Annotated in this window: 53 protein-coding genes, 1 tRNA gene and 1 pseudogene (2 of these 55 running past the window's edge); 28 read left to right on the top strand and 27 right to left on the bottom strand. The window is 54.6% G+C overall.

Going from position 1 to position 57671, the window contains the following annotated elements:
* Positions 1-647, top strand: the 3' portion of a protein-coding gene (locus HVE01_RS03815; protein ID WP_146942487.1) for a ketopantoate reductase family protein. Its footprint begins 460 nt before the window's first position; only the last 647 of its 1107 coding nucleotides appear in the window; its start codon lies off the left edge, out of view; it ends in the stop codon at positions 645-647.
* Between the two features lie 189 nt (positions 648-836).
* Here the strand turns inward: HVE01_RS03815 and HVE01_RS19795 are convergent, their stop codons facing one another.
* Positions 837-977, bottom strand: coding sequence for a hypothetical protein (locus HVE01_RS19795; RefSeq protein WP_186808800.1), 141 nt, complete (start codon positions 975-977; stop codon positions 837-839).
* Positions 978-1187: 210 nt separating this feature from the next.
* A complete protein-coding gene (locus HVE01_RS03810; protein ID WP_146942485.1) occupies positions 1188-1865 on the bottom strand; it encodes a GntR family transcriptional regulator in 678 nt (225 codons plus the stop codon).
* Positions 1866-2007: 142 nt separating this feature from the next.
* On the opposite strand from HVE01_RS03810, the gene HVE01_RS03805 reads away from it, so the two are divergent.
* The 3 genes from HVE01_RS03805 (at position 2008) to HVE01_RS03795 (ending at position 5133) form a co-directional block, all read left to right on the top strand.
* A complete protein-coding gene (locus HVE01_RS03805; protein ID WP_146942483.1) occupies positions 2008-3075 on the top strand; it encodes an aromatic ring-hydroxylating dioxygenase subunit alpha in 1068 nt (355 codons plus the stop codon).
* The gene (locus tag HVE01_RS03800) at positions 3072-4040 is read left to right on the top strand and encodes a PDR/VanB family oxidoreductase (RefSeq protein WP_146942481.1); all 969 of its coding nucleotides are present in this window, start codon (positions 3072-3074) and stop codon (positions 4038-4040) included. Before HVE01_RS03805 ends, HVE01_RS03800 begins: the two co-directional genes overlap by 4 nt.
* 115 nt (positions 4041-4155) lie before the next feature.
* On the top strand, positions 4156-5133 hold the full coding sequence (locus HVE01_RS03795) for a TRAP transporter substrate-binding protein (protein WP_244973766.1): 978 nt from the start codon (positions 4156-4158) through the stop codon (positions 5131-5133).
* A gap of 268 nt (positions 5134-5401) precedes the next feature.
* On the opposite strand, the gene HVE01_RS03790 is transcribed toward HVE01_RS03795, so the two are convergent.
* The 9 genes from HVE01_RS03790 to HVE01_RS03750 form a co-directional block, all read right to left on the bottom strand.
* Positions 5402-6217, bottom strand: a complete 816-nt coding sequence (locus HVE01_RS03790) for a hypothetical protein (protein WP_146942480.1) — start codon at positions 6215-6217, stop codon at positions 5402-5404.
* A 385-nt stretch (positions 6218-6602) separates the two neighbouring features.
* On the bottom strand, positions 6603-7235 hold the full coding sequence (gene pcaG / locus HVE01_RS03785) for a protocatechuate 3,4-dioxygenase subunit alpha (RefSeq protein WP_186808799.1): 633 nt from the start codon (positions 7233-7235) through the stop codon (positions 6603-6605).
* A gap of 16 nt (positions 7236-7251) precedes the next feature.
* On the bottom strand, positions 7252-7983 hold the full coding sequence (gene pcaH, locus HVE01_RS03780; RefSeq protein ID WP_146942478.1) for a protocatechuate 3,4-dioxygenase subunit beta: 732 nt from the start codon (positions 7981-7983) through the stop codon (positions 7252-7254).
* Positions 7984-8015: 32 nt separating this feature from the next.
* Positions 8016-9197, bottom strand: a complete 1182-nt coding sequence (locus HVE01_RS03775) for an alpha/beta fold hydrolase (RefSeq protein WP_146942476.1) — start codon at positions 9195-9197, stop codon at positions 8016-8018.
* Positions 9198-9207: 10 nt separating this feature from the next.
* Positions 9208-10410, bottom strand: coding sequence for a 3-oxoadipyl-CoA thiolase (pcaF, locus tag HVE01_RS03770; protein ID WP_146942474.1), 1203 nt, complete (start codon positions 10408-10410; stop codon positions 9208-9210).
* A gap of 10 nt (positions 10411-10420) precedes the next feature.
* Entirely contained in the window at positions 10421-11194 is a 774-nt protein-coding gene (locus tag HVE01_RS03765; protein WP_146942472.1) for a CoA-transferase subunit beta, read from the bottom strand.
* On the bottom strand, positions 11194-12012 hold the full coding sequence (locus HVE01_RS03760) for a CoA transferase subunit A (RefSeq protein ID WP_146942470.1): 819 nt from the start codon (positions 12010-12012) through the stop codon (positions 11194-11196). Before HVE01_RS03760 ends, HVE01_RS03765 begins: the two co-directional genes overlap by 1 nt.
* A gap of 174 nt (positions 12013-12186) precedes the next feature.
* Positions 12187-13485: a class-II fumarase/aspartase family protein gene (locus HVE01_RS03755; protein ID WP_244973767.1), complete on the bottom strand. Its 1299-nt coding sequence runs from the start codon at positions 13483-13485 to the stop codon at positions 12187-12189.
* Between the two features lie 209 nt (positions 13486-13694).
* Positions 13695-14378 (bottom strand): TetR/AcrR family transcriptional regulator, encoded by a 684-nt coding sequence (locus HVE01_RS03750; RefSeq protein ID WP_146942466.1) that lies wholly within the window; start codon positions 14376-14378, stop codon positions 13695-13697.
* Positions 14379-14547: 169 nt separating this feature from the next.
* Here HVE01_RS03750 and HVE01_RS03745 point away from each other — a divergent pair, with 169 nt between their 5' ends.
* The 6 genes from HVE01_RS03745 (at position 14548) to HVE01_RS03720 (ending at position 21263) form a co-directional block, all read left to right on the top strand.
* Complete coding sequence (locus HVE01_RS03745; RefSeq protein WP_146942464.1) at positions 14548-15588, top strand: DctP family TRAP transporter solute-binding subunit; 1041 nt, start codon at positions 14548-14550, stop codon at positions 15586-15588.
* 88 nt (positions 15589-15676) lie between these two features.
* Positions 15677-16174 (top strand): TRAP transporter small permease, encoded by a 498-nt coding sequence (locus HVE01_RS03740; protein ID WP_146942462.1) that lies wholly within the window; start codon positions 15677-15679, stop codon positions 16172-16174.
* Entirely contained in the window at positions 16171-17436 is a 1266-nt protein-coding gene (locus HVE01_RS03735) for a TRAP transporter large permease (protein WP_146942460.1), read from the top strand. Before HVE01_RS03740 ends, HVE01_RS03735 begins: the two co-directional genes overlap by 4 nt.
* A 28-nt stretch (positions 17437-17464) precedes the next feature.
* Entirely contained in the window at positions 17465-19363 is a 1899-nt protein-coding gene (locus tag HVE01_RS03730; protein WP_146942458.1) for a bifunctional sugar phosphate isomerase/epimerase/4-hydroxyphenylpyruvate dioxygenase family protein, read from the top strand.
* Positions 19360-20238: a shikimate dehydrogenase family protein gene (locus HVE01_RS03725; protein ID WP_146942456.1), complete on the top strand. Its 879-nt coding sequence runs from the start codon at positions 19360-19362 to the stop codon at positions 20236-20238. Before HVE01_RS03730 ends, HVE01_RS03725 begins: the two co-directional genes overlap by 4 nt.
* Positions 20239-20312: 74 nt before the next feature.
* Positions 20313-21263 (top strand): AEC family transporter, encoded by a 951-nt coding sequence (locus tag HVE01_RS03720; RefSeq protein WP_146942454.1) that lies wholly within the window; start codon positions 20313-20315, stop codon positions 21261-21263.
* Between the two features lie 8 nt (positions 21264-21271).
* Here the strand turns inward: HVE01_RS03720 and aroQ are convergent, their stop codons facing one another.
* The gene (gene aroQ, locus HVE01_RS03715) at positions 21272-21715 is read right to left on the bottom strand and encodes a type II 3-dehydroquinate dehydratase (protein ID WP_146942452.1); all 444 of its coding nucleotides are present in this window, start codon (positions 21713-21715) and stop codon (positions 21272-21274) included.
* 145 nt (positions 21716-21860) lie between these two features.
* On the opposite strand from aroQ, the pseudogene HVE01_RS20005 reads away from it, so the two are divergent.
* Positions 21861-22028 (top strand): annotated as a pseudogene (locus tag HVE01_RS20005) (helix-turn-helix domain-containing protein); the annotation flags it as partial.
* A gap of 24 nt (positions 22029-22052) precedes the next feature.
* Here HVE01_RS20005 and HVE01_RS03705 read toward each other — a convergent pair.
* Positions 22053-22973, bottom strand: a complete 921-nt coding sequence (locus HVE01_RS03705) for a LysR substrate-binding domain-containing protein (protein WP_125752578.1) — start codon at positions 22971-22973, stop codon at positions 22053-22055.
* A gap of 99 nt (positions 22974-23072) precedes the next feature.
* On the opposite strand from HVE01_RS03705, the gene HVE01_RS03700 reads away from it, so the two are divergent.
* On the top strand, positions 23073-24065 hold the full coding sequence (locus HVE01_RS03700; RefSeq protein ID WP_125752581.1) for a YeiH family protein: 993 nt from the start codon (positions 23073-23075) through the stop codon (positions 24063-24065).
* Positions 24066-24260: 195 nt separating this feature from the next.
* A complete protein-coding gene (locus HVE01_RS03695; protein WP_146942448.1) occupies positions 24261-25052 on the top strand; it encodes a sulfurtransferase in 792 nt (263 codons plus the stop codon).
* A 92-nt stretch (positions 25053-25144) separates the two neighbouring features.
* Here HVE01_RS03695 and HVE01_RS03690 read toward each other — a convergent pair whose 3' ends face one another.
* Positions 25145-26788 carry a methyl-accepting chemotaxis protein gene (locus tag HVE01_RS03690; protein ID WP_146942446.1) on the bottom strand — a complete coding sequence of 548 codons (1644 nt, stop codon included), beginning with the start codon at positions 26786-26788 and terminating at the stop codon, positions 25145-25147.
* Positions 26789-27196: 408 nt separating this feature from the next.
* A tRNA-Arg gene (locus tag HVE01_RS03685) sits at positions 27197-27273 on the bottom strand.
* A 143-nt stretch (positions 27274-27416) separates the two neighbouring features.
* Here HVE01_RS03685 and HVE01_RS03680 point away from each other — a divergent pair.
* Both HVE01_RS03680 and HVE01_RS03675 read left to right on the top strand, forming a co-directional pair.
* Entirely contained in the window at positions 27417-28412 is a 996-nt protein-coding gene (locus HVE01_RS03680; protein WP_125752636.1) for a TRAP transporter substrate-binding protein, read from the top strand.
* 123 nt (positions 28413-28535) lie between these two features.
* Positions 28536-29483, top strand: coding sequence for a LysR family transcriptional regulator (locus HVE01_RS03675; RefSeq protein WP_125752639.1), 948 nt, complete (start codon positions 28536-28538; stop codon positions 29481-29483).
* Positions 29484-29518: 35 nt separating this feature from the next.
* Here the strand turns inward: HVE01_RS03675 and HVE01_RS03670 are convergent, their stop codons facing one another.
* Positions 29519-30910, bottom strand: a complete 1392-nt coding sequence (locus tag HVE01_RS03670) for an FAD-binding oxidoreductase (RefSeq protein ID WP_146942444.1) — start codon at positions 30908-30910, stop codon at positions 29519-29521.
* Positions 30911-31201: 291 nt separating this feature from the next.
* Between HVE01_RS03670 and HVE01_RS03665 the strand changes: the two genes are divergently transcribed.
* Genes HVE01_RS03665 through HVE01_RS03655 form a run of 3 tightly spaced genes read left to right on the top strand, consistent with a single transcriptional unit; the run spans position 31202 to position 34025 of the window.
* Positions 31202-32242: a TRAP transporter substrate-binding protein gene (locus HVE01_RS03665; RefSeq protein ID WP_125752646.1), complete on the top strand. Its 1041-nt coding sequence runs from the start codon at positions 31202-31204 to the stop codon at positions 32240-32242.
* Positions 32242-32766 (top strand): TRAP transporter small permease, encoded by a 525-nt coding sequence (locus tag HVE01_RS03660; RefSeq protein WP_125752649.1) that lies wholly within the window; start codon positions 32242-32244, stop codon positions 32764-32766. The genes HVE01_RS03665 and HVE01_RS03660 overlap by 1 nt, the downstream gene beginning before the upstream one ends.
* A complete protein-coding gene (locus HVE01_RS03655) occupies positions 32763-34025 on the top strand; it encodes a TRAP transporter large permease (RefSeq protein ID WP_146942443.1) in 1263 nt (420 codons plus the stop codon). The genes HVE01_RS03660 and HVE01_RS03655 overlap by 4 nt, the downstream gene beginning before the upstream one ends.
* Before the next feature lie 114 nt (positions 34026-34139).
* On the opposite strand, the gene HVE01_RS03650 is transcribed toward HVE01_RS03655, so the two are convergent.
* The 3 genes from HVE01_RS03650 to HVE01_RS03635 form a co-directional block, all read right to left on the bottom strand.
* Positions 34140-35192 carry a GlxA family transcriptional regulator gene (locus tag HVE01_RS03650; protein WP_146942441.1) on the bottom strand — a complete coding sequence of 351 codons (1053 nt, stop codon included), beginning with the start codon at positions 35190-35192 and terminating at the stop codon, positions 34140-34142.
* A gap of 572 nt (positions 35193-35764) precedes the next feature.
* Positions 35765-37558, bottom strand: coding sequence for a methyl-accepting chemotaxis protein (locus HVE01_RS03640; RefSeq protein WP_146942440.1), 1794 nt, complete (start codon positions 37556-37558; stop codon positions 35765-35767).
* Positions 37559-37917: 359 nt separating this feature from the next.
* A complete protein-coding gene (locus HVE01_RS03635) occupies positions 37918-38973 on the bottom strand; it encodes a substrate-binding domain-containing protein (protein WP_146942438.1) in 1056 nt (351 codons plus the stop codon).
* A 129-nt stretch (positions 38974-39102) separates the two neighbouring features.
* On the opposite strand from HVE01_RS03635, the gene HVE01_RS03630 reads away from it, so the two are divergent.
* From HVE01_RS03630 to HVE01_RS03610, 5 genes are read left to right on the top strand one after another with little or no spacing between them, the layout of a single operon-like run.
* Positions 39103-39597 (top strand): formate dehydrogenase subunit gamma, encoded by a 495-nt coding sequence (locus HVE01_RS03630; RefSeq protein ID WP_146942436.1) that lies wholly within the window; start codon positions 39103-39105, stop codon positions 39595-39597.
* On the top strand, positions 39594-41150 hold the full coding sequence (locus tag HVE01_RS03625; protein WP_146942434.1) for a formate dehydrogenase beta subunit: 1557 nt from the start codon (positions 39594-39596) through the stop codon (positions 41148-41150). The genes HVE01_RS03630 and HVE01_RS03625 overlap by 4 nt, the downstream gene beginning before the upstream one ends.
* The gene (gene fdhF / locus HVE01_RS03620; protein ID WP_146942432.1) at positions 41147-44038 is read left to right on the top strand and encodes a formate dehydrogenase subunit alpha; all 2892 of its coding nucleotides are present in this window, start codon (positions 41147-41149) and stop codon (positions 44036-44038) included. The genes HVE01_RS03625 and fdhF overlap by 4 nt, the downstream gene beginning before the upstream one ends.
* Positions 44035-44862 (top strand): formate dehydrogenase accessory sulfurtransferase FdhD, encoded by an 828-nt coding sequence (gene fdhD, locus HVE01_RS03615; protein ID WP_146942430.1) that lies wholly within the window; start codon positions 44035-44037, stop codon positions 44860-44862. The genes fdhF and fdhD overlap by 4 nt, the downstream gene beginning before the upstream one ends.
* Positions 44863-44873: 11 nt before the next feature.
* On the top strand, positions 44874-45128 hold the full coding sequence (locus HVE01_RS03610; RefSeq protein ID WP_146942428.1) for a formate dehydrogenase subunit delta: 255 nt from the start codon (positions 44874-44876) through the stop codon (positions 45126-45128).
* 61 nt (positions 45129-45189) lie between these two features.
* Here the strand turns inward: HVE01_RS03610 and ureG are convergent, their stop codons facing one another.
* The 6 genes from ureG to HVE01_RS03580 form a co-directional block, all read right to left on the bottom strand.
* On the bottom strand, positions 45190-45819 hold the full coding sequence (gene ureG, locus HVE01_RS03605; protein WP_146942426.1) for an urease accessory protein UreG: 630 nt from the start codon (positions 45817-45819) through the stop codon (positions 45190-45192).
* 41 nt (positions 45820-45860) lie between these two features.
* The gene (locus HVE01_RS03600) at positions 45861-46568 is read right to left on the bottom strand and encodes an urease accessory protein UreF (RefSeq protein ID WP_146942424.1); all 708 of its coding nucleotides are present in this window, start codon (positions 46566-46568) and stop codon (positions 45861-45863) included.
* Positions 46558-47091, bottom strand: a complete 534-nt coding sequence (gene ureE / locus HVE01_RS03595) for an urease accessory protein UreE (RefSeq protein ID WP_146942422.1) — start codon at positions 47089-47091, stop codon at positions 46558-46560. Before ureE ends, HVE01_RS03600 begins: the two co-directional genes overlap by 11 nt.
* 148 nt (positions 47092-47239) lie before the next feature.
* A complete protein-coding gene (gene ureC / locus HVE01_RS03590; protein WP_146942420.1) occupies positions 47240-48955 on the bottom strand; it encodes an urease subunit alpha in 1716 nt (571 codons plus the stop codon).
* Positions 48952-49272 (bottom strand): urease subunit beta, encoded by a 321-nt coding sequence (locus HVE01_RS03585; RefSeq protein WP_146942418.1) that lies wholly within the window; start codon positions 49270-49272, stop codon positions 48952-48954. The genes ureC and HVE01_RS03585 overlap by 4 nt, the downstream gene beginning before the upstream one ends.
* A gap of 102 nt (positions 49273-49374) precedes the next feature.
* Positions 49375-49677, bottom strand: a complete 303-nt coding sequence (locus HVE01_RS03580; RefSeq protein ID WP_009098441.1) for an urease subunit gamma — start codon at positions 49675-49677, stop codon at positions 49375-49377.
* Positions 49678-50051: 374 nt separating this feature from the next.
* Here HVE01_RS03580 and HVE01_RS03575 point away from each other — a divergent pair, with 374 nt between their 5' ends.
* The 5 genes from HVE01_RS03575 to HVE01_RS03555 all read left to right on the top strand — a co-directional run bounded on the left by HVE01_RS03575 (position 50052) and on the right by HVE01_RS03555 (position 56313).
* Complete coding sequence (locus HVE01_RS03575) at positions 50052-50987, top strand: helix-turn-helix domain-containing protein (protein WP_186808798.1); 936 nt, start codon at positions 50052-50054, stop codon at positions 50985-50987.
* Positions 50988-51114: 127 nt separating this feature from the next.
* A complete protein-coding gene (fauA, locus tag HVE01_RS03570; protein ID WP_146942414.1) occupies positions 51115-53259 on the top strand; it encodes a TonB-dependent alcaligin siderophore receptor FauA in 2145 nt (714 codons plus the stop codon).
* A 7-nt stretch (positions 53260-53266) separates the two neighbouring features.
* Positions 53267-54244 carry an iron-siderophore ABC transporter substrate-binding protein gene (locus tag HVE01_RS03565; RefSeq protein WP_146942412.1) on the top strand — a complete coding sequence of 326 codons (978 nt, stop codon included), beginning with the start codon at positions 53267-53269 and terminating at the stop codon, positions 54242-54244.
* A complete protein-coding gene (locus HVE01_RS03560) occupies positions 54241-55260 on the top strand; it encodes a FecCD family ABC transporter permease (protein ID WP_146942521.1) in 1020 nt (339 codons plus the stop codon). Before HVE01_RS03565 ends, HVE01_RS03560 begins: the two co-directional genes overlap by 4 nt.
* Before the next feature lie 3 nt (positions 55261-55263).
* Positions 55264-56313 (top strand): FecCD family ABC transporter permease, encoded by a 1050-nt coding sequence (locus HVE01_RS03555; RefSeq protein ID WP_146942408.1) that lies wholly within the window; start codon positions 55264-55266, stop codon positions 56311-56313.
* Here the strand turns inward: HVE01_RS03555 and HVE01_RS03550 are convergent, their stop codons facing one another.
* Entirely contained in the window at positions 56314-56589 is a 276-nt protein-coding gene (locus tag HVE01_RS03550; RefSeq protein ID WP_125752704.1) for a DUF3325 family protein, read from the bottom strand.
* Positions 56586-57671, bottom strand: partial view of a PepSY-associated TM helix domain-containing protein gene (locus tag HVE01_RS03545; protein WP_186808797.1) — the 3' portion only. Its footprint extends 429 nt past the window's final position; 1086 of the gene's 1515 nt are visible here — the last part of the coding sequence; its start codon lies beyond the right edge, outside the window; it ends in the stop codon at positions 56586-56588. Before HVE01_RS03545 ends, HVE01_RS03550 begins: the two co-directional genes overlap by 4 nt.

Below are 57671 nucleotides of genomic sequence, written 5' to 3'. Positions count from 1 at the left end.
GGCTTGATAACAAGCTTTCTCTTATGGAGTTTGTCGATCAAAAAAATATTATTATTGGTATTACTACTTATCCTGCAGACATGAAGAAACCAGGGTGCGTAGAGTCTCATGGTGAAGGCATTGTCAGGCTAGCCGCCGCCTCATCTTCGGTTGCGCCACCGATACTTAATTATATACCTGAGTTCTTCACAAACAGCGGGATAAAAACCATTGTTGATCCTGAGGTAGAGGTGGCAATTTGGGAAAAAGTGATATTTAACGCCGCTTTAAACGGCCTTTGTGCAGTCACTAGATCAACTGTTGGCCAAGTAGGCGATCATGCAGATACTAGAGCAATTGCATTTCAAATTATTGGTGAGCTTTGTACTACTGCCCATGCATGCGGCTTTGCTATTCGGCGTGAACGTATAGAAAAAACAGTGAACGAAGCGTTAGAGCACCACAGCTCTCATAAGCCGTCTATGCTCCAGGACGTGCTTGCAAGAAGACCTACCGAAATTGAAGCTATTTGTGGCGCTGCCGTACGCCGTGCGGAAGAACACAGCATCGCGGTGCCTGTTACCCGCACTATTCTGGGGCTTGTTAGGCATATTGACTGGCGCTTAGAAGTGGCTACATCAGTTGATATGCATAAAACTATTAAGTAGCTAGCTCTACATGTTGTTTTTTTGCCAACAAAACACACCAAAAGCCGCCTTCCAATAGTCCAAGGCGGCCGCAGAGTAAAAAAATACGATTATTTAGTCTGCTCAGTATACTTCTCTACCAAGCGTGTCGCCTCATCACAGAGCCATTGACCATCAAAACCTCAGTTAATCCACTGAGCCGTGGCTGTCTCAGCCGCCGCCTGCCAGCGCGTCTTGACCGATGAGCTGTGCTTCACGAAGCCCGGCATTATCGTTAATCACCTGTTTCAGCTCCGGCGAAAGTGCGGCATAGCTCGCCTGGTTTAAGCCCAGCACCAGCAACAAGCGCACAGGGGGCGAGAAGGGCGCATGTTAGCTGCAATGGTTCTCAATGCGAACCCTGCTCTGCACTACGCACCCAAGCCCTACAATAAAACCTCCATATATCAATTAAAATGGAGGTGATTCATTTCAATATCAATATAAGCCATTGAATTTAAACAACTTAAAACCATCAACACTTTGGTTTAATTATAAATTGTAACTAAATAATCCACCTTTCTATTCAAAATCAGCCAGTAGTTCAGGGTAACGCAACCCAATCAACGCATGCTCACGCATCAGCATTTCTGCCCTCGCCCCCTCTCCCTGTTTAAGTGACTGAAATATAAGCTCATGATGAAACTGCGCTAATTGCAACTTTTTAAACTCTCGCTCTAAGTCATCGCTATCAATGATGATTGAGTCGGCGGCAGCGAAAGGAAGGTGATTATTCCTTGCAATGGCATCCGCCACGACACCGCTACCGATGGAGTGAATGATAATGCCGTGAAAATGCGCATTAAGCTCGCTCCATTGATTGATATCGGACTCTACAAGGTAGCCTTTGGCGATTAGCTTTTTCCCTTTTTGGATCCAAATACCCAGCTCCTTAGCGACACCTGGCGGCAGCCCTTGCTCCGCCAGGTGCCGAGCGGCCAGCCCTTCCAGCACCCCACGCACCTCAACCGCGCAGTGCACATCCGCCTGGGTAAACTCACGCACCATAAACCCGCGCTTGCCCGCCTGTTGCAGCAACCCCTCCTGCTCCAGAGTGCGAAAAGCCAGTCTTACCGGCGTTCTCGAAACCCCCAACTGCTCCGCAACCGCGACTTCACCAAGGCGCTCCCCAGGAGCGCATGCCCCCTCACTGATCAGCTTTCGCAGCTGGCTGACGACACTTTTATCGTTATTACTCATTTGTTTTTCTCTCGTATCAACACTGTTTTGCAATTAGCTGGCGGAGCTATACGAAGGTATAGGTTGACGGCAAAAACCTTCCTAGCCTTTACTTTGGATCCAATAAGCATAATTACAACACTAAACCAAAAAGGAGTTTACCGTGACTCAACAAGCCCCCTTTCCTTTAAATACCTGGTACGTCGCCTGCACCCCAGAAGAGCTTACAGAGAAACCGCTTGGGCGTACTATTTGCAATAAGCAACTAGTTTTCTTCCGCGGTGACGAAAGTCGCGTGGCCGCCGTGGAGGACTTTTGCCCCCACCGTGGTGCGCCGCTCTCTTTGGGCTTCGTGCGCGATGGCAAGCTGGTGTGCGGCTACCACGGCCTTGAAATGAACTGCAGCGGTAAGTGCGACAGCATGCCCGGCCAGCGGGTTCGCGGCTTTCCTAGCAATCGCGCCTACCCCGTTGAAGAGCGACACGGCTTTATCTGGATCTGGCCCGGCGACCCCGAGAAAGCGGACGCCGATCTGATTCCCGAGCTGCACTGGGCCAACAACCCGGACTGGGCATATGGCGGCGGTCTCTACCATATTCAGTGTGAATATCGCCTGATGATCGACAACCTCATGGATCTTACCCATGAGACCTATGTGCACGCCTCCAGCATCGGCCAGCCAGAGATAGAGGAAGCCGCACCGGAAACAACGGTTAACGGTAGCGAAGTGATCACCAGCCGCGAGATGGAAAATATCCCCGCACCGCCTTTCTGGCAGGCCGCTCTAAGGGGTAATGGGCTTGCTGATGATGTCCCCGTTGACCGCTGGCAAATTTGCCGCTTTACCCCTCCTAGCCATGTGCACATCGATGTCGGTGTGGCCCACGCGGGCAATGGCGGCGCTAAAGCACCGGCAGATGTAAAAGCGTCCAGCATCGTGGTCGACTTTATCACTCCTGAGAGCGATACCTCTATCTGGTACTTCTGGGGCATGGCCCGCAACTTCAAGCCGGAAGATCAGGCGCTCACCGACAAGATCCGCGAGGGCCAGGGCAAGATCTTCGAAGAAGATCTTGAGATGCTCGAGGCGCAGCAACGCAACCTGCTCAAATACCCCGACCGCCCACTGCTGAAACTCAATATTGACGGCGGGGGCGTACAAGCGCGCCGCATTATTGATCGCATCTTAACAGAGGAGCAGGCCGAGCAATCCCAGGAGGCAATGGCATGAGTCACCCCTCTCTATCGCTTATTGTCGAGGTAAAAGCTCGTCACGAGGAGGCGCTGGGCATTGCCACCTTTGAGCTTGCCGACCCGCATGGTCGACCGCTGCCCCCCTTTAGCGCCGGCGCCCACATTGATGTGCAGGTGAAAGAGGGAGTAATTCGGCAATACTCGCTGTGCAACCACTCTGAAGAGCGGGATCGCTATTTGATCGGCGTGTTGCGTGATGAGGCCTCCAGAGGAGGCTCCATCGCCATGCACGATGAGATTAAAGTGGGCAGCCTGCTGCTCATCAGCGCCCCCAAAAACCACTTCCCGCTTAAACCCGCAAAGCGCACTTACCTACTGGCGGGCGGGATTGGCATCACCCCGCTGCTGTGTATGGCGGAGCGTTTAGCGCGCACCGATGCGGATTTCGAGCTGCACTACTGCGCGCGTTCCGCCGAGCGCATGGCTTTCCGTGAGCGTATCAACACATCAGGTTTCGCCGATAGATCATACTTCTACCTGGACAATGACACCGCGTCCCCAACCCTCGATTTGGAAAAGCTGCTTAGTGAGCCCGAGGCCGATGCCCAGGTTTACGTCTGCGGCCCTAGCGGATTTATTAACGCCGTCCTATCAACAGGTAAACAGTGCGGCTGGCCAGCCGACCAACTAAACACCGAGTACTTTTCCGGTGCTGAGACAACATCTGCTGACGACGGTAGCTTTGAAGTGCGCATTGCCAGCAGCGGCGCGTCCTTTACCGTGCCCGCCGATAAAACCGTCTACCAAGTACTGGCTGAAAATGGCATCGACATCATGGTCTCCTGCGAGCAAGGCGTTTGTGGCACCTGCCTAACCCGTGTGCTCGAAGGCGAACCCGACCATCGAGATTTATACCTGGATGACGATGAACACGCGGCCAACGATCAATTCACGCCCTGCTGCTCCAGAGCCAAGAGCAAGACCCTTGTGTTGGATCTTTAAACAGTCTCAAGACAGCTTCAAAAACAATCATAAAAACGAGCCCCGTTGACTAGATATCAGGATATCGACAATAAAAAAAATACCCACCCACCTAGCCAAGGCGACCCTGTTTGGCGTGTTCGCCATTTCATTCGCGGCCCCCGTCGTGGAAGCCAGCACCACACTGCGGGTAGCGCACGTCTGGCCGGGCGGCTCCATGATAGACCGCGAACTTTTTCAAGCCTGGGCTGAAAGCGTCGAAGAGGCGTCGAATGGGCAGCTGACAGTAGAAGTGTTCCCCAGCCAGACGCTGGCGAAATCGGCTCAAACCTACGAAAGCGCGGTGATGGGCATCGCCGACATTGGCGCTTCCGCCCAGGGCTATACCGCAGGCCGCTTTCCCCTCACACAAGTCGTCGAGCTGCCGGGGGTATCAGCAAGCGCCCGCCAAGGGGCCTGTATACTCCAGTCGCTTTACGATCAGGGGCATTTTGAACAGGAGTACGCCGATACACGCCCCTTGTTCTTGTTCACTACCGGCCCAGGTTACCTGCACACCAAAAACCAGCAGATTGAAACACCCGCTGATCTTGAGGGGCTTCGCCTACGCCGCCCCACGCCCGTGGTGGGTGATATGTTCGAGCGCCTTGGCGCCCAAGCCGTGGGCATGCCAGCGCCGGATGTGTTTACCTCTATGCAGCGTGGCGTCGTCGACGGCCTCAGTTTCAACTGGGAAGGCATGAAGACTTTCCGGCTGAACGAACTGGCGCAGTACCACACCGAAGTCCCCCTGTATGACCTTTCGCTGTTCGCCACCATGAACCAGCGCAGTTACGACAGCCTGCCGGCCGATTTGCAGCAAGTGATTGATGACCACAGCGGCTTGGAGTGGTCGCTGCGCGCAGCGGAAGTTTACGACGAGATGATACGCCAAGGGCGTGAAGAAGCCGTCGAGGCCAGACATGAGTTCGTCATCATCAAAGATGCACTTAAAGATTCTGAATGGGACCCGGTGCTACAGCAAACCATTGATGGTTACCTTGAGGAGATTGGCGGCTCCGCCAATGACATCTACGAAGCTGCGATGGGTTTACAGGAGAGCTGCTCGGCTTAGGTTTGAAGATATGACAAAGGGGCAGCCAGCGCAGGCTGCTCGGCGCTTTTACACCTAGAATGCTTACCCACTGAGCTTAACTCAATTGATAAGCAGCATATTCCCCGTATAGCATGCCTATCACTAACCGCCCAACGGTTCCTTTTAAGACATCTCTCCTTGTATATAATAAGCGCCGCGGACGCGCCTTGGTTCTACTCAAGGCGCTAAGAATCACACTGCTGTGAACCGTTTTATCAAACAATCCTGCGGTCTTTACCTAGGACATTCACTCACTCAATAACTGCTTAATTTCCTGAATTTTGCTTTCAAGATCTTCTTTCTGAGCTTCCAAGTACTCTGCGTCAGCCAAACCAAAATATGGAATTGATGGCCCAAATATTCCACTACTAGGCTCTAGAGCCGCAAGACGTTCACTTACATTTTCAATCTGTGAACTTAATTGTTGTGTAAAGTTATTGTTACAAACACGGGGAGTAGACCACCTCAAATGGCTAGGCACCGTGATATCCTGGTCGAATGCCGACTGACGCGACTCCATAAACTCAGCACATAACTGCGCGAACTCCTCAAGGTGATCATCCAGTGAGGATTGAAGAGTCGCTATTTTTTCTTGTGCTTCATCAATTTTAGCCTGTTGCTCTACCTCTCTCGCTTCGGCATCAGCTTTCTGCTTAGCCTCCCTTGCCTCACTTCTCGCCTGCCGAGCTGCTTCGCGGGATGGTTGTGCAAGTTCGCTGACTCGCTCTCCCAGCTCCCTGTTTTCAAAGTGTGAAAGCTCTATTTCCATTGGGTTTAGTTCACTGACTTGAAGCCTGTCACGCAGATCCGTGCGACAGTCAGCTTTGATCCTTCCAAGATACTCATCTGGGATATCTTGGACGATTTCATCTTCCAGCCCTGCAAGCAGGCGCACACAATCTTCTGTATTGCTCAAAATGCGGGGAGGCAATGACTGCCCATAGGCTTCTTCATGCTCACCTAGCAATGCAACAAGCTGTTCATCAGTTGCTTCAGGAACGCTATCACCACATGCAGCCAGCAACAGGACAGACGAAAAAGCAAAACAGCGTGATATATTCAAAATTCACTCCTTTGAATCAAGTATAAAAAACGCAGCAATTGTGCGATTTCTTCCACAGTAACAATTTTTACAGCACGAGCCCGACCTAAAAGCTAACTATACCTTTGAAAAATCACCATGACTATACTGGCCAAGCATCTCTTGATAGCCGCCTCACTGGCAATATTATTACCAAACACTTAGACATTTTTAATTAGCCTTTAATAAGGACATGCAAACTAACATCAGTCCCATAAAAGCGAATACTACGCCACGCTGAGTGATGAAGGGCCTAAAGTAAGTATTTAATAGAGCATGCTTAGCTGGGAGGTCATCGCATCAGGCACATAAAAAACGCCGTGACATCGTCACAGCGCTTTTTTGCAGGGGCGAGAATAACTACTACTCAAAAATCAAAAAACACCGTCTCGCCTTCACCCTGCAGGCGGATATCAAAGCGATAACGCACCTTGCCATCCACCTCTTCGCGCTTAGCGATCAGCGTTTGGCGGCGCGCCGGTGACTCGATGCGTGATAGCACTGGGCACAGGGCGTTCGCTTCAGCTTCATCGTCAAAGTAGAGCCGCGTTTGCAGATGGATGTTCACTCCACGGGCAAACAGCGCCAGATTAATGTGTGGCGCCATTAACTGGCCGCTGGGGTGCTTCACCGCGCCGGGCTTGATGGTGGTTAACGACCATTCGCTACCGTGATCGAAGGTGGTAGCGGTGCGGCCAAAGCTATTAAACGGCTTTTTTAGATCGTAATCGGCTTGGTAGTGGCCGTTAGCATCGGCCTGCCACGCTTCCACAAAGGCATCGCGCACCAGGTCGCCGTTACCGTCGATAACGATACCCACCACTTCGATATGCTCGCCCTCGGCGTCGGGCTTGGCCATCTCGTTCCAGATCTCTTCGTCCCGCACGGGATTACCGGCAGCGGCCAGGGCAAGACCAATATGCACGTAGGGGCCCGCGGTTTGCGAGGCGGTTTCCCGCAGCATCAGGTCGCTGGTCGGCTGGCTGTTAGGCTGATTCATGATCTATCCCCTGCCCTTATTGGTTTTCGAAGAAGGTTTGCAGCTCGCCGCGCACCACCACATCAAAGCGATAGGCGAGGAAGTCCATCGGCTTACTATGCGCCATATCGAGCCGCCCAATCATCGTCTCAACCGCAAGAGGATCTTTCAGTGTGTGCACGATCGGGCAAAGCGGGATCAGCGGGTCGCCTTCAAAGTACATCTGAGTGATTAACCGGGTAGAAATTGAAGGTCCGGTGACTGAGACATGAATATGCGCAGGGCGCCAGCTGTTCATGTCATTGGGCCACGGGTAGGGACCGGGCTTGATGGTACGGAAGCGGTACATCCCCTGCTCATCCGTCAAACAACGCCCTACACCGCCAAAGTTAGGGTCTAGCGGTGCTAGGTACTTATCATTCTTATGCCGGTAGCGCCCACCTGCGTTGGCCTGCCACATCTCAACCAGGGTGTGCGGTATCGGCTTACCAAACTGATCGACCACTCGGCCAAACATCATAATCCGCTCGCCCTGGGGTAACCCACCCTGACTCGCATCCTGGCGGAAGTTCAGCAGCAGATCGTTATCATGAGGCCCCATGCGCAGGTGGCTAAAATCCGGACCGGTCAGTTCAGACACAGTCGGTTGCTGCATACTCACCAGCGCCTGCTGGGGCGAACGCGCTACCGAGGTTTTATAGCCCGGCGCGTAGGCAGGCGGATGCCAGCTGCGGTCGCGTTCCACAAAGCGCTTATTGTCGTGGGTCATCACCCTTACCTCTCATCAAGTATTGTGATTCGCTACTCGCCCCAGCCCAGCTCTTTAGCGAGGGCAAAGGCGTGATTGGCCGCCGGGACACCGCCGTAAATCGCTACGTGCATCAGCACCTGCCGCAGTTCGGCCTCAGACAGCCCAATACGCTTAGCAGTTTTTAAATGCAGCGTTAGCTCTTCCCGGCCGAGGGCGGCGAGGATACCGGTGGTAATCATGCTGCGCTCGCGGCGAGTAAGGTCGCCGTTGCTCCACAGCTCACCCCAGGCAAAGCGGGTAATCATCTGCTGGAAGGGGGCATCCAGGCTGTTGGCGTTAGCGGTAGAGCGCGCAACATGCTCTTCTCCCAATACCTGCTTGCGGGTTTCCAGGCCTGTGGCGTAGGCCACTCCATGGTTGGCTACGTCACCTAAGTCAGTCGCCATAAGTGCGAGCAGTCTCTCAGCAAACAGCACCGGAGCCTCTACCGACGGCACATGACCCACACCGTCAAATATCTCCAACGGTGCGCTGTCGAGTTCCGCAGCCAGAGCTTCCAGCGTCGCGGGCGGAGTGGCCATATCTTCACTGCCGCCCAATAGCTGTACCCTGACCTTATGAGGAACCTGCTTACCTGAGAGCTTGCCAGTAAAGGTATCGCGGCCGAGCATTTCGCACAGTTGGGCGTAAGATTCATCGTCGCCACGGCCCATCTGTGTGCACCAGCCCGCTTTCAGCGCAGGGCTTGCTTCAAACGCCTGTGGTGCAAACCAGCGCGGCACGATCTCTTCAGACATAGCAGCCAAACCTTCTTGGCGCACCCGCCCTGCGCGGGTGTTCCAGAGATCAGGATTGCCGATCACTGCGCCGGTATTGGTCAACGTGGCAGAGAGCAGCCGATCGCTATGCTCAGCAATCAACTGCTGGCCAACCACACCCCCAATGGACGTACCGGCAAAGTGAAAGCGCTGCGCGCCCGCAAGTTCTACCAGCGCCAATGCCTCCGCCGCTAGGTCAGCAGGGGTGATTTGTGCACCGCTGACCGCTTGGCTGGCACCGTGGCCGGGGAGATCCCAGGTCAGCACCCGATAGCGAGCCAGCAGTGCGGGAATCACGTCATCCCATACTGCCTGGCTCATGCCCAAAGGATGCGCCAGTACGACCAGCGGGTTCACTTCTGCGCCGAGCAGGCGATAAGCCACACTGCGGCCATTGATAGTATGAAAGGCCATGCTACCTCCGTTAAACGCGTTCAATCAGCGTGGCGATACCCTGGCCCACGCCTACACACATGGTGCACAATGCATAGCGCTTGCCGCTGTTTTGCAGCTCGTGAGCAGCGGTCATTAACAAGCGCGCACCGGACATACCCAGCGGGTGACCCAGGGCAATCGCGCCGCCGTTGGGGTTGACGCGAGGGTCGTCGTCTTTAAGGCCCAAGTCGCGCATACAGGCCAGCGCCTGGGCGGCAAACGCTTCGTTGAACTCAAACACATCGATATCGTCCATGGTGATACCGGTACGTTTGAGCAGTTTTTGCACAGCGGGTACCGGGCCATAGCCCATGATGCGCGGCTCAACGCCAGCGGTGGCCATGCCGATGATTTTCGCCATCGGCTTAAGACCGTGTTGCTTAACCGCGGCTTCGCTGGCTACCAGCATGGCGGCAGCACCATCGTTAACTCCCGAGGCGTTGCCAGCGGTGACGCTACCGCCTTCACGGAACGGCGTGGGTAAACCGGCCAGTTTTTCCAGGGAGGTTTCGCGCAGATGCTCGTCCTGATCAAAGACCAGCGGTTCCTGCTTACGGCGCGGGATCTCGATGGCGGTGATTTCCTGGGCAAAGCGCCCCGCTTTTTGGGCGGCGGAGGCTTTCTGCTGGGAGCGCAAAGCAAAAGCATCCTGATCTTCACGAGAGATAGCGAACTGCTCGGCGACGTTTTCGGCGGTTTCCGGCATCGAATCCACCCCAAACGCTTTCTTCATCAGCGGGTTGATAAAGCGCCAGCCAATGGTGGTGTCTTCGATCTTTTGAGTGCGAGCAAAGGCGCTATCGGCCTTGCCCATCACGTAGGGCGCTCGCGACATCGACTCTACGCCACCGGCTAGTGCCAGTTCCATTTCGCCTGCTTTAATCGCACGAAATGCCGTGCCCACTGCGTCCATTCCCGAGCCACACAGGCGGTTCATGGTCGTGCCGGGTACCGAGGTCGGGATGCCCGCCAGCAGCAACGACATACGCGCCACGTTGCGGTTGTCCTCTCCCGCCTGATTGGCACAGCCCATAAACACTTCATCAATGGCGGCCGGATCAAGATCCGGTGCTTGTGCCAACACAGCTTTAAAAATCGTTGCGGCAAAATCATCGGGGCGCACGCTGGCCAAGGTGCCAGCGAATCGACCAATGGCAGTGCGGCGCGGGTGGCATAAATAGACATCACTCATACAAAGCTCCTTATTCACCCGCGTGGGCCCGTTCGGTGCGTGCTTTCAGTTCGCGCAATATTTTAAGCTCGTTGGGATTCGGTTCCGGCGTGCTCTCTAACTGTTCGGCAAAGCGTATATCCCAGCCGGTCGCATCAGTCACTTTTTCACGGGTGACGCCAGGATGCAGCGATACCACTACCAGCTCTTTGGTATCCGGATCGGGCTTCATCACGCACAGGTCAGTAATGACACGGGTAGGGCCTTTGCCAATATTAGGCACGTTATCGCGCCCCTTGCCGTCACGTCCAAAGCCTAGCGTGGTGATGAAATCGACATCTTTCACAAAGGCGCGCTTGGAGTGCTTCAGGGTAATAAACACTTCACCAGCGTTGGTGGCGATTTCTGGCGCACCGCCGCCCCCTGGCAAACGAACCTTGGGGGCTTTGTAATCACCGATCAGCGTGGTATTGAGGTTAGCAAAGCGGTCGATTTGTGCGGTGCCTAAAAAGCCCACGCTCACTTTGCCGCCCTGCAGCCAATAGCGGAACATCTCTGGCACGGCCACCGTGGTCAGCGCTGACTCGCACAGCTCACCGTCACCAATAGAAAGCGGCAGAATCTCAGGCTTGGTTTGCAGGGTGCCGGACTCATAAATTAGCACTACCTCAGGCGCGTGGGTTAGGCGTGCCAAGTTGGCGGCTTCAGAAGGCAGACCAATACCGACAAAACAGGTCATGCCGTTTTCTAACGCACGGGCAGCGGTTACAGTCATCATTTCAGAAGAGGTGTATTCCTGGCTCATTAGGCTTGCTCCTCTGCACCGTAGATATTCTTGTCGATCCATTGCGTAAAGGTATCGCGGTCACGTGCAATGGCATCCCACTCTTTATAGAAGCGGTTGCTGCGACCGTAGTAGCCATGGGTATACGAAGGCAACGCGCCCTTTTCTGCCACGGCAACGGCACTAATCGCCCAGCCAGGAATCACGCAGGCATTGGGATGAGCGTTCAGGTCATCGACTATCTCTTCCACGGTGACAATGCTGTGCTTAGCAGCCAGCACCGCCTCTTTCTGTACGCCAACAATACCTTCTACCAATACATTGCCTTGGCGATCCGCCCGCTGGGCGTGAATGATCGAGACATCTGGGCGCACTGAGGGCACAGCGGCTAAGCGCTCCCCCGTAAACGGGCACTCAATAAATTTGATTTGATCATTCACGCTCGGCAGCTCACTTCCGACATAGCCACGCAGCACAGCCATTGGCAGGCCAGCAGCCCCAGCCTCAAAGGCACAGGCCATCGCAGCATGGCTGTGCTCAAGAATCTCAATTTTGCACGGCCAGCCTTTCTCAACTGCATCACGCAGCCGGTGAAGCGAACCCACGCCGGGGTTACCACCCCAGGAAAAAATCACTTTCTTGGCACAGCCAGCGCCGATCAACTGGTCATAGATGATATCGGGGGTCATGCGGATAAGCGTCAGATCACGCTTTTTCTGACGGATCACTTCGTGACCCGCGGCAAACGGAATCAAGTGGGTAAAGCCTTCCATGGCAACGGTGGCGCCATCTTCGACGTAGCGCGCTACCGCGTCATGCAAGCTGAGAAACTCGACCATGATGGGTGCCTCTTAACGGTTAGCAGAATGTTCGTTTTGCGAACATAGATACTCTATACGAACAATTTACTGCCGAACGCTAATGGGGTCAAACTCATTGGCGACCATCAAACTCCCGTGCCGAACCCAGCACCTACATCAAAAATGAACATAACATTTTGTTTTTAAATAAACTTAATGCATTTCCAGCCATTTTTTGGCACGCATCACCTGGACTGCGCCGCTACCAAGGTATAAAGCAGGGTCACAGGCATTACACAGTGCATCAGTGTCTACGTTTCCTTTCACATCATGATGCTCGGCAAGCACCTCTGAATAGGGGCGTGCTTCCCGGCGCGAGGTTTCTGCCGCTTCCGCGCTAACTGCTTTGGCTCTCTCAACCCCTAGCGTAGGCGCCAGCAAACGTGCCACGGGCTCGGCCATGATGCCGCCACCGGTGGCTGCCAGATTGCGCTGCATGTGATCAGGGTAGATCTCGAGTCCCTCCAGCAGCGTGGCTACTTGCTCAAGCGCGCCCTCTACCAGCAGAGCGCTCTCCATCAGCGGCGCCCATTCCGCATGCCACTCGCCTAGCCCACGCTCCAGCGGCTGGGCGACGGCGTTGATCAATACGCTGGTGTGGCCATGCACCTGCCGTGCGGCGCCGCGAATCAGCGCGCTGCGTACCGGGTTGCGTTTATGAGGCATGGATGACGACTCCCCCATCCCTGGTGCCGAGGGTTCCGCCACTTCACCGACTTCGGTTTGTGTCAGCAGCGCTACATCCAGGGCGATTTTTTCAGCAGCTCCAGCGACAGCGTCTAATGCCGTGCCAAGGGCATGAATGGGGTAGCGGTCGGTATGCCAGGGCAGCACCGGCACCACCAAGCCCAACCGTTCGGCCAGCGCATCCATCCATTCCAGCCCTAGGGTTTCCCAGCCCGAGTGCACCCCCACCGCGCCACCAAACTGAACGGGCAGTTCCACCTCATCCAAACGGCGACGACTCTGCTCCAAGCCGATTGCCCAGTGGGCCACCTTTACTCCAAAGGTGATCGGCAGCGCCTGCTGCATCAGGGTGCGCCCCACCATGGGCGTGCCGATATGAGTGTCCATTAGTTTTAACGCCGCTGATCGGCAGCGCAGCAGTAACTTATCTAGCGCCGCCAAGCGTGGCTTAAGCAGCAGCATCAGCGCGGAGTCAACTACGTCTTGGCTCGTTGCACCTTGGTGCCAGTAGCGTTTGTGCTCATCGGCGAGCAGCGCACGGCTCTGTTTAACGAAGGGAATCGCCACATTGCCACCGCTAGCGATACCCTCGGCGATCTCAGCAACAGACAAGTGGGCGTGCTCAAGCTGCTCTCGCATTTGCTGGCTTACGCCATCAGGTACAGCTCCGCTGGCTTCCTGGACCTCGGCCAACGCCAACTCAAAGGCCAGCATGGCACGCACCATGGCGGCGTCATCACATTCAGCGACGGCGCGCTGGCTCATAAAAGGGTGCTTAAAAAATGCGCAGGGCATGGTGGGAGGCTTCCTATTAACGCTATCCAGCGCCCCACAATAGCTTTCATGCGGGGCTCAGGACAAAATTGTACAGATGTTCGCCATTCGAACCACACATTAACTAGGTAGGCGTGAACTCACAAGCGTCACCCTTCTTCGGCAGGTAGGTTTGCGAATCAACATGAACTGATTTTTGCTTACAATGACGGCTTTACTTCATCAGCACACACGTAGCGCATCACCATGTCGGTAACGTGTTGTTCTAATTTATGCTGGTTCTCTGGAGCTGCTTGTTGCCAGTCAAAAATACGCGAAAAGGTGTGCTGGTTAGAAACATTAAAAAATGATAGAGCGCTAATCAGCCAGTGCAATTCCCGAGGGTCCAAGCCTTCACGAAAACATCCCTCCTCTACACCGCGGATATAGACGTTGGTGAGCACATCAATTACCCCAGCATTGAGTGATTGGATCAATTTTGACTGCGCTAAAAAGCGGCCATGATGGATATTCTCGATCATGACCAGGCGAATGAAGTCGGGGTTTTTAGCATGATGGCAAAAAGTAAACCGCACTAGTCGGCTAAGCGCCTCAAGCGGAGCCAAGTGATCAAGATTCAGCTCGGTTTCCTGTAGACGCACCTTCTTATAAGCAGCTTCCAAAGTATGCAGGTAGAGCGTCTCTTTATCGCTAAAGTAGTAGTAAATCATACGCTTGGAGGCGCGGGTTTTTTCAGCGATTTCATCGATTCGCGCCCCTGAGAGGCCCTTTTCTGAGAATTCGCGGGTAGCCACCGCAAGGATATCGGCCTGCACGGATTCAGGGTCGTTTTTACGCCGTCGCCGAGTGGCGGGAGGGCTGGTCTTGGTCGAAGGTGCTGTCATAGGGCGTGCCTTTTATTGTCGTGGTCGTCTTTTGTCTAGTATGCCACAGCTTGACTGAACGTACCATTTCGTACATTGTTTATTATGACAGGATGAAAAGGCCAAGCACGCCATCGTTTATGGCTTTTTTCCAACCCCATGACAACGGCCCGATAAGAGGACAACAACAATGTCTCCAGTGTTTTCCGTAAAACCAATATCCATGAAGCGCACGCTGACAGCAGCCGTCACTGCCGCTACCCTCATTGCCGCTGCAAATGCCTCTGCCCAAACGCTCCGCTTCGCCCACGTTGACCCTGATGACTGGACTACCTCGAAAAAAGGCGCAGCTGGTCAGGTGTTTAAAAACTTGGTGGAAGCCGAAACGGATCTCACCGTGGAGCTCTATCCCGCTGGCTCGCTAGGGGGTGAAACCGAGCTGATTGAAGGCGCCCAGGATGGCACTATCAGTATCGCGATGGTCTCCGGCGCCTACGCCAATTTCTGCCCGGCGGTCGCCGTCACGGATATCCCTTACTCTTTTCCATCGGCGCCAGTGGCATGGGAAGTCATGGACGGTGAGTTTGGTACATCCCTAGCCGAGCACTGCTTGCAACAGACGGGCCTACGCACGCTGGCTTACGGCGAAACCGGCTTCCGACACTTCACCAACTCCGTGCGCCCAATTCAGTCGCCGGAAGATATGCAAGGTCTGAAATTCCGTGTGCAAACTATTCCTCTTTACCTGGAAATGGTTAGCGCTTTGGGCGGTGAACCTCAGGGCATCGCCTGGGGTGAAGTACCGACAGCCCTGGCTACCGGCGTAGTCGATGGCCAAGAGAACCCCATCTCGGTGATCTACGGCAATAACTTCTACGAGTTCCAGGATTACCTCACGCTTGACCGTCACGTTTACGGCGTCGATCACCTGCTGATTAACGACGACATTTTCCAGTCGCTAAGTAAGGAAGAACAGGCTGCTGTAAAGCGTGCCGCTGTGGTTGCTGGTACCACCGGCCGTGTCATTCAGCAGTTTAATTCGGCGGAGGGTATCACCAAGCTCGAAGCAGAGGGCATGGAGATCACCCAGCCTTCCGCCGAGCAGTTGGAAGCCTTCCGCGAAGCAGCCCAACCGCCGGTACAGGCGTACCTGACCGAAGAACTTGGTAATGACGCTGAATGGATCGAGCGCCTGTCTTCCGCTGTGGAAGAGGCGTCCGCACGCTTCTAAACCCCACCTGAAAAAAGCGCTTTGCGAGTGGGCCATGTCTGGCCCATTCGCGACCCTGCGTGCCTGACTATCGACTGAAGGTGCTCTTATGTCTCATCTTCTCGCCCGGATACACCGCGGCCTGATCTTATTCAATGGCAGCTTGGCTGGGCTTTCCATGTTGCTGATTTTTCTGCTGGTCGCCGGCAATGCCTTTGCGCGCTACACCTTTGGCGGATCCATTACCTGGGGAGAAGATACCGCTATCTATTTAATGATTTATGGCCTGATGTTTGGCATGTCCTGGGCGTACCTGCAGGACAAACACATCGGCTTTGACCTTATTCGACGCCTGCTGCCGCCGCGCTGGGTGCATTGGCAGGCCGTGGCTGTTGACTTGGTAGTACTGGTGGTCGGCATCGGCCTAATGGTATCGGCGGTTGAATTTATCGCCGCGCGTGGTGGGCGCACATCATCAAGCACGGGTATGCCAATGTGGCTTTTCCAAACCTCCATGCTGATTGGCGGTGGGCTGCTCAGTCTCTCGGCGCTGGTGATGGGCATGCTGCGTTTGAGCGAGCACGCTAATAAGGAGGTCTCCTCATGATATTGATACTGCTTTTAGCTCTCGTACTACTTGGCGTGCCGTTTGCCTTTGCCATTTTGGGTACGCTGACGGTGTTAATGAGTAGCGGTGATTTGCCCTACCACATTCGTATCGTTTCGCAGCAGTTTTTCGGCGGCATGGAGTCCTTCCCGCTACTGGCGATACCACTTTTCATTCTGGCCGGTGAGCTGATGAACGAAGCGGGTATCACCCACCGAATCATTAATCTAGCCACTGCCATTGTCGGCCGCCTGAAAGCCGGGCTGGCACACGTCAATATCTGGGCCTCGGTGATTTTTGCAGGCCTTTCCGGTTCAGCGATTGCCGACACCTCCGCGCTAGGACGGGTGTTCGTCCCTGCGATGGAGAAAGAGGGCTACCCACGCGACTTTGCCGCTGCGCTCACCGCTGCCTCCTCGGTGATTGGCCCGATTATTCCACCAAGCATTCCGGTGATTATCTATGCACTAACAGTGTCGGGTGTATCAGTACCGGGGCTGTTTTTGGCCGGCATCGTACCGGGGTTATTGCTGGCGCTAGGGCTATCCATTTACGTCTACTTTTTCGCGGGCGATCTTGGCGCCACCCAATCAAAACAGCAGCCACGCCGCCACGCACTTCTCCACGGCCTGTTACCTGCGCTCATGCCAGTGTTTGTGGTCGGGGCCATTCTTGCCGGTATCGTCACGCCCACTGAGGCAGCGGCCTTTGCCGTGGTCTATGCACTGATTCTTGGCGTGGTGCTTTACCGTAATATCAAGTTGGTAAACCTGCCCGGCATTTTCGCCCGCGCCATACGCGATAGTGCGGTAATCATGGTCATTATGGGCGCCGTAGCGGCAGCCAACTGGGTATTAACGTTTGAGCGCGTGCCCAACATGCTCACCGAGTGGGCGCTGATGAGCATCGATACCCAGTGGACCTTCCTGATCGCCGTGATTCTGCTCCTACTAGTGGTGGGGCTGTTTTTAGAGGGTATAGCGGCCATCTTGGTGCTCGTGCCGGTCCTCCACCCCATCGCTATGGCGTTGGGTATCGACCCGCTGCACTTCGGCATCGTGGTGATCTTCAATCTGATGATGGGGCTGATCACGCCGCCCATGGGGCTATGCCTATTTGTCGCCGACTCTGTCTCCGGCGTGGGTATGGGGCCAATTATCCGCCGCATTCTGCCAATGCTTGCCGTGCAGTTTTTGATTCTGCTGTTGATTACCTTCGTACCAGCACTGGTCACCTTCCTGCCACGCCTGGCGGGTTACTGATATTTTTCAATGCAAGGAGCGTGATGCCATGTACTCATCCATTGCCACGGTTTGCCTAAGCGGCTCGCTGGAAGAGAAGGTAGACGCCATCGCTGAAGCCGGCTTTGAGGGGCTTGAGCTGTTTGAAAACGACTTAACCGCGTTCTCCGGCACCCCGCGGGAGGCGGGTGAGCTGATTCGCTCCCGCGGCCTTAAGCTGGTTACGCTGCAGCCGTTTCGTGATTTTGAAGGACTGCAGGGGCGCGCCCGGGAGCGGGCCTTTGACCGAGCTGAGCACAAGTTCGACCTGATGGAGGAACTCGGCACGGATCTGCTCATGGCCTGCAGTACCGTTCATCCCGACTCATTACCAGGCTTAAGCCGCGCCGCCGATGATTACTATGAGCTAGGCGAACGTGCCGCACGCCGCAATTTGCGCGTGGCCTATGAAGCGCTGGCTTGGGGGCGCCATATTCACGACTACCGCGACAGCTGGGAAGTCGTCCGCCGGGCCGCCCACCCCAATGTTGGCCTGGTGCTGGATACCTTCCATATTTTCTCACGTCAGACGGAGCTAGGCACCATTGGCCGCATTCCGGGAGATCGCATATTTCTGGTTCAAACCGCCGATGCGCCGCGCCTCTCCATGGATCACCTGTCGTGGAGCCGCCACTACCGCTGCTTCCCTGGCCAGGGTGAGCTTCAGATGGATAAGTTCATGGCCATGCTGGAAGAAACTCGCTACGACGGCCCACTCTCCCACGAGATCTTTAACGATGTGTTCCGCATGGGCCACAGCGACCAGACAGCTCGGGATGGTTTGCGCTCCTACCAGTTATTACGCAGTATGCAGGGCGATAGCGGTATCCCCGCGCCACAGCCGATCGAGTCGGTGGCATTTCTCGAAATCGCGGTGGAGTCCGATGACCTAGCGCCTCTACGCGAGATGCTTAGCGCACTGGGGATGGCCTGCGTGGGACGTCATCATACGCTGAACGCCGAGCGCTGGGCTGCTGGCGACGTCAATTTAGTGCTCAATACCGAGGCGAGCTTTACTGGCCGCACTCCGGGCCGTGATGCCACCGCTGTCACTGCCATCGGCCTGCGGGTAGGTAACGCGTATGAAGCGTTCAAGCGGGCAGACAAACTTGGCTACGCTATCGTCGAGCCTGAAGAAGTTGGTGCCAGCCACCGCATGAGCGCGCTGCGTAATGTGGATGGTAGCCTCTCCTATATTATCGACGACTCGCAACTTAGCCGCACTTGGGATCGAGAATTCCCTATCGACGTGCAGTCGGTTCCCCAAGGTGCATTGGTGGATATCGACCACATCAGCTTGGCGCTCTCCTACCACGACTACCTCTCGCTGATGCTCCAGTACCGCGCCATTTTCCAGCTGGCGCCAACGCCCTCTTTCGATGTCACCGACCCTCGCGGGCTGATCCAGAGCCAGGTACTGCAGAACGACAACGGCCGCTTTCGCTTAGCACTTAACGCTAGTGCCTCGCCGAATACCACCAGCAACCGCTTTGTGCGTCAATACGGCGGATCGGGGGTTCACCATGTTGCTCTGCGCACCAACGCCCTGCGTGACACTAGCGCAGCACTGCAACAGGCAGGCATACCGGTACTGCCGATTCCCGGCAACTACTACCGCGACCTGGCCGCACGCTTCGACCTTCCGACACAAACCCTGCAGTGGATGCAGGCGCACCACATCCTCTTTGATCAGGACAGCGACGGTGACTTCCACCAGCTGTATACCCAAGCTGGCAGCAAAGCGTTTTTCTTTGAGCTAGTGCAGCGAGAAGGATATCAAGGACTCGGAGCGCCCAACGCCTTTGTGCGCGTCACCGCACAGCAGCGTTTGGAAATGAATAGTGACTGCAGTACTCAAGACATAAATCAAGACACGCCAACCCACGACACAGGAGAGGACCAAGCATGATCAAACTCGGACTGGTAGGCGAAGGCATCGCCAAATCGCAATCTCCTGATCTACACGAACGTCTGGGAGACTCGCTAGATTTGCCTGTACGCTACGATTTAGTTGATAGCCTTGGGATCGAGGGTTTTGATTTTCCCAACGCGATACAAAGGCTACGTGCCGAAGGCTACCGAGGCACCAACGTCACTTTCCCTTTCAAAGAGAAAGCTGCACAACTGGCCGATATACGCGGTGAAGGCGTTCGCCGCGTAGGTACCGCCAATACGCTGCTGTTTGACAGCGATGGTCTACGCGCTGAAAACACTGATTACACCGGTTTTATCAGCGCCTATCGCCATTCGTTCGGCGATCAGCCTGCCGGTGATGTGCTTTTGATCGGTGCCGGAGGCGTGGGCCGCGCAGTGGCGTGCGCGCTGGGAGAGCTGGCTGTTAGCTGCGTGCACATCCTTGAACGTGACAGCGTTCGAGCGGAAAGCCTCAGCCGCGATCTCAACGCCATGGGCATAACAGCAGAGCGCATCACGCCTGAACAAGCACAGCAAATGCTTCCCCATTGGCAAGGCGTGGTTAATTGTTCGCCCATCGGGCATATCAACCACCCTGGCTGTCCAATCGATACCACTGGGCTGGGTACCCAGCATTGGGTGTTTGATGCAGTTTACATCCCTGCCCACACCGAGCTGTTAAACGCTGCCCACCAAGCTGGTGCCAGAACACTTTCGGGTGTCGATCTTTTTGTATTTCAAGGTGTGGATGCGTTTCGCTTCTTTACCGCTGATCGCATCAACCCCGAACAGATCCTCCCGCACGTGATGCCACTACGCACGCACTATATCGAACAGCTTGTTTCGCTCTCTGCTAGCCGCACAGCATAAAGCCCTGGCAAAAAACGTACAATAATTCGCCAAACGAACACCACTGTTTGCCAATTGGTACCAAAGAGGCTGCTATGCTTGCGATTCTAGCGATTACCACTCCTATTTTTCTGCTGATTAGCGTTGGCTATGCAGCGCGGTGGAGTGGCATTACCACCCGCGAGCAAATGCAGGGAGTTGGCGTCTTCGTTATGCACTGCGCCCTCCCCGCGTTGGTGGTTCGCGCGCTAACCCAGCAGCCTCTGGAAGAAATTTTTAAACTCAACTACCTCATTGCTTATGGGCTAGGCTCTATCGCTATTTTCAGCGCGGGGTTACTGCTCTGCTTAAAACTACAGCGCCAGTCCCTTAGCACAAGCGCTATGCAGGCATTAGGTATGGCCGCTTCTAACAGTGGTTTTATCGGGTATCCCGTAGCGGCTATGGTCATCGGCTCACCTGCAGCGGTGCTGATGGCACTCAATATCGTGATTGAGACACTGATCATTATTCCTGCCGCACTGATTCTGGCCGAAATGGGCAGCAATCAAGGCTCCAGCGTATGGATAACGGTTAAAAAGACGGCTCTTAGCCTTATCAAAAACCCGGTGCTGGTAGGCTTACTGATCGGTATTTGTCTGGTCGTTTCCGGCATTGAGATTCCCGCGCCGCTGTTTAAAGCCATCGATATGCTTGCCGAAGCGGCGGGCCCCTCAGCGCTGTTTGTCATCGGCGGGACGCTATTTGGCCTTCACGTTAAGGGGATGGCGCGTGATGTGGGCCAAATTGTGGTTGGCAAACTTATTCTTCACCCTCTGGCGATCTTGGTAGCGTTTTTAGTGATCCCCGACATTGACCCGATTTACTTTGCCGGTGCTTTGCTATTTGCTGCCGCGCCGATGATCAGCATTTATCCACTGCTCGGCCAACGTTACGGCGTAGACGGAGTCAGCGCCACCGCCATGCTCGTGGCGACGGTGGCTTCTTTCTTTACGTTAAGCCTGGTTATCTGGTGGATGACACTCTCGGGTTTACTCGCGATGTAAGGTACCGTTTAAACACAGGATTTTATGATGGCGTTTAAAGCAGCCTGATAACCCTCTGTCCCAAGCCCCGCAATGACCCCATCTGCCCGCTGCGAGACATAGGAGTGGTGACGGAAGCTTTCGCGTTTATGGACATTTGAGATATGCACCTCAATGACCCTACCTTCAAAGGCATTGAGCGCATCCAGGATAGCGACAGACGTATGGGTATAGGCGGCCGGGTTGATGATGATAGCCAGCGTGCCATCGAGACGCGCCGCATGGATGGCATCAATTAATTCGCCCTCATGATTGCTTTGAAAACAGCTTATATCCCAGCCCTGCATCTCAGCAGTTTCACCCAAAGCGTTATTAACATCGTCTAGCGTCTCATAGCCGTAAACGTCTGGTTGGCGAACGCCTAAAAGATTTAAATTAGGTCCGTGCAGGACCGTTACTTTTGGTTGCCCCACTGCTTATCTCCTTTCATGGCATTACGTCATTATCGAAAGTCGCTATTCCTATTATAACGTGTCGTTGAGTACTGAGTCTGTCTTCATAAGGCTTGGCCGCAGAAACTGAGTGCAGCACCTGAGCATTCCGCTAAGGTGTTTTCTCATGTCAAACATCGAACTCAACATTGAAGAACATACCAGTGTTCAAGTTGGTCAAGCCCAAGGGATGAGCCTAAGGCATATTGCTCGACTCCTAGGTCGAGCCCTGTCAACAATTCTTCGTGAAATGCGACGTAACCAAATGCCTCAGAACAGTTACTGTGCCCGACATATTAGCTGTACATTTCGAACCCAGTTATTGTGGCCTGCCTGGCTTTGGAGGATTGCCATGGTTATCGATCAAAAAAACCTTAAACGCCTGCCACAACGGGCTCCGATAACGCTCTGGATGCCACACCAATGAAAAAATCCTGGTGAGCTTTAACCCACTGCTCAGCGCAACCAACTCTCCTCTTTCAAGCTCCCCTTCCACACTGCGATGAGAGAGGCAGCCCAAACCGAGACCAGCTTTCACTGCTTGCTTGATAGCTTCATGCTGGCTGAGTTCCATGCGCACCTGCAAACGTTCGACATGATGTAACACGGCAGCCTCAAATACTTCACGCGTGCCTGACCCAGGTTCACGCAGTATCCAGCCGGCAGCTTTGATATCAGCGTCATCAAGCCACTCTTTCCTGGCCAAGGGGTGCTGTGGAGAACAGACAATCACAAGCTGGTCTTCGCACCATGTTTCACTCTTCAGGCGCGACTCGTGGCACTGCCCTTCGATCAGCCCCAAATCAGCATCAAAACGCAGCAGATCCGTAATCACCTCTCCGGTATTACGCAATCGTAGCCGTAGATCCACTCTCGGGTTCTGATTGCTGAAGTATCCGGCCAGAGGGGGCAGCAGATAAGTACCCGTGGTAGCGCTAGCCGATATATTAAGCGTGCCCTGCAATTGGCTTTCAGGGTCCTCAGCGACGGCAACAAAATCGGCCATGCCTTCCAGAAGGCGCTCGGCACGGGGTAATAGGTAGCTTCCCATACTATTAAGCTGCAAGCGTCGGCCAAGCCGCTCGAAGAGCTCGACACCCAGGTGACGCTCAAGGTCTGAGAGCGATTGGCTAATAGTCGATTGAGACAGCTTTAAGTGATCAGCAGCAGCAATAACCGTGCCGTCACGAGCAACAGCGACAAAAACCTGCAACTGACGAAAAGTCACATGAGGGGTCATATATCGTTTTTACCGAACAGCCATATGGTTATATGTTGATAACCATACAGCATTTTTGCCCCTATGCTAGCCACATACGCACCAACAAGAGAAAGCATCATGTGGCAAGGTCTGATTCTGTGTAGCACCCTAACCTTGGCAGGTTTTGGCTTGGCTAACCTCCCCGGACTCGCTTCCAAAGGTATTAGTCCATTGGTACTCGCCTTATTGTTAGGATTGGTTGTGGGTAACCTGCCTCTTACACACCGCCTTCCAAGTACTCAGCCAGGATTAACATTCGCTACTCGCTGGCTACTGCGGGGCGGCATTGTACTGTTTGGCCTGTCATTAACCCTGCAACAAGTCTTCGCCCTTGGCTTTAAGGTGTTGTTGTTGGATCTAGTGGTGATCTGCAGTGTGCTTATCATCGGCTATCAGATCGGCACCCGCATACTGGGTATGGATCGTGAAACAACACTATTAACAAGTGCAGGCAGTGCCATCTGCGGTGCCGCGGCGGTACTCGCCACCGAAACGGTCATTCGTTCGCGGCCTGCGGCCTCATCCATAGCCGTCGCCACGGTCGTGCTCTTCGGCACGCTGGGAATGCTTGTCTACCCTCTTTTATACCCGCTTGCAGGAATGAACGAAGGTCTTTTTGGCGTCTATATCGGCGCGACTGTCCACGAAGTCGCCCAGGTCGTGGCCGCGGCTGATGCGGTGGGTCCCGAGGCATTGGCCAGTGCTGTTATTGTCAAGATGGTTCGCGTGATACTGCTGTTGCCCTTCCTATTGCTCGTCGGGCAATGGTGGCTTCGTCAGCAGGCCAGTGACTCTGGGTCAGCAGCGGGCAAGCCAGTGATCCCCTGGTTTGCCTTCGGGTTCATCGCCATGATTGTGTTCAACAGTGTTATCCACTTGCCTAGCGGCCTCCATCAAATACTCGTTCTGGCTGGCCAGATTGCGTTGACCATGGCCATGGCCGCACTGGGGTTTGAAACCCGAATCGAAAAGCTCAAGGAGTTGGGTATCCGCCCTTTTATACTGGGGTTCATCCTGTTTGGCTTACTTCTGGTAGGGGGTGGCCTAGCCAGTCAGCTTCTAATGGGCTGAACAACCTGCGCGATATCACGCTCTCATCCGACTATGCCGATAAACACCGCGCGACAGGCAAGCCAATTCACTTAATTGGCGTAGAGTTTGCAAGTGCTCAACGGCAGATAGCGGCGTTTGAGGTGGAGATGCTATAACACATTTCTGCTTATCGCCCGAATAACACAAACTGCCAGCACCTGATCGGAGAACATCATGTCATCCCCCCTTGTGACGACCCAATGGCTGCAAGACAACCTAGATAACGAACGGTTAGTGCTGATCGATGCGAGCATGGCGACGGTGATTGGTAAAGAGCCTATCGTCTATGATCGCCCGGTGTGGATACCGGGTAGCCGTAAGATCGATCTTGAAGGCGTGCTTTGTGACATCGGCTCTTCTCAGACCCACGCCTTTCCAACAGAGGAACAAGTCACTAGGGAGGCTCAACGGCTAGGCATTACGACCGAAAGCCTCGTCGTACTGTACGATAACCAAGGCATCTATTCGGCGCCTCGGGCTTGGTGGATTTTCCGGTCAATGGGCGTTAAACACGTTTTTGTTCTGGATGGAGGATTGCCACAGTGGCTAGCCGAACAGCGGGACGTTGTTTCTACCATCACGGAAACGACAACCAAGCCAGGCAACTTCGTCGCCAACCTTGATCACAGCCGAGTGCGAAACTCAGCGTACGTTTTGCAATATCTGGACGATAGCCAAGTAACCGTTGTTGATGCCCGATCACGTTCACGCTTCCTGGCACAGGTACCTGAACCCCGCCCTGGGGTGCGCAGTGGCCATATCCCCAATTCTCATAATCTGCCGTTTACAGAGGTGCTAGAGGGAAATTGTTTTAAACCTGTTAGCGAGCTGAAGGCAATCTTTATAACGCTTGCTCCGTCTCTCCAATCTAACAATGAAACCCAACTGGTGTTTTCCTGTGGCTCGGGTATCACCGCCTGCATCATTCTGCTGGCCGCCGAACTGGCGGGATACCATCAGCTATAGCTGTACGACGGTTCTTGGGCAGACTGGGGGAGCGATGAGTCACTCCCAGTGGCTTAGGCTTTGTATGAATGGCTCTGGTCAAGACTGTTTCTTCAGCACGTTGTAACTTCAGGTTGCGCTGCGGCGTGAACTAAGAGATCTGTTTGGGGAGGCGAAGAAGACGCGGCCACCGGCTTTTCACCGCTGAGTTTGAACGTATCTACTAGGCGAGTGAGTCGGTTGGCTTCCTCCTGAAGCGACGCCGCCGATCTACTGGTTTGCGATACCATCGTGACATTCTGCTGAGTGGCAGTATCCATTTGCGTCAACGCTACACCCACTTGCTGGATGCCTGACTCCTGCTCGCTCACGGCGAGCGAAATCTCATTCATCAGCCCCGACACTTGGCGTATAGCCTCCACCGTATTCTGTATTCCCTCACTGCTTCGCACCGATTGCTCGGCTACGCTAGCGATACGCTCACTAATATCCGTAATCATTTCACGAATTTTATTGGATGAATCCGCGCTGCGACTGGCGAGCTTGCGCACTTCGCTAGCCACTACCGCAAAGCCGCGGCCATGATCACCTGCACGCGCCGCCTCGACCGAGGCATTAAGCGCCAGAATATTGGTCTGGAAGGCAATCGAGTCGATGACTTCAACAATCTCACCCACCTGGCGCGAACTGGTCTCGAGCTCGCGCATCAACTCAACCGAGTGCTGAACCTCTTTAACGCCCTTCTCGGCTTTTTCAGCGGCCTGACTGGAAAGCTTATCGGCATTGTTGGCCGACTCACTGTTCTGGCGCACGATGGAAGACATCTCTTCCATGCTGGACGCCGTTTCTTGCAGAGCGGAAGCCTGCTCCTCGGTGCGTGACGCGAGATCCTCGCTACCTGAAGCAATTTCACCAGACGCCATATTGACATTGTAGGCCCCATCACGAACCGCCTGAAAGCTGGCATCCATACGCGCAATAAAACCATCAAACTCACGGGCCAGTTCGCCAATCTCATCACGTCGCTTGCTATCAATGCGTGCGGTAAGATCACCCTCGCCTTGGGTAATATCGCGAATGCGCCTGCTGACTTGACGAATGGCCCGGGACATCAGATTCGGCCCCATCAAAGCGATCACCAGCGTGGCCAATAACACGAATGCTGTGAAGCCCATCACCCAGCGTTGCTGCACGGCGACTGCCGCCAGTGTTTCTTGCTCCAGAGCCAAGCCACGCGCGTCGGCGCTTTCTCCAGCAACGTTGTAAAGCTCACGCAAGTCATTAAAGGCCGCTAACGAATCTCTCTCCAACTGCTCTTCAGCGGCATCAAGCTCACCTTCCGCATGCAGGTCGAAGACGGCCTGGGACGCCGCCTCCCATGCCATATAGCGATCCTCGAACGATTCAAGGCCCTCGCTCACCTGCGGATATGCATCCAGCAGCGTGAGGAAGTTATGCATTCGATCATAGGCTTGCTCAGCATTTTCACGGTAATCATCGTACTGAGCGCTCGCCCCATCACTGCCCGGCGCCTCACGCAACACTTCAAGTTCAGCCACCCGGGCCTGATACAGGTCACGGTCCGCATTGAGCACCGCTGATACCGCCGGATTAAAGGAGCCACTAAACGCTGTCATGCGTTCGCGCATCGACTGAACAAGCAGGCTATCGACCACTACAACGCCTAGCAGCGACAAGGCCACCAGGATAAACGCCAAGGTATATTTCACATTGATCTTGTGGAGTTTTTCCAGCATTGAGTCACCTGGTAGTTATCTGATTTATTGTAGTGATGGCTAACTTTGGCAGGATGCAGTTTAATCCTATTCATTCTTATCGGCTGCGATGGAACGGGCTTTAATATAGTGGCGAACGCGATATTGCCTATAAAAAGAGCGGGTAGCTTCTTCAACGTTCGCGCGCAAGAGTAAACATTTTGACCGCGAAGGTTTCAGCAGCACAGCGATCTCGTTGGTTCAACAACAGCGGAATAGGTGGGAATATACTGAATAACCTGCGCCACAACTTGCGTTAGATCACAGCTAAAGGTCATCAGATAAATATCAGGGTTACGCACATGTGCTGGCGGATTTGGCAAACGGATGAGATAGATTTGACACAGCCAAAACAAAAGGGCCTACGTTAACGTAAGCCCTTGGTATGTTTGGCGCGCCCGGCAGGAATCGAACCTGCGACCTTCGGCTTCGGAGGCCGACACTCTATCCAACTGAGCTACGGGCGCTTTGGGTGCGTATCGTACCCGTGTGGGCGCGCTGTGTCCAGCTAGTCAGCTGTTTTACAGGCGCTTTGATTGACCGTTTTCCGCAGTGTGGTGCATGCTTTGGGAGCACTTCCTATCTTTAGTGAAACTGGGAACACACTATAATGAAAACTTTTGCACGTAATACGCTGGCACTGGGCATTTCACTGGCGCTGGTAAGCGCCGCGAACGCCGCTGATTTTGCTGATATGGACCCCGTCACCCTGCGTTTGGCCCACGTGGTCAACGAGCAAGATGGTTTCCATATCGCCGCGACCAAGTTTGAAGAACTGGTGGAAGAACGTACCGATGGCAAGGTCAACATCGAGATCTACCCGAATGCCTCGCTGGGTGATGAACGCACGCTGCTAGAAGGTATGCAGATCGGCACGGTGGATATGGGGCTAATTACCAACGGCCCGGTGGCCAACTTTGTCGAAGAGATGGCGGTGTTTGAACTGCCGTTCCTATTTCCCTCACCGGAAGCCGCTTATGGGGTGCTCGATGGCCCGATCGGCCAGGAGTTGCTGGATAAGCTGTCTGACGTGAATCTGAAAGGCTTGGCTTATGCAGAACGCGGCTTCCGCAACCTGACCAACAGCGAACGCGCGGTGAATTCGCCGGAAGATTTGGATGGGCTGCGCATTCGGGTAATGGAAAACCCAGTGTACACCGATACCTTCCGTGAGTTGGGTGCCAACGCTATTCCCATGGCGTGGACAGAAGCGCTGACCGCTATGCAGCAGGGCACCATCGACGGCCAGGAAAATCCGGTGAACGTTATCCATTCGTTCAAGCTGGATGAAACCCAGAACTACATGACCCTTTCCCGTCATACGTATGCCCCGGCCATTTTTGTAATGGGCATGCCCGCTTGGAACCAACTGCCTGAACAGGCACAAACTGTACTGAAAGCAGCCGCCCAAGAAGCCGCCGAACATGAGCGCCAAGTGAATGCGGATATGGAAGCCGACCAACTGGCGGCGCTGCGTGAAGCCGGTATGGAAATCAACGAAACGCCGGATATGGAAGCCTTCCAGTCTGCCGTTGCGCCGGTGTATGAGAAGTATGGCGAGCAGTTTGGTGACTACCTGCCTCGCATCCAGGAAGCGCTTGAATAAACAGCCTTTCCTACCTACCCGGCCTCCCGCAGCGTGAGGCTGGTTTTGTTGAAGTGATCAACGGCTGTTTGCGCAGTTTCAACCGACTGCGTGAACAGCCTTTGCCAATAAGAGACCTGCCTAATGACTGAAACAGCCAATATAAAGTTGGCAACGAGATTACATAAGATAAATCTCAATTTATTATTGGTGTTTCATACGCTTTATGGGAAAAGAAGCTTAACGCTTACCGCAGAAGCGCTCTGCCTAAGCCAGCCAGCCGTCAGCCATTCGCTAAAGAAGTTGCGCCTGCTGATGGATGACCCGCTGTTTATTAAAACGCTGGATGGCATGCAGCCAACTCCGCTTGCCCGGCAGATGGATGCCGCGGTGGCCAAAGGGTTGTTCTACTTCGATCAGGCGGTGTATAGCAACAGTGAGTTCTCACCGGCCACATCGAAACGCGAGTTTCGTGTCAGCCTAGTGGACTATGTGAGCCAGCAGTTACAACCTAAGCTCATTCAGCACTGTTTAACTCATGCGCCCGACTTATGCTTCAACATGTTGTCTACCCGCATAGCCAGTGCCGAAGATGCCCAGCACGCCATACAAGCCCATGATATCGACCTCGCCATGGTGCAGTTGGAAAGCTTGCCGCTCACCTCTTATCACGAATACCTGTTTGATGATGTGATTGGCTGTGTTGGTGATGCTTCCCTATACGGAGACAACGACACGATCACGCTTGACGCTTTTTTAAACGCCCCACAAATCGCATTGTCTCACCGCGAAGACAGCCCATTGTTAATCAATGAGAAGCTGAGAATACTGGGGTTAGAACGCAAAATCGTCGCCAAAACGCCCTATATCACTCCTCTTCAAGAGATACTGGTTTCGACGAATTTACTCTGTGTGGTGACTGAGAGTGCTGCCAAGGTGATTTGTCGCAACAATAGCCTGAAGTTCTACGCCCTCCCCTTGGATGTAGCGCCCTTTAAAGTATGCCTATGCTGGGATGAAAGGAAGGATCACGACTCAGGCATACACTGGTTAAGATCGCTAATTAGGGAGCTGATAACACCCGCTCCCTAAAGGCTTGCGATACTTACTGACCATTCAGGCAAACGCTAGTCCAGGGCTATCACTTTGCCGGGGTTCAATAGACCCTTGGGATCCAGCGCGGTTTTGAGGCGTTTCATTAAGGCAATCTCCTCACTGGTACGGGAAACCGACAGATAGTCCTTTTTTTCAAGACCAATGCCGTGCTCTGCAGAAATGGAGCCGCCAAACGCTTTCAGAGACGAATAGACAAGTTGTTCAACCTGGCGTCGGCTGTCCGGGCTATCGTCACGTACCGTAATCATAATGTGTAAGTTGCCATCACCAAGGTGGCCAAATACCACTATTTTGCCTGATTGAGGCCACTGGGCTTCAAGGTTCTCTTCTAAAATATCGACATACGCTTGCATGCTGGGAATCGGCAGGCTGACATCGTAGGAGAACATCGGTTTCAGCTCGTTCACCAGCACTTCGATATCTTCTCTTATGGCCCAGATCGCCTGACGCTGGGCTTGGGAGCTCGCCAAGGCCGCATCGGTGATCAAGTCGGCCTCTAGTGCCTTTTGCAACACTTGGGAAAAACGCTCGGCGTCTTCGGCCTCATCCAGCCCCAGCGTTTCAATAATGGCGTAGAAAGGTGAGTTATCCGCCAGTACAGGCGCATACTTACCACTTTCGGTGGTCATCAGTTTATAGTGATTATTCCACAGCGCTTCAAAGGCACTAAGGCTATTGGCTAACTCACGAGAGACAAGATTCAGTAGTTGAGTCAACGCATCGAAAGAGGGCACCGCCACTAATGCCGTTTGCTCGCTAGGCATGTGGGGTTGTAACCGTAGTACTGCACGAGTAACGATTCCCAACGTACCTTCACTGCCAATAAACAGCTGCTTCAGATCGTATCCTGCATTATTTTTCAGCATTTTATTCAATGAACTCACCACGGTGCCGTCGCTAAGTACCGCCTCTAGCCCTAGTACCTGCTGACGCATCATGCCGTAGCGTATTACCCGTATACCACCCGCATTGGTGGCGATGTTGCCACCAATGGTGCAAGAGCCTCTTGCTCCCAAGTCCAGTGGGAACTGCATATCGATCTCTTGCGCTGCTTCCTGTACGCGCTGCAGGGTCACGCCAGCCTGAGCTAGAACTGTGGAACCAACCGGGTCGATTTCCTCTATTTGATTCATCAATTCCAGTGACACGACGATTTCGTCTGGGCTTGCCACCCCGCCATGCACAATGCCGGTCATGCCCCCGTGTGTCACCACAGGCTGGTCGGCCTGATAACACAAAGCCATGACACGACTCAGCTGTTCTGTGCTGCGCGGCCTAACAATCGCCTTAGCGCGACAAGGCGCCCCTGTAAACCAATCTACGCTACGCTGCGAGACATCATCACCAAGCAGTACCCCCGAAGGGCCGACGATTGCAACAAGGTCGTTCAGCAACTTATCCATTTCTTATTCCTGATTTAGCTGACCACACCATTGGCTTAAGCACTTGGCGTTTAAAAACTCTGTAGTGCTTCATTCAAAAGTGCGCAATTAAAAGTAACCTCTTGCAGATTATCGCCAACCCACAAATCACTCAAGTACAAGTTATATAAAGATTTTTATAATTATCAAAACGAATAATGGAATAAAAATAAGTAATTTGCCCCCTATAATTAATGTGATATAGATGAGCATTAACATGATAATAAAACCACACCTCAATATAATTAAAATCACTAATTCTTAGGAGATAATGTGACTAACCTTGCCTGCTTTACGCTGAACGCTGTGACTAAATCAGCACGCCAACTTAAACAGCTAACGCTTCCCCTTATTGGTGTAGGTCTACTCAGTTTGCCCCTCGTTGGACAAGCGGAAGAGATAGCCCCTGCTACGCTGCGCCTAGCCCATGTGGTGAATACGGAAGATACTTACCATATTGCTGCTGAGCGCTTCCAACAGCTAATTAGCGAGCGTACCGACGGCGCGGTTAGCGTGGAAATTTATCCGAATGCCTCGCTGGGCGATGAGCGCACCTTATTAGAAGGTATGCAAATCGGCACTGTGGATATGGGCATTATCACCAACGGGCCAGTGGCTAACTTCGTTGATGAGTTCTCCGTTTTCGAGCTCCCGTTTCTCTTTCCCAGCTCCGAAGCGGCCTATACTGTGCTGGATGGTGAAATCGGCCAGGAAATCCTAGGCAAATTACAGGATGTGAACCTGAAGGGGTTGGCATACGCTGAACGTGGCTTCCGGAATATCACTAATAGCCAGCATGCAATCAATGCCCCTGAAGACCTTCAAGGCCTACGGCTGCGGGTCATCGAAAATGAAGTTTATGTTGATACATTCCGCGGACTCGGCGCCAACGCTGTACCCATGGCCTGGACAGAGGCATTAACTGCCTTGCAGCAAGGCACTATTGATGGCCAGGAGAACCCCGTTAACGCTATTCATGCCTTCAACCTTGCGGAAACCCAGGACTACCTAACGATGACTCGGCATATTTATGCGCCAGCAACGTTTATTATGAGCCTTCCCGCCTGGAACGGCCTTCAGGCAGAGCTTCAGCCCATTGTGCTGGATGTCGCCAAGCAAGCATCTGCATACGCAAGAGAGCAGAATGCTATCATGGAAGCTAAACAACTGGCTGAGCTTCGCGAGGCGGGCATGGAGATCAACGAAACTCCAGATATTGAAGCCTTCCAGACCGCCGTGGCGCCAGTGTATGAGAAGTATGGCGAGCAGTTTGGTGATTACCTACCGCGCATTCAGGAGGCGCTAAATCAGTGATGGCGTTTGCACAGCCACTTTTAACACTATTAAAACGTAGCGAACGCGGGCTGGATGCCATCATCCAGCCCGTGGTCTTTGCAGGCATGGCAGCATTAATTGGTGTGATCACTCTGCAGATTGTGTCGCGGGTACTGTTCAGCGCCGTTGGCTGGACGGAAGAAGTCGCACGCTTTCTGCTGGTGTGGATTACGTTTTTAGCCAGTAGCTTAGCCTTCCAACGCGGGCGGCATATCGCCGTGACCTTTGCCGTGGATGCGCTTCCCCTGCCCTTACGCAAGCTGGCGCGCCTGGCTGCACTGGCGGTGGTGCTGGCGTTTATGATCACGCTCATCGTGATTGGCTACCGCTATATGCAAGTGCAAAGCTTTCAGAAATCCGCCTCGCTGCGGCTTTCGATGACCTACATCTATGCAGTCATTCCGCTTACCGCCGCCATTATGGCGTGGTACGCCCTGGTGGATATGATTGACGTACTGGTGAACGGTGAGCCGACGGTCGCCGCTCCGGAGGAGCCACTATGACGCTGGTACTGTTCGGCCTGTTCTTCCTGTTTATGCTGCTGGGCGTACCGATTGCCTTTGCGATTGGGGCAAGCACGCTTTATGCGCTGTACCAGTCGGGCGTACCACTGATGGTGGTCACCCAGCAGATGTTCCAGGGCATTAACTCGTTTGCCCTGGTCGCTATCCCGATGTTTATTCTGGCCGGGGATTTGATGGCCCAGGGTAAGGTCAGCGAACGGCTGGTGAGCTTTGCCGATTCGTTAGTCGGCTTTATGCGCGGCGGACTTTCGGTGGTATCGGTAATGGCAGGCATGTTCTTCGCGGCAATCTCCGGCTCTGGAGCGGCCACCACCGCGGCGGTGGGTTCAAGCCTAGTGCCAGAACTCAAGCGTAAAGGTTACGACCCGGCCTCGGCGGCCAGCTTAATTGCTGCCAGCGGCACGATTGGCGTTGTGATTCCCCCGTCGGTGCCGATGATTATCTACGCAGTGATTGCTCAGCAATCGGTATCGAAGCTGTTTTTGAACGGCTTTTTACCGGGGCTAGCAATGGGGCTTGGGCTGATGGCCATTGCCATCACTCAGGCCTATAGGCGTCAGTACCCCAAAGGCACACCGTTGTCGCTGCCGACCATTTGGCGCACGCTGAAAGCGGCTAGCTGGGGGCTGATGACGCCGATCATTATTTTGGGCGGTATCTTTTCGGGTATTTTCACGCCTTCGGAAGCGGCCGTGGTCGCAGTCAACTATGCGCTGCTAGTGTCGCTGTTTGTGTATCGAGACTTAACCCTGCCCCAGGTCTATAAGCTGCTGATTCGCTCGGCGATGACCACCGCGGTGATTATGCTGGTGATTGCCATGTCGGCAGTACTCAGCTGGACACTTTCAAGCTGGCAGGTACCCGGCGCCATCGCCCAGGCGGTGCTGTCGCTTTCCACCAACCCCTACGTAATTATGCTGCTGGTCGTGGCCGTGATTCTGCTCACGGGAGTGTTTATCGAAACCGCCAGCGCTTTGATTATTCTTACCCCGGTGCTGCTGCCGCTAGTGCTGCAATTAGGCATCGACCCGATCCACTTTGGCTTGATTATTGTGGTGGGGCTGTCGATAGGCATGATTACCCCGCCAGTGGCAATCAATCTTTATGTGGCTTCGTCAGTGACTCAACTGCCGCTGGAGCGCATCACCCGGGCGATTATCCCGTATCTTCTAGGCTTGATTGGGGTGTTGCTATTGGTGGTTTATGTACCGATCCTGCTAGGCTGGTCGGGTAGTTAAATGAGCGTTTGCCCTTTTTAAAGAGAGCCCTTTTAAAGAGAGCCTTTTTGGCTCTCTTTTTAAAAGTCGCGCTGATCTAACTTCAGTGCACTCATCGTGAATTCTACAATAAATTCACACCGAATTTTCGCCAGCTTGGCACGACTTTCGAAACTGTCCTGGCGTTACTTCAAAGAGCTGAAAAAAACAGCTGCGAAAATGAGGGATACTCACAAAACCAGTAGCAACTGCCACTTCAGCAATGGGCTTATTAGTTTGCTGAAGAAGCTGACGCGCACGCGTTAGTCGAAGCTCCATATAATATCGAGAAGGGCTAGCATTAACGTAATTACCAAACATACGCTCTAACTGGCGTCTCGAAATATTGACCCAATTCGCTATTTCAGATATAGATAAAGGCTCCTCAATATTATTTTTCATCAATTGCAGCGATATTTTCAATTTTTCTGGCAGCGCAAGGTTTTGATCAACACCTATCGTTGAAATATCTGGAGAGTCTAAGCCCTTATCACAGCTAAGCATCTCTTCAACTGCACTAACCACCTCATTGCCGCAGTCAGTTCTTACTACTTCAAGCATCATGCTCAATGAGCTGCTCGCCCCGGCACAGCTGATACGATTACGATCCACAATAAAGCTACGGCTAGATACCGACACATCCCAGAACTGCTCTGCCATCATCGCGCGGCCATCAGGGTGATAAGCACACTGGTAGCCGTTCAATAACCCCGCTTCTGCAAGGAAGTAGGCGCCGTTCCATAACCCACCTAATATCATATCTTTGGTGTCAGCATGTCTCAGCTTATTGCGCAAGAGAGGGGTTGTTTTAGGAAGTACACGCAAGCCGCCGCATACAATCAACACATCAATGTTGAGGCTTGTCGCATCGAACTTGTCTAACGAATAATCCGCGGCCACCTCAATACCTAAATCAGAAACAGTGACCGCTGCCTCGCTACCCACCACCAATACTTCATACATCGTAGTAGACTTCATTAAATTCGTGGTAACGAGTGCATCCACGGCGCCAGTAAAAGCCATCATTGAAAAATTCTCTAGCAGTATAAAAGCTACTCTTTTTTTCACTTTAGGCGTTTCTAAATAGCCTGCCGAAGAAATATAAGCCATGTTTTTATTTTTCAATATACTTGAGAATTTATCCTTCATGATGAACCTCAATTTTGAGCCATTTTTATTTTTTTGCAAAAACCGCACCATGAAAAAATAAATCAAAAAATAAGAATGCCCCCAGACCGGCAAGGCTTCAAGCCCAACTACATAAAACCTGCCCAGTTTTGTATCAACTTGAACAATCTATTCAAACTGAATCGCCTTACTTCGTCAGCCAACAGCCATATACCCATCGCCACGTTACTTTTAAAAGCTTATCAAATATCACTATTTACGTTGAAACCTTTATAGACGCAGCTTTGCAGGCTTTGCAAACCATGGCGGAAAACGCAGGCAAGGATGGCATACGCTACTACGAGACAGTCACCCAAGCGATCTTGGGAGAGTAATAGATATATCAACCAATCGAAAGCCACCCCCTATTGGTTCTTTATTTTTGGAGTTAGTCGTGATGATAACAAGTGGTCATGAAAAAGGGGCTTGCCATGTGGCAGCCCCTTTTCTACGGCTCTTTTTCTACTGCTTTTTCTCTGCTACGACATTTCGTCTACTAGAGTGCTTGCGACTGTTGGCTTGTAAATCAGGCGTGTTTTCAGCCAGCAGTGAGCTTAAAACTCTTCCCAGTCATCTTCGCCAGCGTTAACAGGTGCTGGCTTAGAGGAAAGCGTCGGGCGCTTGAGCGCCTGTTGCGCACTTGGTGTGCCAGAAGGCAGAGACTGACGCGGTTGATTTAAAGCTGGCTGTGTCGATGAGGCTTGTGGCTCATCGTCGCCAAGCACGAAGGTGTTGATCAGCTCATTTAGGTGTTCGGCATGACGGCGCATGTTGGCCGCTGCCGTGGTGGATTCCTGCACCATGGCCGCGTTTTGCTGGGTCATGGTATCCATTTCCGCGACGGCGGTGTTGATCTGGCCAATACCACTACTTTGCTCCTTGGCACCCGCCGTAATCTCACCGATCACATCGGTCACCTTAGAGACACTTACCACAATGTCATGCATTGTCGCGCCCGCCTTACGTACTAGCTCAGCACCGGTGTGAGTGTGCTTAACAGAGCTATCAATCAGCGTACGAATCTCTTTTGAGGCATTGCTAGAGCGGCTAGCCAGTGTGCGCACTTCTTGTGCAACAACCGCAAAACCGCGGCCATGCTCCCCCGCTCGCGCGGCTTCAACGGAGGCGTTAAGCGCCAGAATGTTGGTTTGGAAAGCGATGGCGTCAATCATGGTGATGATTTCGCTGATACGCGTCGCTGAGTCGTTGATATCGTGCATCGTCCGCTCGACCTGTCCCATGGCTTCTTCACCATGTTGGGCTACTTCGGCAGTGGACTGCACCAGCTGATTGGCCTGCTGGGCATTATCCGCACTATGATTCACGGTCGAGGTAATTTCTTCCATGGAAGCCGACGTTTCCTGCAGGTTGGCTGCCGCCTGCTCGGTACGGGTGGCCAGTTCCTCGGAACTATGGGAGATTTCCCCCGCCGAATGATAAACGCTCATGGTGCTATGGCGCACATCACGCAGGGTTTCCTGCATGCGCTCGACAAAGGCATTGAACTGAACCGCTAGGTTACCCACTTCGTCGTTGCTCTCTACCGCTAAGCGGCGGGTAAGGTCGCCACGCCCTTGGGCGATATCGTGCATAGCGCTGGCGGTGCGTTTAATCGGCCCAACGGTACGACGCACAAAGCCGAATGCGAGCAGCGCCACTGCTAGAAATAAGGCCGCACCCAACAAAATAGCGAACAGGATAGACTGGCGTAAATCCGCGTTAGCGGTCGCCGCCAGTTCTGCAACAACCGCATCAACATCGGTGACATAAACCCCAGCACCGATCATCCAGCCCCATTTTTCCAGGCTATCGACGTAGGAGTGTTTCGGCTCAATTTCACGGGTGCTTGGGTATTCCCATAAGTAGCTATGAAAACCACCACCGTTCTTGGCAACCTGAAGAATATCGCGAATAAGATAATTTCCGTCTGGGGTTCGTACGTCCATCATGTTGGTACCTTCACGCTCTGGCGCAGGAGCCGTCACAATGTTGTTACCATCGAAGTCGTAGATAAAAACGTAGTTATTACCTTCAAAGCGCATGGCGCGCACGATCTCGGCTACCTGTTGTTTGGCTTCCTCATCATTGGCACCTGCTTGCTCATAAATAGGAGAAATAGCAGACGTCGCCATTTGCACAATATCGCGCACTGCATTGCGGCGCTCTTCAATCAGCACCTCACGCTGATTCGCTAGCGTCTCATGGGTGTTTTGAATACGTCCGTAGGCGTCAAACGCGACTAACCCTGCGGTTACTATGAAAAGCGGCAGTAGGACAAGCATCAGTACCTTAGCCTGTAAGCTAAGATTCCGTTTTGGCGAGGTCGAAGCAGGAGGAGGAGTAGCCATAAAGTGTTTCTCAGTAGGTCAACGGAAGAATTTTTAATAGTTTTATGCGTTTTTTATCGACCTAAGCTGTGTCAACTTTAACCACTTCGCGTATTTTTTGTTTATGAACAGCAAATTAACGCTCAAAATTGCGCTTTCATAACCTGCGTTAAGGTTATCTTCGGCCTACCCGTCCACTGTAGGGGTGTGGTGGCCAAGGATGGCCCGTTTTAGCAAGCCGCTAGCCACCTATTGTTGACTGCGCTGCCCCCTATTGGGGCAGCGCAGTTTTTTATGGTGGGCGCGATTGTCACCATCAGCCGCTTCCAGCTTCCGCCTCTAAACACGGTGTGGTAAGTGTGGAACCGTCTTCCCCAACGTCATAAGAAATCAGGAATTTCAATAACACTACCGCATTGATGGGGGCTATAGCCCGGTAAACGATTCACCGCTTCTTGAAAGGAAGCACTGCGTAACACCCGCAAGAAGTCATCGAACTTTGGCTCCTTTAAGGAGTGATAGTGACAGGCCAATACGTAGTCCTCAGTGGCTAACGGCACAAAATCAAGCCCAAACCGTTGCGCGGCAGCCGCTACACCAAAGCCGGTATCCGCCATTCCCGCAGCGACATAGGCCGCCACCGCTGAGTGGGTATACTCCTCAATCTCATAACCACCCACGTTGGCTGCTGAAATACCAGCTTCGGCCAGCAGGTTGTCTAACAGCTCTCGGGTACCCGACGATGCCTGACGGTTTATAAACCGTACCGGCCTGTTGGCCAGAGCGGCAACGCCATCAATTCCCAGCGGGTTACCCGGCGCCACCATTAACCCCTGTTGGCGTGCGATAAACCCCATTAGTCGATGATTGCGGGGCTTGAGCAGACGACGGTATTTGCGTCGCGCCTTCTCACCCACGCTACCCCGAGGCAGATGGCAGCCCGCCAGATCACAGCTATTGCGGTTAAGCGCGGCTAGCGCTTCCAAAGGGCTGCAGTACTGCAGATCAAGCTGGAGCTCCCCCAGATGCTGTGGCAATAGCTCTATCGCAAAACCGTGGCTGGCATGCAGGCGCAGAACGGGTTGAATACCTTTCTGATGCTGTTGAATAGCAAGATTAAGCTCAGACCCCAGACTATCAAGCTGTGGGCTTAACCGAGCAGTGGCGCGCTGCTCGGCCCATAGCAACTTTTCACCCAGCGGCGATAACCGCGCCCCGCGTCCACGCTCAAGTTCAACAAGCGAGACACCAAAAAAGTCACCGCCCTGGCGCAGTAAATTCCACGCGTGACGATAAGAGATTCCCGCTTCCGCGGCGGCATGAGTCAATTTGCCATGACGGTGCACTGCTCCCAGCAGGCGTAAAAGGTTGGTATCGAGCCGCTGCCCGTCGTCATCGCTAAAGCACCAGGTGGGCGTTACCTTGATTCTTTTCATAGGCACTACTTTTCATATTTTTAAGTCGATAGCTTGATGCTAGCTTTGTCTTAACCGTGATGCACGCCTTTTCAAATATGAAAAGTAGTGCAAATTTAAAACATAATAAGCAGTCGCGAGGCAGGCACCATGAACCATTCCCAGGAGTGGGCGCCACAGGCTATTCAGGCCGAAGTCGACGCCCTGAAGCACAAGCCCGGCGCCCTACTGCCGATCCTCCATGCCCTCCAAGATCGTTTCGGTTTTATCCCCGAGGCAGCAGTCCCCATCATCGCTGAAGCGCTCAATCAAACCCGCGCCGAAGTACACGGTGTCATCAGCTTCTATCACCATTTTCGCACCACGCCGCCAGGCCGCCACGTGGTTCAGATTTGCCGTGCAGAGGCCTGCCAAGCGGTAGGCGCACGCCAGCTCGAAGCTCATGCTAAGACACGCCTAGGGGTCGATTACCATCAGACGACCGGCGACCGTGAGATCACCCTTGAAGCGGTGTACTGCCTGGGCAACTGCGCCTGCGGCCCGTCCATCCGTGTGGACGACAGCGTGCGCGGGCGGGTAACCCCAGAGGCCTTTGATGCACTGTTGGATGAGCTGCAAACCCGGCCGCTGGAGATAATCGCATGAGCATCCGCATATTCGTTCCTCGCGATACCACCGCACTGTCCCTAGGCGCTGATGCCGTCGCCAACCGATTGGAAAAAGAGCTAGCCGCCCGAAGCCAGTCAATTTCCCTGGTGCGTAACGGCTCCCGCGGGCTTGCTTGGCTTGAGCCACTGGTGGAAGTTGAGACGCCTATTGGGCGGTTCGCCTATGGTCCCGTCACCGTCAACGACGTCTCGGCGCTGCTCGACAGCGGCCTGTTAGAGGGTAACGTCAGCCACCCCCTGGCGTTGGGGCCCACGGAGGAGATCGACTACCTCGCCCGTCAACAGCGGCTGACCTTCGCGCGTATCGGCATTACTGACCCGCTGTCGATTGAGGATTATCGCGCCCACAGCGGCTTCTGCGGCCTGGAGGCAGCGCTGCAGCGCGAGCCCCAGGACATCGTCGAGGAAGTCAAAGCCTCCGGCCTGCGCGGGCGCGGCGGGGCCGCCTTCCCGACCGGTATCAAGTGGCAGACCGTACTCGACACCCCTGCCGATCAGAAATATATCGTCTGCAATGCCGACGAGGGCGATTCCGGTACCTTCGCCGACCGGCTGGTAATGGAATGCGACCCTTACATGCTGATCGAGGGCATGGCGATTGCCGGGCTCGCGGTGCAAGCGACCCAGGGCTATATCTACCTGCGTTCTGAGTATCCGCTTGCTAAGGAGGTGCTTGACGAGGCGATTGCCCGCGCCGAACAAGCCGGCTATCTGGGTGATAACCTACGGGGCAGCGGTCGCGACTTTCACTTGGAAGTGCGCCTGGGCGCTGGCGCGTATATCTGCGGTGAAGAGACCTCCCTACTCGAAAGCCTAGAAGGCAAGCGCGGCCTGGTGCGCTTCAAGCCACCACTGCCCGCCATTGAAGGACTATTTGGCCGTCCCACCGTGGTCAACAACGTACTCTCGCTGGCTGCCGTACCTTTCATTCTTGCCGAAGGTGCCGAGGCCTACGCCACCCATGGCATGGGCCGCTCACGAGGCACGCTGGCACTGCAACTGGCGGGCAACGTGAAGCACGGCGGGCTGGTAGAGCTGGCGTTTGGCACCACCCTGCGCACCCTGATGGAGACGTTCGGTGGTGGCACGCTAAGCGGCAAACCATTACGCGCCGTGCAAGTGGGTGGCCCGCTAGGTGCCTACCTGCCGGAATCTCAGTGGGACTTACCGCTGGACTACGAAGCCTTTGCTGCTGAGAGCGCCGTACTGGGCCACGGCGGCGTAGTGATGTTTGACGAAAGCGTCGATATGGCTGAACAGGCGCGCTTCTCAATGGAATTCTGCAAGGTTGAGTCCTGCGGCAAATGTACCCCTTGTCGTATTGGCTCAACCCGTGGCGTGGAGGTAATTGATCGTATCCGCGCCAACCAAAACCGCGAGGCCAACCTCGCCCTGCTCCATGACCTCTGCGAAACGATGGTGGATGGCTCGCTCTGCGCCATGGGTGGTATGACTCCCTTTCCAGTGCAAAGCGCCCTAGCGCATTTTCCTGATGATTTTCAGCGGACGGCGAACGGAGATAACTCATGATCAACCATTTCGACCCCCGTCAGCACTCTAGCAGCGTCGAGTACAACAAAGACCTCGGTACGCCTTTCCCAGCCTCGGCTGCTGACGCTGCTTTGGTGAGCCTCAATATCGACGGCGTGACCATCAGCGTGCCGGAGGGCACCTCAGTACTCCGCGCCGCCGCGTTGGCGGATATTAATATCCCCAAGCTCTGCGCTACCGACAGCCTGGAGCCTTTCGGCTCCTGCCGGCTGTGCGCGGTACAAGTCGAGGGACGACGAGGCATGCCCGCGGCCTGCACCACACCGGTGGCTGAAGGTATGAAGGTGACCACCCAAAACGAACGTCTGGCCAAGCTGCGGCGTAATGTGATGGAGTTATACATCTCAGACCACCCGCTGGACTGCCTGACCTGCCCCGCCAACGGCGACTGCGAACTTCAGGATATGGCCGGTAGCGTGGGGCTGCGCGAAGTGCGCTACGGCTTCGAGGGTGAGAATCATCTTGAAGCCGCCAAGGACGAAACCAATCCCTACTTCAGTTTCGATCCTAGCAAATGCATCGTCTGCTCACGCTGTGTGCGCGCCTGCGAAGAGGTACAGGGCACCTTTGCCCTGACCATCGATGGCCGTGGATTTGAATCCAAGGTGTCAGCAGGGCAGGCCGACTCGTTCATGGATTCAGACTGTGTTTCCTGCGGTGCCTGCGTTCAGGCATGCCCAACAGCCACGCTGATGGAAAAGAGCGTCATCGACCACGGTGTTCCCGAGCACAGCGTCGTGACTACTTGTGCTTATTGTGGTGTGGGTTGCTCGTTTGAAGCGCAAATGAAAGGTGACCAGCTGGTGCGCATGGTGCCCTATAAAGGCGGTGACGCTAACCATGGCCACTCTTGTGTCAAGGGTCGCTTCGCCTTTGGCTACGCCACCCATCCGGACCGCCTGACCTCACCGATGGTTCGCGACAGCATCGACCAACCCTGGCGTGAAGTCAGCTGGGAAGAAGCCATCGGCTTTGCCGCCAGCCGTTTGAAAGCAATTCAGGCTGAACATGGCCGCGAGAGCATTGGCGGCATCACCTCATCGCGCTGTACCAACGAAGAGACCTACTTGGTGCAGAAGCTGATCCGCGCGGCCTTCGGCAACAACAATACCGATACCTGTGCGCGGGTCTGCCACTCGCCCACTGGTTATGGCTTGAAAACCACGCTGGGCGAGTCCGCCGGCACCCAAACATTTGACTCAGTCATGAAGGCCGATGCAATTATCGTCATTGGCGCTAACCCCACCGACGCTCACCCGGTGTTTGGTTCGCTGATGCGCAAGCGCTTGCGTCAAGGCGCGAAGCTAATCGTCGCTGACCCACGTCATATCGACCTTTTAAAGACTCCGCACATGAGTTCGGCCCAACATCTGCCGCTGCGTCCAGGTACCAATGTGGCGCTGATCAACGCGCTGGGCCACGTGGTAGTGACCGAAGGTCTTGAAGATAAAGCCTTCGTAGAGAAGCGCTGCGATACCGAGGCCTATCACCGCTGGCGCGCCTTCATCAGTGAGCCTCGCCACTCCCCCGAGGCCAGCGCAGAAATCACCGGCGTGCCCGCCGAAGCCGTACGTCAAGCGGCGCGCACCTATGCTAAAGCAGCTAATGGCGCAATCTACTACGGTTTGGGGGTGACCGAGCACAGCCAAGGCTCCACCATGGTGATGGGCATTGCCAACCTGGCCATGGCCACCGGTAACATTGGCCGCGAGGGCGTGGGCGTGAACCCGTTGCGCGGCCAGAACAATGTGCAGGGTTCATGTGACATGGGTTCCTTCCCCCACGAGCTGCCGGGCTACCAGCACGTGGCCGACCCCATCGCCCGCGGCCGCTTTGAGTCCGTGTGGGGCGTAAAGCTCGACGACGAGCCGGGGCTACGCATTCCTAATATGTTCGATGCCGCCATCGAAGGCACCTTTAAAGCGCTTTACGTGCAAGGCGAAGATATCGCCCAATCCGACCCCAACACTCAGCACGTCGAGGCGGCGCTCACGTCGTTGGACTGCCTGATTGTGCAAGATATTTTCCTCAACGAAACGGCCAAGTTCGCCCACGTGCTGCTGCCCGGCTCAAGTTTCCTCGAGAAAAACGGCACCTTCACCAACGCCGAACGGCGCATCAACCGGGTACGCAAAGTAATGCCTGCGCTGGCTGGCAAGGAAGATTGGGAGGTCACCCAGGATCTGGCCAATGCGCTGGGCTACCCGATGCACTACACCCATCCGTCCGAGATCATGGACGAGATCGCCCAGTTAACGCCAAGCTTTGCGGGCGTCAGCTACGCCAAGCTAGAGGAGCACGGCAGCCTGCAGTGGCCCTGCAACGCCGAGTACCCGTTGGGCATGCCGACCATGCACGAAGTTGACTTCCCCATTGGCCTGGGACGCTTTGCGATTACCGAGTACGTGGCCACTGAAGAGCGCGCTAACCGCCGCTTCCCGCTGCTGCTCACCACTGGGCGGATTCTCAGTCAGTACAACGTAGGCGCCCAGACCCGGCGTACCGACAACCAACGCTGGCACGACGAGGATGTGTTGGAGCTGCATCCCTCTGATGCCGAGCTTCGCGGCGTACGCGACGGTGACTGGCTGGGTATTACCAGCCGCTCGGGCCAGACGGTGCTACGCGCACGACTCAGCGAACGCATGCAGCCGGGGGTGGTCTACACCACCTTCCATCACCCCGGCAGCGGCGCTAACGTTATCACGACGGATAACTCAGACTGGGCCACCAACTGTCCTGAATATAAAGTCACGGCGGTGCAGGTGGAAAAAGTCAGCCAACCCTCCGCTTGGCAGCAGCGCTTTAACACTTTCGACCTGATCCAGCGAGACCACCTGGCCAAAGCGCATCAGGAGGCACCATGAGTACCCGTCACCCACGCGGTGCGGTAGTACGCCAGCCGGTGGAGGTGCGTCGTGGTGCTAACGGCTGGTACACCGATACCCAGGAGGATCTACTGGCCTTAGAAAGGCCAGTAGCACTGGTCTACAACGGCATCTCCCATGCGGTGATGATGGCAAGCCCCGTCGACCTTGAGGATTTTGCTCTTGGCTTCAGCCTTTCCGAAGGTATCCTGGCCAATATCACCGAGTGCTACGACCTCGAAATCCGTGAAGCGCCTCAGGGCCACACCGTTCATCTTACTATTGCCAGCCAACGGATGGCTGAGCTCAAACAGCGGCGGCGCAGCCTGACAGGGCGTACCGGCTGCGGCCTGTGCGGCACCGAGGCCCTGGAACAGGCTATTCGTCCGATTCCTTCCGTCGTGGCACCGTCGCTTAGCGATGCCGCCATTCAGCGCTCGCTGCAGGAATTGGTCTCTCATCAACCGCTGCAGGCAGCCACTGGCGCTAGCCACGGTGCCGCCTGGTGCGATCCCCAGGGTCGCATCCAACGACTACGCGAAGATGTTGGCCGCCACAACGCGTTGGACAAACTGATCGGCGCGCTCGCCCGCGAGGCTGCCCCTCTAGAAGAAGGGTTTGCGCTAGTCACCAGCCGCGCCAGCTACGAGATGGTGCACAAGTGCGCTAGCGCGGGCATCGGCGCACTGGTGGCGGTTTCGGCGGCCACTGCGCTGGCCGTGGAGCAGGCCCAAGCGTCAGGCCTACTTCTGGCGGGCTTTGCCCGGTCTGGCCGCCACTTGATCTACCATCGCCCCATTACAACGGCGATTGCCCACGGCTAAGGAGACACTCAATGTCGACGCATAACGATAAGAATCTGATTCACATGATTAATCAAATCGCCGTGAACTTGCGCGGCGGCCACGACGAGGAAACGGCTGCAGCAGCCATTTGTCGACACCTAGAAACCTTCTGGGCAAGGCCAATGAAACAACGTCTGGTGGCCTCGTTGGAGCGGGAGGATGATGAACTGTCACCGTTGGCTCGGCGCGCTGCGTTGTTGTTGGCTGAGCGACTGTTGGCTGAGCGACAAGCCCGCTCAACATAGTGGCTTGCCGCTTGGCAAGCCACTGCTGCGAGCGCTTTTTATTACCGTTACTTGCTACCGACTATACTGCTGCCTGGGGCCGACGCTCATCCAGCATGCCTTTATCGAGAATAAAGCGGATGATCTCTTCAAGGCCAACGCCATCGTAGAGATTGGTAAACACAAAGGGGCGCTCACCGCGCATTTTCTTCGAATCCCGCTCCATCACCTCAAGCGAGGCGTGTACCTGCTCGGCAATATCGATCTTGTTGATAATCAGCAGGTCTGACTTGGTAATACCTGGCCCACCTTTACGGGGGATCTTATCGCCTGCGGAGACGTCAATCACGTAAAGCGTGAGATCCGAAAGCTCGGGGCTAAACGTCGCAGAGAGGTTGTCGCCACCAGACTCCACCAGCACCAGCTCTAATCTTGGGTGGCGGGCATGTAGCTCATCGATGGCCGCCAGGTTCATCGAAGCATCTTCGCGGATGGCGGTATGCGGACAGCCGCCAGTTTCCACACCTAGAATACGGTCGGCAGGCAGCGCATCGTGTTTAAGCAAAAAGTCCGCATCTTCGCGAGTGTAAATGTCGTTAGTCACGACGGCGATATCGTAGTAATCCCGTAGCGCCGAACAAAGCTGCTTAAGCAGTGCCGTTTTACCGGACCCCACCGGGCCGCCCACACCTACACGTAAACAGTGCGTCATGGTTATCTCCGAATTAATAAGCGTTTCAAATAGCTAAGCGTTTAACTTCTAAACAAGCGTGAATATTGTGTTTCGTGCAGAGCGCTTGCCAGCGCCACGCCGGGCAGTATCGGGCCAAGATCATCATCTTCTAGCAACAGTGCTTGGTCGACGGCTGCCACCAGCTCCCCGCGCAGCTGTTCAATCACCCGCTGGGCGGCGGTATGGCCCAAGGGCAGTGCTTTGCAGGCTACCGCCAGCTGGTTTTCAAGCCACGCCCAGCCAAACCCTAATAGCGCTTGACGCGGGGGCACGCCCCGCCTGTAGGCGGCGTAACTAAATAGCGTGACATAGCCCGCTTGAGACGGAAGTAAAGGCGGATTTCCAGCGCCTTTTGGCAATAACTCCAGGCTACCCAGCAGGCGCTTGAGTGAAGCGCCCAAACGGCTATCCTCGGCGGCTAATTCAGCGGTTTCACGGGTGGCCGCCAACCACTCGTCCCACTGAGCAATTGCATTGCTGTCCTGCTGCTCAAGGGCGGTGTAAAAGCGCGCAATCAGCGGTAGTTCACAGCGAGTTAGACCATCTTCCAGGACGCCGGAAAGCCACTCAGAAAGGCTTTGTTCATCACTTACCCAGCCCAGCTCAAAGGCACTTTCCAGCCCTTGGGAAAACGCAAAGGCGCCGATGGGTAGCGCGGGGCTGACCAGCTGCATTAGCCCTAGCAGGGCTAAGTCATGGCTGTCTAGCGCGACACGCTCAGTGGGCATGGTGGTGCTCATGGCTGTGTGAATGGTCGTGGTCGTGCCCATGGGAATGAGTATGCCCGTGGCTATGCGAATGCCCACCGCCCACTTGGTTGTACGCGCCGGGTTCTGGATCGAAGGTGGCATTGTGGTGCTCAAGCGTCGCGCCCAAAAGCTCGGCCAGCTCTTCGAGCACGTGGTCGGGTGGGAAACGCACCCAGCCGCCCTGTTCATCTTCACCCAGCGCCAGCTGCACATGGCGGTTGCCTAAATGGTAGGCAAGCTTCGCCAGCGGTAAGCCAGTGCTCACCCGCGCGGTGACGACCGGTTCGATAGCGGCACACACGCGGACAACCTCGCCACTCTCGGCCTTCAAGCCCTCACCATCGCGCAGCACCGGGCCGCGATCCAGAAACAGGCCCAGCTCGCGACCGCTATCGCTCTCGGCTTTCAAACGGCCACGAATGCGCAGTTCGAAGGGCAGCGTTAACGTGTCGCTGGCGGCGCTTTCGTCAACGGGCCCGAGGCGCTCAATTAATTTCAACATGCTCTCATCCTTTCTCGATCCATGAAGACTGAGCCGGGGGTAGGCTGTAGAGAGGGTCTTTTGCCATGGATGGCAAAAGTAGCGTACAGGGACGTATTTACAGCGCCCTCTCGTAGGCCTACCCGCGGCGCCCTGGATAACAACTCAATCAAAACAAGTGATAACGCTGGGCTAACGGCAGCTCGGTGGCGGGCTCGCAGGTAAGTAGCTCGCCATCGCAGCGCACTTCATAAGTTTGCGGGTCAACGGTGAGCTCTGGGCAGGCGTCGTTGAGCTTCATATCTTTTTTACGCACGCCGCGTACGTTTTTACAGGCGGAGAGCGAGCTCTGCAGGCCCAGTCGCTCTTTAATGCCCGCATCAATCGCCGCTTGGCTCACGAAGTTGAGCCGTGTTTGGCTGGCGGCGCGGCCAAAGGCCCCGAACATATGCCGATAATGCACCGGCTGGGGCGTGGGGATAGAGGCATTGGGGTCGCCCATGGGCGCTGCCGCAATCATGCCGCCCTTTAAAATCAGCGAGGGTTTTACGCCGAAAAATGCCGGCTTCCAGAGCACTAAATCAGCCAGCTTACCAACCTCAATAGAACCTACTTCATGGGCAATGCCATGGGTGATCGCGGGGTTAATAGTGTATTTAGCGATATAACGCTTGGCGCGCAGGTTATCAGCACCCTGGGCTTCATCTTCGGGCAATAAGCCGCGCTGCACCTTCATTTTATGAGCCGTTTGCCAGGTACGGCAGACCACTTCGCCCACTCGCCCCATGGCTTGGGAATCCGAGGCAATCATCGAGATCACGCCCAGGTCGTGGAGAATATCTTCAGCAGCAATGGTTTCACGGCGAATACGTGAGTCGGCAAAGGCCACGTCTTCGGGAATGTTGGGGTCCAAGTGGTGGCAGACCATCAGCATATCCAGGTGTTCATCGATGGTGTTAACCGTATAAGGCCGCGTCGGGTTAGTGGAAGACGGCAGTACGTACTGTTTTGAGCAGGCGGTCAGGATATCCGGCGCGTGACCGCCGCCAGCCCCTTCGGTGTGATAGGTATGAATACCGCGCTCTTTAAACGCCGCCAGGGTGTCTTCCACAAAACCGGATTCGTTGAGTGTGTCGGTGTGGATCGCAATCTGCACATCGTACTTCTCTGCCACGCTGAGGCAGGTATCAATGGAAGCAGGCGTGGTGCCCCAGTCTTCGTGGAGTTTGAGCCCCATAGCACCGGCTTCCAGCTGCGCTGCCAACGCTTCCGGCAGACTGGCATTACCCTTGCCGAGCAGGCCAATGTTCATCGGCAGATCGTCCACGGCTTGCAGCATTTTGCCAATATGCCAAGCACCGGGAGTGCAAGTGGTGGCGTTGGAGCCAGTCGCCGGACCGGTGCCACCGCCAAGCATGGTAGTCACCCCACTCATCAGCGCTTCTTCTACCTGTTGGGGGCAAATAAAGTGGATATGAGCGTCAATCCCTCCAGCGGTGAGAATCTTGCCTTCGCCTGAGATAATTTCAGTGCCGGGGCCAATCACTATATCTACATCGGGCTGAGTGTCGGGGTTGCCTGCCTTGCCAATCGCGGCAATACGCCCGCTTTGCAGGCCGACATCGGCTTTAACAATGCCCCACCAGTCTAAAATCAGCGCATTGGTAATCACCGTATCCATCACCGTAGCGTCGTTACGCTGGCTTTGCCCCATACCGTCGCGAATGACTTTACCGCCACCAAACTTCACCTCATCGCCATAATGGGTAGCGTCTTGCTCTACCTCAATCCACAGCTCGGTATCGCCCAGGCGCACACGATCGCCTACCGTGGGTCCATACATATCGGCGTAGGCTTGCCGGCTGATTGTGTTAACCGGTTTCATTGTTTATCTCCATCGAGCGCACCCATCACATCGCCGCGGAAGCCGTAAATTTCGCGCTTACCAACGAAGGGAATTAGCGTGACCTTGCGGGTCTGGCCAGGCTCAAAGCGAATTGCGGTACCCGCTGCCACGTCTAAGCGAAAACCACGGGATTTGCTGCGATCAAATACCAGCGCGGGGTTGGCTTCAGCGAAGTGGTAGTGAGAGCCGATCTGAATAGGGCGGTCGCCGGTATTAGCCACGTCGACGCTAATCCGCTCGCGGCCCACGCATAGCTCAATATCACCGTCTTTTAACTGATACTCACCGGGAATCATCTGCTTGCTCCTGCGTCGCGGTGCTGAGAGGGGTGAGAGGTGAGTCGTAAGGTGAGAGGAGTAACAATCACTTCTCACACATCACTATTCACCACTTACCCTTCAAACAATGGGGGTATGCACGGTCACGAGCTTGGTGCCGTCTGGAAAGGTAGCCTCTACTTGAACCTCATCAACCATTTCCGCCACACCCTCCATGACGTCATCACGGCTAAGGATTTCACGGCCGTAGCTCATTAAGTCGGCGACACTTCGGCCGTCACGGGCACCCTCGATAATTTCAAAGCTGATCAGCGCGACGGCTTCGGGGTAGTTAAGCTTTAGGCCACGTGCTTTGCGACGCTCGGCAAGCTGGGCGGCAGAAAACAGCAGCAGCTTATCTTTGTCTCGCGGGGTCAATTCCATGGGGGCTCCATTGGCTCAATCAGTGGCAGCGCTCAACAGCAACGTCAGTGCAGGATTTAGAGCAACGCTCCCCGACTATCGAAACCGAGCACGCCTATTTGAAGCAATGCAGCGCAACCGCCGTACCAAAATGGTGAATATAAAAAATAGTTATTATTATTCAATAGCTTGAAAAATATCGACTTTCTCTTATTCGCACCAAAAATGCACCATGCTAATCAGCCAGACCCTTCCTCGCACCAAAGAAGTGCAATTAAAACGCCCTACTTAGCATTAACTATCAAATAGTAATAAAACCTATTACTATTTATATGCGTCATTTAAATAAGGCTTTTTTTGAGCCTCTATTTCTACACCAGGTTGAGACACACCACGTGACCATCAGCACCCGCTATACAGTTGATCATTTTTTGGGCTACGGACGCCGATACAGTATCGATTACCGCTTTCCCATTGCTTCCAACACTGCCTGTACGCCGAAAACATCAATCGCCCAAGGGCGTGTAGAAGAAGTTAGCCTAGCCGCTGGTGTGGAGCTTTTTATTTCCGACTTGGACGTACTGCGCCCCTATCAATCATTCTCTAAGGGCAATACCGACCTGCTGATTGTGGTGATGTTAGAGGGCTGCGCACATTTCGATATTGATGGCCAAAAGCGCTGGATAACGGCCGGGGAAGCTTGCTGGCTAAGACTAGATACAGGTTTAACGCTCAGCGCTTTTCATCCTGCTAATCAACGGCTTCGCACGCTATGCCTATCGCTCGACGCACCAGCTATGCAGGCTTGGTACGGTTCTTACATCTCATCGACTGCCCCCCATGTCTGGCAACTCAGTCCTGGATTACAGCTCACCATTGATGAAGCGTGCTGTGCTTCCAGTAGCGCTGAGTCGCAGCGTATGCGCTTTCAAGGGCTGGCACTGCAAATCATCGCCCAGGGGCTGGACTGCCGTTCCCCCTATACGACTGAAAGTGGCGCACTGTATCGACAGCGCTTGGCGCTAGTACGCCGCTGGCTGGATGAAGAGCCGTCGTTTGACCACACGCTGCAACTCTTAGCGGATCGCGCGGCTATGAGCCCAAGTACGTTAATGCGGCATTTCAAGATGGCTTACGGCCTAGCGCCTATCGACTATTTGCGAAAACGCCGGCTTGCGTTAGCCCGCGAGCTGCTGCTGAGCGGCCACAGCGTTCAACAAGCGGCACATTTAAGTGGCTACCGTCATGCCAGCAACTTTATTACTGCATTCAAGAAAAACTACGGCATTTCACCGGGTGCTTTGACAGAAAGTTCCCTTGAGCGCTCCTGAAACGATGCGGCTGACGTTTGCGCATAATCAATTGCGCGGCGGGCATAACCGCTCGCCCGGCATAAGTGGAATAATTCTCATTATAAAACATTAACTATTGGCAACATCCACTTTGGAAAACCGCTCCATGCCATTTTTATATCGATCAACATGCACTGCGCTTATTCTTGCCTACCCTTTGCTTGCCTTTGCTGAAGCTCCTGACGAAACACTGGATGATGTGTTAGTGACCGGTGAGCGCCTCAGCACCAGCAGTGAAGGCACTCAACGCTATACAGTTCCCGCCAGCCGCAGTGCGGTCGGGCTGTCATTAACACCGCGCGAGACGCCCCAATCCACAAGTGTTATTACTCGCCAGCAGATCGACGACCGTGCGGCACAGTCAGGCGGTGATGTTTTAGCTCAAGTGCCCGGCGTTTCGCCAAGCCGAGCTGACAGTAACCGGATTAGCTATGCCGCACGTGGTTTCTCAATCCGTAGCGTGCAGTTTGACGGGCTAAGCATTCCGCTCAGCGGTTTTTGGAATTTTGGCGATATCGACTGGGATGCGGCGATTTATGACCGTGTTGAAGTGGTGCGCGGGGCAACCGGTTTATTGACCGGCGCTGGCGAACCTTCGGCAAGCGTTAACTTTATTCGCAAACGCCCGTTGTCCGAAGCGGCTGCCTCTGTTTCCGCAGGCCTCGGCCGTTGGGATCGGCGCCGCGTCACCGCGGATGTGTCTGTCCCATTAAGCAGCGATGGCACGACAGGGGCCCGCTTTGTCGTCGCCAAAGACCAGAACGATAGTTTTATCTCTCATCTCGAAGATGACCATGAGACGCTTTACGGTGTTATCAGTAGCGAGCTTACCCCCGCGACTCAATTAACCGTAGGGGTTGAATATCAGCACAACGAGACGCTCGGCGCGGGGGCCAGTGTCCCGGCTTTTTATGCTGACGGCAGCCGAACGGAGTTTGACCGCAGCGCCTCTAACAACACCGACTGGTCAACGTTTTACAACGAGACCACTCGCGTGTTCGCTGATCTTAGCCACCAACTGGATAACGGCTGGACGTTACGCGCCGCCGTTAGTCATAACGATGGTAACTATGGCCTAGAGTACCTTTATCGCGGCGGCTTCCCAGACAGGGAAACTGGCCTTGGTATGTCCAGCTCTTTCTTAAATTACCGCGGCAACCGCACTCAACAAACCGTGAACGTGACGGCCGAAGGTGATTTCAGCTTATTTGGCCGCCAGCACGAGCTGGGCTTTGGCTGGATGCATAACGAAGATGACTTCGAGATAAAGCTGGCCACGCCAGTTGGTACACCGCCTTCCGTGGGCAGTTACTTTAATTGGCGAGACAGCGTGGTGGCTAAACCCCAATGGGGGCAGTTCAACAGCTCAGATAATATGCAGGTAACGCAAAGCGGCGGCTTTATGGTGTCGCGCTTTTCGTTGAGTGATCCGCTTAATCTTATTCTCGGTGCACGCCTGAGCGACTGGGAATTGGATCAGACTTATTATGGATCTGAGCGGCAGTACCGATATAGCAACGAAATAACGCCTTATGCAGGCATTATCTACGATATTAATGACTACGCCTCTGTTTACGCGAGTTATACCGAGATTTTCCAGTCTCAGAATGCCCGCCGTGAGGATGGCTCTCTGCTTGATCCTATTCAGGGCCGCAGCTATGAACTGGGGGCTAAGGCAACCCTTCTGAACGGCCACTTGGATAGCAGCATTGCACTGTTTAGAACGGAGCAAAACGGTGTGGCAGAAGCCATTCCGGGTGTTGATGTGATCGGCCAGCCGGGTACGTCCGCCCACCGCAGCGTTGATGGTAATCAGGTCAATGGCGTTGAAGTCGAATTGATTGGCGAAGTGGCCTCAGGCTGGAATTTAAGCGCCAGCTACACACTAGCCAATGCAGAAAGCTCCGACGGCGAGCGGACTAACACAACCCATCCACGCCAACAGGTCAAACTGTTTACCACTTACCAACTACCGGGTGCATGGAGTGGCTTAACACTGGGCGGCGGGGCTCGTTGGCAAAGCGATATTTGGCGGAACACATCTAGTCCCAATGGCCAAGTTAAGGTTGGGCAAGACGCTTACGCCGTTGCTGATCTGATGGCACGCTACCGCTTCAACGATCAATTGAGCGCGCAGTTGAACATCAACAACGTGTTTGACAAGGACTACTACGAGCAAATTGGTTTCTACAGCCAGTACTGGCTTGGCGAATCTCGTAGTGCCGTTATGTCGATCAACTGGGATTGGTGAGAAGCTGATGCTGTTACGCTCATTAATCACCCTGTTAATTGCGGCTGCCCCCATGACGGGGGCAGTGGCTGATACCGATCGGTTTCCCGTTGTCATCCCAAGCCCACTGGGAACAGCCACCATTGAAGAGCCACCTCAGCGCGTCGTTACCCTTGGCGTTGGTGCTGATGATATTGCCATTTCACTTGGCGTGGTGCCGGTCGGGGTCAGCCGTGCGGAGTGGGGCGGCGATGAAGATGGCTATTGGCCATGGGTACGAGACGCTCTAGAAGCACAGGCAATGCCGCTCCCCACCACGATTACCCAATACCCCGAACTGGATGTTGAAGCACTGCTCGCGCTGGAGCCGGATGTCATTCTGGCACCTTCCAGTGGTGTTCCAGACGCTATTTATGATCTGCTGTCGCCACTGGTGCCCATTGTCGCTTACCCTGAGCGTCCTTACCTCACCTCTGTTGATGAGCAGATTGAACGTATTGCACAAGCGCTTGGCGTGCCGGAACAAGGCGCTGCCTTAATACGTCATCTCGACACATCGCTGAGGACTGCAGGCGAGTCTTATCCAAGTCTTGCGGACACCACTTTTGCCTATGTGCGGCCCGACCCAGCCTCCGGAAACGTCTCTGTGTATTTAGCAGACGACCCTCGCGTTGGCACACTGACAGGCCTTGGACTTCACTTGTCACCAACGGTTGAAGGCCTTTCTCCAAGCGGTAATCACTTTGCGCACTACCTAGGGTTTGAACATCTGCCCATGCTCGAAGATGTCGATTTAGTGGTCTCTTGGTATCACAGCGCAGAGCAGCGCGATAGAGTCGCTGAGCTACCGCTGTTTGCCTCATTGCCAGCCATTTCAGATGGCCGCTATCTGGCGCTGACCGATCAGCCATTAATCGTGGCTAGCTCTGCTGGTTCGCCACTAGCGACTCAATGGATGATCGAGCGGCTCTTGCCACGCCTTGCCGAGGCAGCAGAACAGCGATGAATGCTGAAGCGGGTATGGAGAACGGCCTATTTCCCTCTTTACGGCAACGAACACGCTGGCTGGTTGGGCTAATGGGGGCGGTACTGCTGTTTGGCTGGATCAATCTCTCAGTCGGAGCAGAACACCTCTCCCCTTATCAAGTATGGCGGGCACTTCAAGCGCTAGACACTAGCTACGCCAACGACTTAGTGGAAGCTCGCCTGTCACGCACACTGCTCGCTATCGCCACCGGCGCGGCACTTGCTGTCGCCGGTACACTGCTACAAAATTTAACTCGCAACCCGCTAGCCGAGCCTGGGCTGCTGGGCATCAATGCAGGCGCAGCCGCATCTCTGGTAACCGCTGGCTTGGTGCTTGGCTCGCTGCCTGCAGGCGCTTTTTGGTTAGCGCTACCTGGCGCGCTTTGCGTGGCTGTTTTAGTCGGCGTTCAGAGCGCTTACCGCCAGCATGACCCAGCACATCTGCTGCTGTTAGGGGCGGCGCTTAACGCCGTTCTCTTTGCCTACGTACAAGCCGTTACCCTTACCCACCCCGCCTTATTTGCTAACTATCGCTTCTGGATCGTTGGGTCCATCAATGGGCATACGTTAGATGAGGCTCAGCGACTATTGGGCTGGATAACGGTCGGACTAGGGCTGTCGTTTATCCTCCCGCGCTTTTTGCACGTCCTGCAAATGGGTGACGGCGTGACCAAAGCGCTGGGGCTGAATGCGGGTTGTTTGAGGCTGGCGGTGCTTAGCGGTAGCGCGCTGCTAGCGGCGATTTCAACCGCCACGGTGGGCCCTATCGCCTTTGTGGGCTTAGCCGTGCCTTTATTGGCCAAAAAAATTGCCGGTCATTACGTTTATTGGCAACTTGCCATCGCCCTAGTGATGGGCCCCCTTATGATGATCGTGGCAGACCTGCTCGCCCGCCTTTTGCTAAGCCCTGCTGAAATCATGACAGGGATCCTGACAGCGCTGCTAGGCGCGCCATTTCTGTTAGTCGCTGTGCGCATTAACCAGCGCGGTGTGTGAGTTATGATGAAACGCTTTAATACGTTACTGCCAGCCTCCCGTCTTTTACTCCCCTGGCGTTTGCCGCCCTGTCTTTTGCCACCCCGTGCTTTAGCCCCCTACGTGTTGGCCAGTATCGTCGCTTTAGGACTATTACTGGGTTCTCTCATGCTAGGAAGCCAAGGGCTTAGCAAGGAAGCGCTTGGGCACCTTATCCAAGGTAATGCGACACCGTTTGAACAGTGGCAGGCGTTTACGCTGCGCTTACCACGGGCATTCGTCGCGCTGTGTGCTGGCTTTGCGCTGGGTGTATCGGGCGCTCTGTTTCAAGGCATCACCCGCAACCCGTTAGGCAGTCCCGATATTATCGGCCTTACTGCCAGCGCTAGCCTGGGAGCACTGCTGGCAAGCAGCTGGTTGGTGGGCATTATGTCTACCACGACAGGAGCCGCACTAGGTGCGATCATCGGCACACTGGCGGTCTATAGCGGCTCTGGGCGTGGTTTTCGCCACCCCTCTTCAATGATTATTGCTGGCATCGCTATCAATGCCTTGGCTCTAGCAGGTGTGCAGCTAAATTTGACCTGGCTGGGTCAAGAGCAAGCGCGAGACGCGATGATTTGGCTTAGCGGTAGCGTAGCAGGACGCCAGTGGCACGATCTTTGGCCAATGCTTGGCCTGTGTTTGCTGTTACTGCCCGGTGTTGTGCTGATAGCTCCCCGGCTGCGTCTGATGGCGCTTGGCGACCCCGTCGCCAAAAGCCTCGGCGTTAATCTGGCAGCCTCACGCTTATTAAGTGCCTTAATGGGGGCTTTTCTAGCAGGTGGCGCGGTCGCGACGGTAGGGCCGATTGCGTTTGTGTCACTTGCCGCCCCCCAGTTGGCGTTACGCCTGTGGCGAAAACCGGGACCTCTCCCCTTAGCAGCGGGCGTAGTTGGAGCCCTGCTCCTGTTAGCGGCAGACTTAGCGGCTCAGTACTCATTACCGTCTGGGGCGTTACCCGTCGGGGTTTTAACAGCCGGGCTGGGCGGCGTCTATTTGGTTTATTTATTAAATCGCCAGCGGCGGGGATAACTACCGCTGCTGGAGAAAGCGCTCAAACATCGCCAAACCAAGAAATACCACTCCCGCCGAGATACTTAGACAGCCCAACCATAGCGTTATTGCCAGCCCAGTGCTCCAGGTTTCCATCGCCAACCAAAGCGGCCAACCGAGTATCGCGCCGCCCGCCCAGAGCCAAGGTTTTTGTTGAGCAGGCTTAAGGCCACAACGGCGTCGGTGGCGGCTATCCGACAGCGCAATTAAGGCAAAGCCCAGCGTACCGAGTGCTAGCAGCGTGATCAGCATCATGACGCCACCTGAATAGGTGGCACACGCGGAAGCGTTTTTTTAGCGGCTCGCCTCATCTGCCAGACGATGATCAGCGCGCTGACCAAGCAGATCAGGTCAACGCTGACACGCTGCCAATTACCTGCGGTCAGCTCACCTAGAACACGATAGGAAGGCACCAAGAGATTAAGTATTGGCAGGCACAGCAACAAGATAACGATCAGAATTAACTGCTCCCGCCACGCCTGCGAGGCCGAGCGTCTTAAGGCAGCGTGTAGCAGCGCCAGTAGCCAGGCGGCAAAGAAAAAATGGATTTCCCATTGGGCGCGCCCACTAAGCGCCACCGGTAAAAGTCGATTGCTGGCGAAAAAGGCCAATACGGCAATCGGCATGCCAGCCAACGTGGCTATATTAAGCCGCTCGACACACCACATCCCCACTACGCCGCCCTTCTTATGCTTACGCTTTGACGTCCACAGCAGTAGCCCAGTTGCCACCATGCCACACCCAGCAGCCCCTAACGCAAAATAGATCCAGCGCATGCCCCAGTCGGCAAAACGGCCGGCATGTAACCCCACCATAATGCCATGTGCTTGTTCATCAATGCGTTGCGGCTGAGTCTCTGCTAACAATGCGCCCGAACTGGCCGCATAGATACGTTGTGGGCGGTGCGCGGATAATGCCTCGTGGGTACTTTGCCAAACCACGGCACGCGCACCTGCATCCCCCGGGTGGCTAATCCTTAAGGACTGCACCGGCTTCTGCCAATGCGCTTCAGCATCACCGACCATTTCGCTAAGGGCATATAACGCTGCAGGCTGCCCCGTAGCCGGGCCGGAGAGTGGAAAGGCATGCAGCTCACTGGTCGCTTGGCGACGCGCGTCAGCATCGGGAAACGCGCGCTCTACTCCCCAAGGCATATAGAGCGACATGAGTGTTATCAAGCCGGTGTAGGTAATCATTAACTGAAAAGGTAGCGCTAACACCGAAAATGCATTGTGCGCATCAAGCCAACTGCGCGCGCCCTTTTGGGGCCGGAAAGCAAAAAAGTCGCGCAGGATTTTTTTATGGGTTATCACGCCGCTAATGATTGCCACGAACAT

The sequence above is a fragment of the Vreelandella venusta genome, assembly GCF_007989605.1.
Taxonomy (GTDB): Bacteria; Pseudomonadota; Gammaproteobacteria; order Pseudomonadales; family Halomonadaceae; genus Vreelandella; species Vreelandella venusta.
Note: the sequence above shows the minus strand (reverse complement) of the source record. Positions and strands in the feature narration are given on the sequence as shown.

Coding starts and splice junctions, on each gene's coding strand:
- HVE01_RS03810 (WP_146942485.1), bottom strand. CDS start 1,865: ATGAGTAATAACGATAAAAGTGTCGTCAGCCAGCTGCGAAAGCTGATC.
- HVE01_RS03800 (WP_146942481.1), top strand. CDS start 3,072: ATGAGTCACCCCTCTCTATCGCTTATTGTCGAGGTAAAAGCTCGTCAC.
- pcaG (WP_186808799.1), bottom strand. CDS start 7,235: ATGAATCAGCCTAACAGCCAGCCGACCAGCGACCTGATGCTGCGGGAA.
- pcaH (WP_146942478.1), bottom strand. CDS start 7,983: ATGACCCACGACAATAAGCGCTTTGTGGAACGCGACCGCAGCTGGCAT.
- HVE01_RS03775 (WP_146942476.1), bottom strand. CDS start 9,197: ATGGCCTTTCATACTATCAATGGCCGCAGTGTGGCTTATCGCCTGCTC.
- pcaF (WP_146942474.1), bottom strand. CDS start 10,410: ATGAGTGATGTCTATTTATGCCACCCGCGCCGCACTGCCATTGGTCGA.
- HVE01_RS03765 (WP_146942472.1), bottom strand. CDS start 11,194: ATGAGCCAGGAATACACCTCTTCTGAAATGATGACTGTAACCGCTGCC.
- HVE01_RS03760 (WP_146942470.1), bottom strand. CDS start 12,012: ATGGTCGAGTTTCTCAGCTTGCATGACGCGGTAGCGCGCTACGTCGAA.
- HVE01_RS03755 (WP_244973767.1), bottom strand. CDS start 13,485: ATGAGCCAGCGCGCCGTCGCTGAATGTGATGACGCCGCCATGGTGCGT.
- HVE01_RS03750 (WP_146942466.1), bottom strand. CDS start 14,378: ATGACAGCACCTTCGACCAAGACCAGCCCTCCCGCCACTCGGCGACGG.
- HVE01_RS03745 (WP_146942464.1), top strand. CDS start 14,548: ATGTCTCCAGTGTTTTCCGTAAAACCAATATCCATGAAGCGCACGCTG.
- HVE01_RS03740 (WP_146942462.1), top strand. CDS start 15,677: ATGTCTCATCTTCTCGCCCGGATACACCGCGGCCTGATCTTATTCAAT.
- HVE01_RS03735 (WP_146942460.1), top strand. CDS start 16,171: ATGATATTGATACTGCTTTTAGCTCTCGTACTACTTGGCGTGCCGTTT.
- HVE01_RS03730 (WP_146942458.1), top strand. CDS start 17,465: ATGTACTCATCCATTGCCACGGTTTGCCTAAGCGGCTCGCTGGAAGAG.
- HVE01_RS03725 (WP_146942456.1), top strand. CDS start 19,360: ATGATCAAACTCGGACTGGTAGGCGAAGGCATCGCCAAATCGCAATCT.
- HVE01_RS03720 (WP_146942454.1), top strand. CDS start 20,313: ATGCTTGCGATTCTAGCGATTACCACTCCTATTTTTCTGCTGATTAGC.
- HVE01_RS03705 (WP_125752578.1), bottom strand. CDS start 22,973: ATGACCCCTCATGTGACTTTTCGTCAGTTGCAGGTTTTTGTCGCTGTT.
- HVE01_RS03700 (WP_125752581.1), top strand. CDS start 23,073: ATGTGGCAAGGTCTGATTCTGTGTAGCACCCTAACCTTGGCAGGTTTT.
- HVE01_RS03695 (WP_146942448.1), top strand. CDS start 24,261: ATGTCATCCCCCCTTGTGACGACCCAATGGCTGCAAGACAACCTAGAT.
- HVE01_RS03690 (WP_146942446.1), bottom strand. CDS start 26,788: ATGCTGGAAAAACTCCACAAGATCAATGTGAAATATACCTTGGCGTTT.
- HVE01_RS03680 (WP_125752636.1), top strand. CDS start 27,417: ATGAAAACTTTTGCACGTAATACGCTGGCACTGGGCATTTCACTGGCG.
- HVE01_RS03675 (WP_125752639.1), top strand. CDS start 28,536: ATGACTGAAACAGCCAATATAAAGTTGGCAACGAGATTACATAAGATA.
- HVE01_RS03670 (WP_146942444.1), bottom strand. CDS start 30,910: ATGGATAAGTTGCTGAACGACCTTGTTGCAATCGTCGGCCCTTCGGGG.
- HVE01_RS03660 (WP_125752649.1), top strand. CDS start 32,242: ATGGCGTTTGCACAGCCACTTTTAACACTATTAAAACGTAGCGAACGC.
- HVE01_RS03655 (WP_146942443.1), top strand. CDS start 32,763: ATGACGCTGGTACTGTTCGGCCTGTTCTTCCTGTTTATGCTGCTGGGC.
- HVE01_RS03650 (WP_146942441.1), bottom strand. CDS start 35,192: ATGAAGGATAAATTCTCAAGTATATTGAAAAATAAAAACATGGCTTAT.
- HVE01_RS03640 (WP_146942440.1), bottom strand. CDS start 37,558: ATGGCTACTCCTCCTCCTGCTTCGACCTCGCCAAAACGGAATCTTAGC.
- HVE01_RS03635 (WP_146942438.1), bottom strand. CDS start 38,973: ATGAAAAGAATCAAGGTAACGCCCACCTGGTGCTTTAGCGATGACGAC.
- HVE01_RS03630 (WP_146942436.1), top strand. CDS start 39,103: ATGAACCATTCCCAGGAGTGGGCGCCACAGGCTATTCAGGCCGAAGTC.
- HVE01_RS03625 (WP_146942434.1), top strand. CDS start 39,594: ATGAGCATCCGCATATTCGTTCCTCGCGATACCACCGCACTGTCCCTA.
- fdhF (WP_146942432.1), top strand. CDS start 41,147: ATGATCAACCATTTCGACCCCCGTCAGCACTCTAGCAGCGTCGAGTAC.
- fdhD (WP_146942430.1), top strand. CDS start 44,035: ATGAGTACCCGTCACCCACGCGGTGCGGTAGTACGCCAGCCGGTGGAG.
- HVE01_RS03610 (WP_146942428.1), top strand. CDS start 44,874: ATGTCGACGCATAACGATAAGAATCTGATTCACATGATTAATCAAATC.
- ureG (WP_146942426.1), bottom strand. CDS start 45,819: ATGACGCACTGTTTACGTGTAGGTGTGGGCGGCCCGGTGGGGTCCGGT.
- HVE01_RS03600 (WP_146942424.1), bottom strand. CDS start 46,568: ATGCCCACTGAGCGTGTCGCGCTAGACAGCCATGACTTAGCCCTGCTA.
- ureE (WP_146942422.1), bottom strand. CDS start 47,091: ATGTTGAAATTAATTGAGCGCCTCGGGCCCGTTGACGAAAGCGCCGCC.
- ureC (WP_146942420.1), bottom strand. CDS start 48,955: ATGAAACCGGTTAACACAATCAGCCGGCAAGCCTACGCCGATATGTAT.
- HVE01_RS03585 (WP_146942418.1), bottom strand. CDS start 49,272: ATGATTCCCGGTGAGTATCAGTTAAAAGACGGTGATATTGAGCTATGC.
- HVE01_RS03580 (WP_009098441.1), bottom strand. CDS start 49,677: ATGGAATTGACCCCGCGAGACAAAGATAAGCTGCTGCTGTTTTCTGCC.
- fauA (WP_146942414.1), top strand. CDS start 51,115: ATGCCATTTTTATATCGATCAACATGCACTGCGCTTATTCTTGCCTAC.
- HVE01_RS03565 (WP_146942412.1), top strand. CDS start 53,267: ATGCTGTTACGCTCATTAATCACCCTGTTAATTGCGGCTGCCCCCATG.
- HVE01_RS03560 (WP_146942521.1), top strand. CDS start 54,241: ATGAATGCTGAAGCGGGTATGGAGAACGGCCTATTTCCCTCTTTACGG.
- HVE01_RS03555 (WP_146942408.1), top strand. CDS start 55,264: ATGATGAAACGCTTTAATACGTTACTGCCAGCCTCCCGTCTTTTACTC.
- HVE01_RS03550 (WP_125752704.1), bottom strand. CDS start 56,589: ATGATGCTGATCACGCTGCTAGCACTCGGTACGCTGGGCTTTGCCTTA.